General features: G+C 65.2%; 39 protein-coding genes. 25 read left to right on the plus strand and 14 right to left on the minus strand.

Features of this window, described 5'->3' with window-relative positions:
- Positions 1-139 precede the first annotated feature (139 nt).
- A complete protein-coding gene (locus tag ACFC25_RS20920; protein WP_310166219.1) occupies positions 140-526 on the minus strand; it encodes a DUF1844 domain-containing protein in 387 nt (128 codons plus the stop codon).
- Between the two features lie 386 nt (positions 527-912).
- Between ACFC25_RS20920 and infC the strand changes: the two genes are divergently transcribed.
- The 4 genes from infC to ACFC25_RS20940 all read left to right on the plus strand — a co-directional run bounded on the left by infC (position 913) and on the right by ACFC25_RS20940 (position 3832).
- Positions 913-1950 (plus strand): translation initiation factor IF-3, encoded by a 1038-nt coding sequence (gene infC / locus ACFC25_RS20925; RefSeq protein WP_376048707.1) that lies wholly within the window; start codon positions 913-915, stop codon positions 1948-1950.
- 116 nt (positions 1951-2066) lie between these two features.
- The gene (gene rpmI, locus ACFC25_RS20930; protein WP_009358635.1) at positions 2067-2261 is read left to right on the plus strand and encodes a 50S ribosomal protein L35; all 195 of its coding nucleotides are present in this window, start codon (positions 2067-2069) and stop codon (positions 2259-2261) included.
- Between the two features lie 116 nt (positions 2262-2377).
- A complete protein-coding gene (gene rplT, locus ACFC25_RS20935; RefSeq protein ID WP_337347651.1) occupies positions 2378-2842 on the plus strand; it encodes a 50S ribosomal protein L20 in 465 nt (154 codons plus the stop codon).
- Positions 2843-2899: 57 nt separating this feature from the next.
- On the plus strand, positions 2900-3832 hold the full coding sequence (locus ACFC25_RS20940) for a TrmH family RNA methyltransferase (protein ID WP_376048714.1): 933 nt from the start codon (positions 2900-2902) through the stop codon (positions 3830-3832).
- A 105-nt stretch (positions 3833-3937) separates the two neighbouring features.
- Here the strand turns inward: ACFC25_RS20940 and ACFC25_RS20945 are convergent, their stop codons facing one another.
- On the minus strand, positions 3938-4213 hold the full coding sequence (locus ACFC25_RS20945; RefSeq protein WP_337347653.1) for a GlsB/YeaQ/YmgE family stress response membrane protein: 276 nt from the start codon (positions 4211-4213) through the stop codon (positions 3938-3940).
- A 204-nt stretch (positions 4214-4417) separates the two neighbouring features.
- On the opposite strand from ACFC25_RS20945, the gene ACFC25_RS20950 reads away from it, so the two are divergent.
- Positions 4418-5395 (plus strand): cation diffusion facilitator family transporter, encoded by a 978-nt coding sequence (locus tag ACFC25_RS20950; protein WP_337347654.1) that lies wholly within the window; start codon positions 4418-4420, stop codon positions 5393-5395.
- Positions 5396-5443: 48 nt separating this feature from the next.
- Here ACFC25_RS20950 and ACFC25_RS20955 read toward each other — a convergent pair whose 3' ends face one another.
- A complete protein-coding gene (locus ACFC25_RS20955; protein WP_376048718.1) occupies positions 5444-6652 on the minus strand; it encodes an MFS transporter in 1209 nt (402 codons plus the stop codon).
- An 81-nt stretch (positions 6653-6733) separates the two neighbouring features.
- Here ACFC25_RS20955 and ACFC25_RS20960 point away from each other — a divergent pair, with 81 nt between their 5' ends.
- Complete coding sequence (locus ACFC25_RS20960) at positions 6734-7186, plus strand: (deoxy)nucleoside triphosphate pyrophosphohydrolase (protein ID WP_376048720.1); 453 nt, start codon at positions 6734-6736, stop codon at positions 7184-7186.
- Positions 7187-7208: 22 nt separating this feature from the next.
- Here ACFC25_RS20960 and ACFC25_RS20965 read toward each other — a convergent pair whose 3' ends face one another.
- Positions 7209-8339 (minus strand): Rv2578c family radical SAM protein, encoded by a 1131-nt coding sequence (locus tag ACFC25_RS20965; RefSeq protein WP_376048722.1) that lies wholly within the window; start codon positions 8337-8339, stop codon positions 7209-7211.
- 81 nt (positions 8340-8420) lie between these two features.
- The gene (locus ACFC25_RS20970; protein WP_376048723.1) at positions 8421-9020 is read right to left on the minus strand and encodes a PadR family transcriptional regulator; all 600 of its coding nucleotides are present in this window, start codon (positions 9018-9020) and stop codon (positions 8421-8423) included.
- A 161-nt stretch (positions 9021-9181) separates the two neighbouring features.
- Here ACFC25_RS20970 and ACFC25_RS20975 point away from each other — a divergent pair, with 161 nt between their 5' ends.
- The 3 genes from ACFC25_RS20975 to ACFC25_RS20985 all read left to right on the plus strand — a co-directional run bounded on the left by ACFC25_RS20975 (position 9182) and on the right by ACFC25_RS20985 (position 12767).
- Positions 9182-10276 carry an aromatic ring-hydroxylating dioxygenase subunit alpha gene (locus tag ACFC25_RS20975; protein ID WP_376048725.1) on the plus strand — a complete coding sequence of 365 codons (1095 nt, stop codon included), beginning with the start codon at positions 9182-9184 and terminating at the stop codon, positions 10274-10276.
- A 28-nt stretch (positions 10277-10304) separates the two neighbouring features.
- Positions 10305-11318 (plus strand): PDR/VanB family oxidoreductase, encoded by a 1014-nt coding sequence (locus tag ACFC25_RS20980; RefSeq protein ID WP_376048727.1) that lies wholly within the window; start codon positions 10305-10307, stop codon positions 11316-11318.
- A 111-nt stretch (positions 11319-11429) separates the two neighbouring features.
- Entirely contained in the window at positions 11430-12767 is a 1338-nt protein-coding gene (locus ACFC25_RS20985) for an MFS transporter (protein ID WP_376048729.1), read from the plus strand.
- A gap of 71 nt (positions 12768-12838) precedes the next feature.
- On the opposite strand, the gene ACFC25_RS20990 is transcribed toward ACFC25_RS20985, so the two are convergent.
- Both ACFC25_RS20990 and ACFC25_RS20995 read right to left on the minus strand, forming a co-directional pair.
- Positions 12839-13480 carry an SIMPL domain-containing protein gene (locus tag ACFC25_RS20990; protein WP_376048732.1) on the minus strand — a complete coding sequence of 214 codons (642 nt, stop codon included), beginning with the start codon at positions 13478-13480 and terminating at the stop codon, positions 12839-12841.
- A gap of 2 nt (positions 13481-13482) precedes the next feature.
- Positions 13483-13965, minus strand: coding sequence for a hypothetical protein (locus ACFC25_RS20995; RefSeq protein ID WP_376048735.1), 483 nt, complete (start codon positions 13963-13965; stop codon positions 13483-13485).
- Positions 13966-14192: 227 nt separating this feature from the next.
- Here ACFC25_RS20995 and pheS point away from each other — a divergent pair, with 227 nt between their 5' ends.
- Genes pheS through ACFC25_RS21010 form a run of 3 tightly spaced genes read left to right on the plus strand, consistent with a single transcriptional unit; the run spans position 14193 to position 18469 of the window.
- Entirely contained in the window at positions 14193-15254 is a 1062-nt protein-coding gene (pheS, locus tag ACFC25_RS21000; RefSeq protein WP_337347664.1) for a phenylalanine--tRNA ligase subunit alpha, read from the plus strand.
- 2 nt (positions 15255-15256) lie between these two features.
- On the plus strand, positions 15257-17800 hold the full coding sequence (gene pheT, locus ACFC25_RS21005; RefSeq protein WP_376048738.1) for a phenylalanine--tRNA ligase subunit beta: 2544 nt from the start codon (positions 15257-15259) through the stop codon (positions 17798-17800).
- Positions 17801-17809: 9 nt separating this feature from the next.
- The gene (locus ACFC25_RS21010) at positions 17810-18469 is read left to right on the plus strand and encodes a 4'-phosphopantetheinyl transferase family protein (protein WP_376048741.1); all 660 of its coding nucleotides are present in this window, start codon (positions 17810-17812) and stop codon (positions 18467-18469) included.
- Between the two features lie 13 nt (positions 18470-18482).
- Here the strand turns inward: ACFC25_RS21010 and ACFC25_RS21015 are convergent, their stop codons facing one another.
- From ACFC25_RS21015 to ACFC25_RS21030, 4 genes are all read right to left on the minus strand, one after another.
- Entirely contained in the window at positions 18483-19868 is a 1386-nt protein-coding gene (locus ACFC25_RS21015) for a M1 family metallopeptidase (protein ID WP_376048744.1), read from the minus strand.
- A 43-nt stretch (positions 19869-19911) separates the two neighbouring features.
- Positions 19912-23862, minus strand: coding sequence for a Pls/PosA family non-ribosomal peptide synthetase (locus tag ACFC25_RS21020; protein WP_376048747.1), 3951 nt, complete (start codon positions 23860-23862; stop codon positions 19912-19914).
- A gap of 89 nt (positions 23863-23951) precedes the next feature.
- The gene (locus tag ACFC25_RS21025; RefSeq protein ID WP_376048750.1) at positions 23952-24917 is read right to left on the minus strand and encodes a quinone oxidoreductase; all 966 of its coding nucleotides are present in this window, start codon (positions 24915-24917) and stop codon (positions 23952-23954) included.
- Positions 24918-25061: 144 nt separating this feature from the next.
- Positions 25062-26153: an acyl-CoA desaturase gene (locus ACFC25_RS21030; protein ID WP_337347670.1), complete on the minus strand. Its 1092-nt coding sequence runs from the start codon at positions 26151-26153 to the stop codon at positions 25062-25064.
- A gap of 174 nt (positions 26154-26327) precedes the next feature.
- Between ACFC25_RS21030 and argC the strand changes: the two genes are divergently transcribed.
- The 10 genes from argC to ACFC25_RS21080 all read left to right on the plus strand — a co-directional run bounded on the left by argC (position 26328) and on the right by ACFC25_RS21080 (position 36558).
- Entirely contained in the window at positions 26328-27359 is a 1032-nt protein-coding gene (gene argC, locus ACFC25_RS21035; RefSeq protein ID WP_376048753.1) for an N-acetyl-gamma-glutamyl-phosphate reductase, read from the plus strand.
- The gene (argJ, locus tag ACFC25_RS21040; protein ID WP_376048756.1) at positions 27356-28522 is read left to right on the plus strand and encodes a bifunctional glutamate N-acetyltransferase/amino-acid acetyltransferase ArgJ; all 1167 of its coding nucleotides are present in this window, start codon (positions 27356-27358) and stop codon (positions 28520-28522) included. The genes argC and argJ overlap by 4 nt, the downstream gene beginning before the upstream one ends.
- Before the next feature lie 42 nt (positions 28523-28564).
- A complete protein-coding gene (argB, locus tag ACFC25_RS21045) occupies positions 28565-29530 on the plus strand; it encodes an acetylglutamate kinase (protein WP_337347673.1) in 966 nt (321 codons plus the stop codon).
- A gap of 107 nt (positions 29531-29637) precedes the next feature.
- Entirely contained in the window at positions 29638-30855 is a 1218-nt protein-coding gene (locus ACFC25_RS21050) for an acetylornithine transaminase (protein WP_376048777.1), read from the plus strand.
- Entirely contained in the window at positions 30852-31880 is a 1029-nt protein-coding gene (argF, locus tag ACFC25_RS21055) for an ornithine carbamoyltransferase (RefSeq protein ID WP_376048758.1), read from the plus strand. Before ACFC25_RS21050 ends, argF begins: the two co-directional genes overlap by 4 nt.
- Positions 31880-32416, plus strand: coding sequence for an arginine repressor (locus ACFC25_RS21060; RefSeq protein WP_337347675.1), 537 nt, complete (start codon positions 31880-31882; stop codon positions 32414-32416). The genes argF and ACFC25_RS21060 overlap by 1 nt, the downstream gene beginning before the upstream one ends.
- 78 nt (positions 32417-32494) lie before the next feature.
- Positions 32495-33700: an argininosuccinate synthase gene (locus ACFC25_RS21065; RefSeq protein WP_337347676.1), complete on the plus strand. Its 1206-nt coding sequence runs from the start codon at positions 32495-32497 to the stop codon at positions 33698-33700.
- An 8-nt stretch (positions 33701-33708) separates the two neighbouring features.
- Complete coding sequence (gene argH / locus ACFC25_RS21070) at positions 33709-35172, plus strand: argininosuccinate lyase (RefSeq protein ID WP_337347697.1); 1464 nt, start codon at positions 33709-33711, stop codon at positions 35170-35172.
- Positions 35173-35255: 83 nt separating this feature from the next.
- Positions 35256-35792 (plus strand): pyridoxal 5'-phosphate synthase, encoded by a 537-nt coding sequence (locus ACFC25_RS21075; protein WP_376048762.1) that lies wholly within the window; start codon positions 35256-35258, stop codon positions 35790-35792.
- Between the two features lie 25 nt (positions 35793-35817).
- Positions 35818-36558: a maleylpyruvate isomerase family mycothiol-dependent enzyme gene (locus ACFC25_RS21080; RefSeq protein WP_376048765.1), complete on the plus strand. Its 741-nt coding sequence runs from the start codon at positions 35818-35820 to the stop codon at positions 36556-36558.
- Between the two features lie 3 nt (positions 36559-36561).
- On the opposite strand, the gene ACFC25_RS21085 is transcribed toward ACFC25_RS21080, so the two are convergent.
- Positions 36562-37083, minus strand: coding sequence for a methylated-DNA--[protein]-cysteine S-methyltransferase (locus ACFC25_RS21085; RefSeq protein WP_376048767.1), 522 nt, complete (start codon positions 37081-37083; stop codon positions 36562-36564).
- On the minus strand, positions 37080-38621 hold the full coding sequence (locus ACFC25_RS21090) for a DNA-3-methyladenine glycosylase 2 family protein (RefSeq protein WP_376048769.1): 1542 nt from the start codon (positions 38619-38621) through the stop codon (positions 37080-37082). The genes ACFC25_RS21085 and ACFC25_RS21090 overlap by 4 nt, the downstream gene beginning before the upstream one ends.
- Positions 38622-38701: 80 nt before the next feature.
- Here ACFC25_RS21090 and ACFC25_RS21095 point away from each other — a divergent pair, with 80 nt between their 5' ends.
- The 3 genes from ACFC25_RS21095 (at position 38702) to tyrS (ending at position 43040) form a co-directional block, all read left to right on the plus strand.
- Positions 38702-39367 carry a DNA-3-methyladenine glycosylase gene (locus ACFC25_RS21095; protein WP_337352191.1) on the plus strand — a complete coding sequence of 222 codons (666 nt, stop codon included), beginning with the start codon at positions 38702-38704 and terminating at the stop codon, positions 39365-39367.
- 52 nt (positions 39368-39419) lie between these two features.
- On the plus strand, positions 39420-41648 hold the full coding sequence (locus ACFC25_RS21100) for a HelD family protein (protein WP_376048772.1): 2229 nt from the start codon (positions 39420-39422) through the stop codon (positions 41646-41648).
- 78 nt (positions 41649-41726) lie between these two features.
- Entirely contained in the window at positions 41727-43040 is a 1314-nt protein-coding gene (tyrS, locus tag ACFC25_RS21105) for a tyrosine--tRNA ligase (RefSeq protein ID WP_337347683.1), read from the plus strand.
- A 178-nt stretch (positions 43041-43218) separates the two neighbouring features.
- Here tyrS and ACFC25_RS21110 read toward each other — a convergent pair.
- Positions 43219-43451 (minus strand): hypothetical protein (locus ACFC25_RS21110; protein WP_376048775.1); only part of this gene is annotated, 233 nt, incomplete at its 5' end.

The raw sequence follows: 43451 nt of genomic DNA on the forward strand, positions 1-43451 counted from the left end.
GGACCACCATGGTCAGCCCGCCGCCGTCGTCATCCTGCCCAACTAGATAGCAGCAGGTGTCGTTTTGAGCGTCCAAAACGACATCTACTGCCACTTAGTTGGGCTTGGGGGAGGGAATGGGAGTTTGGGGGAGCGCTGGTCAGTTGACCGCGCCGGTGTACTTCTCGCCCGGACCCTTGCCCGGGGCGTCAGGGATGATCGACTCTTCGCGGAACGCCAGCTGCAGCGAACGCAGGCCATCGCGCAAGGGGCCGGCATGCTGGGACCCGATTTCTGGCGCGGCGGCGGTGACCAGCCCGGCGAGGGCAGTGATGAGCTTCCGGGCCTCGTCCAGGTCCTTGAGTTCCTCGGCGTTGTCCTCGGCGGCGAGGCCAAGCTTCACTGCGGCTGCGCTCATGAGGTGGACGGCCGCGGTGGTAATAACTTCGATGGCCGGAACTTCGGAGATGTCTCGGATTTGCTGGGCGACGTCCCCCTGGGCGTCGGCAGCCTGGTAAACGTGTGAATTACTGTCTGGGGTGCTCATACTGGTAAGCTTGTCACAGACCGACTGGATGTCGTTATTTGTTATGGATGATCCCCACCGGCGCTGGGATGCGCTGAGCGGGTTTTTTTCTGTAGAATGGCAGCCAGTTTGCAAGCGGAGTCCTCTCCCACCCGCGTCAGCCGTTTTCCCGAAGGAAGTATTTCCACAGGAAGCAAGGTTGCCGGGTACCTGGTCGGGCGTCACCCAGCTTTTGCGGGGATGATGCGTGCATCCTCCGCGGAGGACCGCACATCCGATCTTCGAGGCCTTCGATTGCTCCGGCAATTGGGGGCCTTCTCTATTTTGCCGGTGGAATACCCCACAACAATCACAGGAGCTTTAACATTAGCGAGCCAAGAATCAATGAGCGTATCCGCGTCCCCGAGGTGCGGCTGGTCGGCCCTGCAGGTGAACAGGTAGGAATCGTCCGTATTGAGGATGCCCTGCGTTTGGCTGCCGAGTCCGACCTTGATCTCGTTGAAGTTGCACCTCAGGCGAAGCCTCCGGTGTGCAAGCTGATGGACTTCGGCAAGTACAAGTACGAGGCCGCCGTCAAGGCACGTGAAGCCCGGAAGAACCAGACGAACACAGTTCTGAAGGAAATCCGGTTCCGCCTGAAGATTGACACCCACGACTACGAGACCAAGCGCGGGCATGCACTGCGCTTCCTCGGCGCGGGTGACAAAGTCAAGGCAATGATCCAGTTCCGCGGCCGCGAGCAGCAGCGTCCGGAGATGGGCATCCGCCTGCTCCAGCGCTTTGCTGACGACGTCGCTGAGGTTGGCGTTGTTGAGTCCAGCCCCCGCATCGACGGCCGGAACATGGTCATGGTTGTGGGTCCGCTGAAGAACAAGGCAGAAGCCAAGGCAGAAGCACGCCGCGCCACGCAGCGTGCGGAGGCCAAAGCGCAGAACGAAGCCAAGGCCACAGGACGCATCGACGTCTCCGGCGACGACCAGGCACCGTTGACGCAGTCACTGGCTGATCTTCTCCCGGAAGGTTTCGCCATCACCACGGAGCCCGAGACCGAGGCACCCGAGGTTGAGGCGCCGGTTGAAACTCCCGCTGAAGCCGCCCCCGCAGCTGAGGTTCCCGTCAAGGAGGCCGCACCGCAGGAAGCCCCGAAGCAGGAAGCGCCGAAGGTTGAGGCCCCGAAGGTTGAGGCCCCCAAGGCTGAAGCTCCCAAGGCGGCAGCCCCCAAGGCAGCACCGGCGCCAGTCAAGGCTCCGGAAGCCCCCAAGGCGCCCGCTGCAGCAAAGGTTCCGGAAGCGGCCAAGCCGGCCGCAGCGGTTCCGGCCCCGGCAGCGCCGAAGCCCGCCGCCGTCCCGATGCCGAAGCCTGTGGCACGGCCCGCAGCGCCGAAGCCTGCTGCGCGTCCCGCCCCCAAAGCGGCGCCGAAGCCGGCTGGCAAGAAGACTACTTAGTTCATAGCTGCCGGAGGCTCTCCTCCGGCAGCAAGCAACCAGCACGCCGCCCGCAGGGGCGGCTGCACGAAAGAACTGCAGACCCTGTCTGCGGACACGTAAGGAGATCGGTTCCCATGCCGAAGATGAAGACCCACAGTGGTGCTAAGAAGCGCTTCAAGCTGACCGGCAGCGGCAAGCTGCGCCGCCAGCAGGCCAACCGCCGCCACTACCTCGAGCACAAGTCCTCCAGGCTGACCCGTCGCCTTGCCGGCGACAAGATCGTCTTCAAGGGCGACGCCAAGGTCATCCGGAAGATGCTCGGCATCTAATTTCCAAGTTTTTTGGCCGCCTGCCTCCTGGCAGCAGCCACCTACCATAAAGCCTTCTCAGGCCGGCCGGGTTTCCGGTAGTAGACGCTTGGGATCAGATTTGAAGGAGTACGCACGTGGCACGTGTGAAGAGGGCGGTAAACGCCCACAAGAAGCGCCGGGTTATCCTCGAACGCGCAAAGGGCTACCGGGGACAGCGTTCACGCCTGTACCGCAAGGCCAAAGAGCAGCTGCTGCACTCGTTTGTGTACAGCTACGGTGACCGTAAGAAGAAGAAGGGCGACTTCCGTCGCCTGTGGATCCAGCGCATCAACGCTGCATCCCGCGCCAACGGTCTCACCTACAACCGCCTGATCCAGGGCCTGAAGGCCGCTGAGGTCGAGGTTGACCGCCGCATGCTGGCCGAGCTGGCCGTCTCCGACGCCAATGCCTTCGCCGCGCTGGTGAAGATTGCCAAGGACTCCCTGCCCGCAGACACGTCCGCTCCCGCCGTCCAGGCTGAAGCTCCCAAGGCCAAGGCAGCCAAGGCTCCGAAGGCTAAGGCTGCAAAGAAGCCTGCTGCTGACGAAGCGGCTGTCTAATAGCCTCCCGTTCTGGGTAGTTCGAGAACCTGCTTGAACAGCAACTAAGGTTCTTATATGAACGAAACCGGGCGCCCGCAAGACCTTCCACTCTCAAACCCCCGAGCTGATCGGGTCAGGGACGTGGCAAGGCTTGCCGGGCGCCCGGCCCGTTTAAAGCGGGGCCGGTTCCTCGCCGAAGGCCCCCAGGCTGTACGGGAAGCCCTGCGCCTCCACCAGCAGCGGCTGGCCGCCGGCGCGCCGGGAGTGGTGCACGAGGTCTTTGCCAGCGAAGCTTGCCTTGACCGCTACCCGGAGTTCGAGGACCTCGCCGAAGGGACATCCGCGCGGCTGGCGACCGACGATGTGCTGGCCGCCATGGCGGACACCGTCAATCCCCAAGGCATCATCGCAGTTTGCGGCTTTGTTGACGTCAGCCTGGAGGAAGTGCTCGACGCCGGTCCCCGCCTTATCGCGGTCCTCTGCCAGGTCCGGGATCCCGGCAACGCCGGAACAGTGCTGCGTGCAGCCGATGCCGCGGGAGCTGACGCCGTGGTCCTCACCGGAGCCAGCGTGGACATCTACAACCCCAAAGCCGTCCGGTCAACGGCCGGTTCCCTGTTCCATCTGCCCGTGGTCCTCGGGGCCGACATTGACGAGGTTGCCTCGGCGTGCCGTTCCCGGGGGATAGGGCTGCTGGCCGCGGATGGCTACGGCACCCTTAACCTGGACACCCTGCAGGACGAGAATGCAGCCCGACGGCTGGGTGCGTCCGCCGCCGAGTCGGCCTACCCGCTGGAAAGCCCTACGGCCTGGTTGTTTGGAAACGAAGCACAAGGGCTTTCGGAGGCTGAACTCACCCTGGCTGACCACCGCGTGGCAGTGCCTGTCTACGGGGCGGCCGAGAGCCTCAACCTCGGTACGGCAGCAACGGTCTGCCTTTATGCCAGCGCACGGTCCCAACAGGGCGGCCTGCCGGTATCGTCCGCAGCGGCAGCATCCGCGGGTTGATCCCGAGGGACTGTGGCCTGGACTTTCGATCCGCAACTTAAATGGCAGGGCCCCGGATGTTCATCCGGGGCCCTTGCGGTGAAATTCTAAATAGTAGGACGGGAATCAGGGTGCGCGCGTGCTTTTGCTGCGTCCCGTGATTGCGCCGTAGACGCCGGCGACTACCAGGCCGCCAACGATGGCGAGGATCCACGTGCCGAGGTCAAAGAATGCAAGGTCGCCCCTGTTGAAGAGCAGGCTGCCAATCCAGCCGCCTACAATTGCACCAACCACACCAAGAACAAGGCTGGTGACCCAGCCGCCGCCCACTCTGCCGGGCATTACGGCCTTAACAATGGCCCCCACTATGAGGCCGAGAATAATCCAAGCAAGAAAACCCATGTCTCCTCCTTATTTATTCGCCGGGACGAAATCTTCCCGATATTGCATCAAGCTAACACACAGCCCCCTTATTGTCAGTAGCCTTACGGCCCGTAAGGGGTGCGTGTCCCACACCTCGGCAGGTACGGTGTTTATGGGCGGAGCTGTGGCCGGCGCCGCGTTTTTCCTGTCCCAGCCCTGTAATCCATAAGAGGTGAAGCCCACGTGGCTGCAACTGGCGGTACCAAGGCGATCGTCGCGGCCCTTGCCGCAAACCTGACAATCGCCGTCCTCAAATTCGTCGCATACATCCTGACACTTTCGTCCTCGATGCTCGCCGAAGCCATCCACTCCTTGGCTGACTCCGGCAACCAGATCCTGCTGCTGGTGGGCGGCAAGCGGGCCAAGCGGGCCGCAAGTCCCGAGCACCCCTTTGGGTACGGGCGCGAGCGCTACATCTACGCCTTCATCGTTTCCATCGTGCTGTTCAGCGTCGGCGGCCTCTTTGCCCTCTATGAGGCGTGGGAGAAACTGCAGCACCCGCATGCCATCGAAGGCGCCTTCTGGTGGGTTCCGCTGGCAGTCCTGGTGGGCGCAATCATCGCGGAGTCCTTTTCCTTCCGCACCGCAATCATCGAATCGAACCACGTGCGAGGGAAGCAGACCTGGGTCAGCTTTGTGCGTACCGCGAAGCAGCCCGAACTTCCCGTAATCCTGCTTGAGGACCTCGGCGCGTTGGTTGGCCTGATTTTCGCCCTCTTCGGCGTGGGGCTCACCCTCCTGACCGGCAACGGCGTCTGGGACGCCATCGGCACCGGCATGATCGGCATCCTGCTGGTGCTGATCGCCGTCGTTCTTGCTCTCGAAACCAAGTCGCTGCTGCTGGGTGAATCTGCCAGCAAGGATAACAGCGACAAAATCCACCGCGCCATCGAGTCTGGTGGGACGCGCGTTATCCACCTGAAGACCCTCCACCTTGGTCCGGAAGAACTGCTTGTGGCGGCGAAAATTTCCGTCGGCGCAGCCGATGCAGGCCGTGACATCGCTGCGGCCATCGATGGAGCAGAGGAAAGGATCCGGGCGGCGGTTCCGATCGCCCGCGTCATTTACCTGGAACCTGACCTCCACCGTGCGGACACCGGGGGCACAGCGCCATCGGAAGCCCCGGCCGGCAAAGCGGGGGAGCAGGACGCCAAAGCCTGAGTCTGCCATGGGACATAGCCCTTGGCCGCTGGCCGCCGATTCACTGGATCAGGCGGTCAGCGGGTTTTTGCGTTCCAGCAGCCCGCTGATGATGGCCACACCCAAGCCAAGGATGGCAAGGACGGCTCCTACAAGGGCTGGAGCAACATAGCCCCAGCCCCAGGCGATCACCACACCCCCCAGGAAGGCGCCCAGTGCGTTGGCGACGTTCAGCGCCGCGTGGTTGAGGGAGGAAGCGAGTGAAGGTGCGTCCGGGGAAGCATCCAGCAGGCGGGTCTGCAGTGCCGGTACCAGCATCGAGCCGGCCGCACCCACAACAAACACCATGACAAACGCGGACCACGGCCATTGCGCAGCGACGGCATAAACCACCAGCGCCACGGCGATGCCGGGCAGCACCCGGTAGATGGTTCCCATTACGGACCTGTCGGCGATCCGGCCACCCACGATATTGCCGGCGACCATGCCCAGTCCATAGAGTGCGACCACCAGCGGGATCAGGGACGACGGGATGCCCGCCACTGATGTCATGGTGTGGGCTATATAGGTGTACGTGGCGAAAAAGCCCCCGAAGCCGACAATGCCAATCAGGATGGCCAGCCAGACCTGAAGCCGTTTCAGCGCCCCGAGTTCGCGCCGGATGCTGGCATCGGGGTGCGCCGCCTGGAATGGCACGAACCTCCAGAGCAGCGCCAGGGTCAACAGTCCGATGGCCCCCACCAGGACAAACAGCAGGCGCCAGCCGAATGCTTGGCCCACCCACGTGGCCAGCGGCACGCCGACGACGTTGGAGACAGTCAATCCGGCCATCACCATGGAGATGGCCCACCCCCGGCGGGTGGGCGACGCGAGCGACGCGGCGATGACAGCCGCAACACCGAAGAACGCGCCGTGGGGCAGACCGGCGGCAAAGCGGGAGACCAACATGGTGCCGTAGTCCGGGGCCAGGAACGAGGTCAGGTTGGCAAGGCTGAAGAAAAGCATCAGTCCAAGGGCCAGGTGTTTCCGCGGCAGTTTGGCTCCGACTGCGGCCAGCAGGGGTGCGCCCACCACCACGCCCAGGGCGTAGGCAGAAATGAGGTGTCCGGCTTCCGGAGTGCTGATGCCAAGGCCCACTTCCACTTCCTTGAGCAGGCCCATCATGGTGAACTCTGTCACGCCGATCCCGAAGCCTCCCATCGCCAGAGAAATGATGGCGGGCGCGATGCCGGGGGACTGGGTCTTCCGGGCGGTGGGTGACTGGATGACGCTGCTCATGTGCCTGCTTTTTCGAAAGGGGAGTGGATTGTGGCGCACGCCCGCGGGCGCCTCATCAATTGTCCCCCATAGACTGGAAGGGTGACTGGACGGATACAGGTAGTTGGCGGCGCAATCCTTGACTCGTTAGCGGAGCCCACCCGGATGCTGGTGGCCAGGCGGACGGCTCCCGAGCAGTTCGCCGGGCTCTGGGAGTTTCCCGGCGGGAAAGTGGAAGCCGGCGAACAAAGCGAGGCCGCACTGCACCGGGAACTCAGGGAAGAACTGGGCGTCGAGGTCCGCCTCGGGGAGGAACTGCCCGCCGCAACGCCCGCTGGCTGGCGCCTGAACGAGCGCGCGAGTATGCGGGTGTGGCTTGCGGAAATTTCCGACGGCGAGCCCCGGCCGCTCGAAGACCACGACCTGCTGCGGTGGATCAGCACCACCAACCGTGACGAAGCTCTCAGCCTTCCGTGGATCCCGGCGGACTTCCCGATTGTCCGGGCCCTCCTGGAATCCTTGGGCACGCTCGTGGGTTCAAGCGTTCCCCGCTGAACTATTTCCCCCCAGGCGTTCGCTAGAACAACGTGGGCTGCTGCTTAAGGCCCGAGGCGGTCGGTGGGGAATCTGCAGCCGGCTTTTCCTGTGTACCGGCAAAGTGAGCAGGCGGAATGCTCCCGGCGGGATATTGTGCTTCCTCGCCTCGGGGATCGTCCTCAAGGTCACGGTGGCTGAAACCGTGGCCGCTTGAAAAGCCATGCCGCTGCTTGAAGAAGCGGACCTTTGCCGCCAGCCACGCGCGGTATTCCTTGGAGGCGTAGGATCCCGTGCCGTAGAGGCGCCGGTACCTGCCAGCCAGCTCCGGGTGGTTCCTGGCAATCCACTGCATGAACCATTCCCGGGTGCCCGGCTTCAGGTAGAGGGCTCCGGCGGTGACGCCCGTAGCTCCCGCGGCAGCCAGGGAAGCGAACAGGGAATCCAATGCTTCATCACTGTCCGAGAGCCACGGCAGGATGGGCATGGCCATGACACCGCAGGGGAGCCCGGCATCGCGTAGCCGGGAGACCAGTTTCAGCCTTGCCCTCGGGCCCGGAGTGCCCGGCTCCACGGCCTCAGACAATGCTTCGTCCGTCATGGCCAACGAGATGCCGACACCCACCGGCACCTGGGCGGCAGCCCTCTTCAACAGAGGAATGTCGCGGGCCAGCAGCGTCCCCTTCGTGAGGATGGACAGCGGGGTGCCGGAGTCCGCCAATGCGGTGATGATGCCCGGCATGAGCTGGTAACGGCCCTCCGCACGCTGATAGGGGTCGGTGTTGGTGCCGAGGGCCACCTGATGGCGGCCCCAGGAAGGCTTTGCCAACTCTTTCCGGAGGACATCTGCGGCATTGACTTTGACCACCACTTGGCTGTCGAAGTCGAGGCCGGCGTCGAAATCGAGATACGTGTGACTCTTGCGTGCAAAACAATAGACGCAGGCATGGCTGCAGCCACGGTACGGGTTCACCGTCCACTCGAATGGCATCCTTGAACCGGCAACCACCTTGTTGAGCACCGATTTGGCAGTGACCTCATGGAAGGTGATGCCGGCGAACTCGGGAGTGGTGACCGAACGGACCAATCCGGCGAGGGGGAGCAGGGCCGGTGATGCCACACTTCCGGCGTCATTGCCGGGCCGCGGCATCAGTGCTTGTGCATCCCATCTCATGCCTCTATTCGAAGATATGTTCGAACTTAAGTCAAGGATGGGTGCGGTACGGCGAGCCGAAAAGAGTTGAGTCAGCCTGAATCAGGTCCCCTGCTGTGAAGGTGCGGGGAATGAATCGATGAGCCGGAGTCCCTGCTTGCCCCATTCGATCTCCGTCTCCGCCCTGGCGATCAGCCCCTCATAGGTGAAGATCTTGTACTCCAAAGTGCGTCTACGGTCCTGCTCGGGGGTTGCTGCCAACCTCTTGTTCAGCATTTCATTGGTGGCTCCGCGCAACTCTGCGATCATTCCGGTCCACTGAGCCCGCCGCATCGTGTGGTAATCGATATGGGCCTGCATGTGCTGCCTGGCCGCGCTTGGCTCGGCCCACTCCAGGTAGGCGGCCTTGAGGTGGACCGGATCGCGCTCGCGGGAGTACTCCAAGGGTGTGTTCATCCACTGCCGGAAGGCGTCGCGGCCTTTGGACGTGATGCGGTATTGCGTCTTCTTCCCGTTGGGTCCCCAGGAGATTTCCTCCGCCTCGAGCAGGGCCTCCTTCGCCATCTTCCGTACTTCGGGGTAGATCTGCGAGTCCGGAGCGTGCCAGACGAAAGCAACGGAGGACTCGAACCGTTTGGCCAGGTCGTAACCGGTCATTGGCTCGACCGTGAGCAATGCCAAAAGCGCGTAGCGAAGACTCATGGGGAATTCCTTTCGAGGTCTTGTCAACTAACTATATCTATAGATAGTGTGCGACCCAAGCCACCATCTATGTACATAGATAGTTGCACTCAGAGAACTGCTCCCACATCAGCATGTGACCCCGCAGCAGATGTTTGCCAGCCCCCCGAAAGAGGTCAAAGATGACTGTGCTCCAATCCACTGGTTCCACCACCAACAAAGTCCTGGGCTATCCCTTGAACGCCTGGTACGTTGCCGCCTGGGACCACCAGGTAACCCGGAAGCCCTTGGCCCGCCGGATCGCCGACCGCCCCTTGGCCCTCTACCGGACGGAGGACGGCCAGGCCGTCGCACTGGCCGACGCTTGCTGGCACAGACTGGCCCCGCTCTCCATGGGCAAAGTGGTGGGCAGGGATGAGATCCAGTGTCCGTATCACGGCATCCGCTATAACTCGGCGGGCCGCTGTACGTCGATGCCGGCCCAGGAGAGCATCAACCCCTCGGCCACGGTGCCTTCCTTCCCGGTAGTGGAGCGCCATCGCTTTGTGTGGGTCTGGCTGGGCGACCCAACCCAAGCGGATCCGGGCCTTGTTCCCGATATGCACCAAATGGACAGCCCGGACTGGGCTGGCGATGGGGAGACGATCTTTGCTCCGTGCAACTACCAGCTGGTCCTGGACAACCTCATGGACCTTACACACGAGGAATTTGTCCACGCCTCCAGCATCGGCCAGGAAGAGCTGAGCGAATCAGAGTTTGTGGTCACGCACGACGACCGGACGGTAACCGTCTCCCGATGGATGCTCGATATCGAGGCCCCGCCGTTCTGGCTGAAGAACCTGCGTGACAAGTTCCCAGGCTTCGAAGGCAAGGTGGACCGTTGGCAGATCATTCGCTTTGAGGCGCCCTCGACCATTCGCATTGACGTCGGCGTTGCCAAGGCCGGCACAGGCGCCCCGGATGGCGACCGCAGCCAGGGCGTCAACGGTTATGTCATGAACACCATCAGCCCGGAGACATCAAAGTCCTGCCACTACTTCTGGGCCTTCATGCGCAACTACTGCCTGGACAGCCAGCTCATCACCACGCAGCTTCGCAACGCCGTGCACGGCGTGTTCGGTGAGGATGAAGCAATGCTGGCCGCTCAGCAGGCTGCCATTGACGCCAACCCGGATTTCGAGTTCTACAGCCTGAATATCGACGCTGGCGGCATGTGGGTCCGCAGGATGATTGAACGGATGCTCCAGGCAGAGGGCCGCATGGTGGCGGCACTCTGAGCAACCACGGACTTCAAGGGGAAACACCATGGCAGCAACCAACAACGAAATCTGGCAGTCGGCGACGGTCGTGGCTGTCTTGGACGTGGCCACAGGCATCCGCCGGATTGAGCTGGAACCGGCCGAGCCGAAGCATGCAGAGCCCGGATCGCACATCGATCTCAGCGTGATGATCAACGGGGCGACGGAGAAGCGCTCCTACTCGGTCGTTGAATCCATTGATGGCGGAAAGAGATTGGCCATAAGCGTCTTCAAGACCCCCGTTTCGCGAGGCGGATCCATCTTCATGCACGCGTTGAAGCCCGGCGACACACTTCGAATCACTCAACCCCTGCAGAATTTTCCACTGCGCGTCGGGGCCAAGCGGTACGTCCTCTTGGCCGGTGGAATTGGGATTACGGCCATTATGCAGATGGCCACGGTGCTTCGAAACGTCAAAGCCGACTACATCCTGGTCTACGCCGGCCGGACGGTACCCGCGATGGCCTACCTGCAGGATTTGCGGGATCTCCACGGGGACCGGTTGCAGATCCACGTTGACGACGACGGCGGCAGCCTGGACGTCACAGCCATGGTTGCCGGCCTCGATATGGAAACAGAACTGTACATGTGCGGACCCATCCGGCTGATGGATGCTGTGCGCCGCGCGTGGGCCGAGAGGGAACTCAACATGCCGAATCTGCGCTACGAAACCTTTGGCAACTCCGGGTGGTACGACCCCGAGGAGTTCCTGGTCCGTATTCCGCGGCTGGGAGTTGAGGCGAAAGTGGGGCAGGGCCGCTCCATGCTCGAGGCGCTGGAGGACGCCGGAGTGGACATGATGTTCGACTGCCGCAAGGGCGAATGCGGACTGTGTGAGGTTCGCATTCTGGATTTGAAGGGCGTCGTGGATCATCGCGACGTCTTCTACAGCGAACGCCAGCAACATGCTGCCCGCAAAATGTGCTGCTGCGTCTCGCGCGCCGTCACCTCTGCCACGGGCTACCGGCAGGACGCTGCAGCCTCCGCGTCATTGGCGGTCGTCACGATCGACGTCTCCTGATCGCGCCTGCTTCGGCACTTCGTGCATCAACTCAAACGGGTTGCGGACATCTCCGCCGCCCTCAACAGAACCAGCTCCCACTAGGGAACTCCTGACTCCAAGGAATACAAGATGGATCTACGCGAACGTATCGACAGGTCCCGGATGTCGCCATACCAATGGTTGATCATCGGGATGTGCGTGCTGCTCAACGCCCTGGACGGCTTCGACGTCCTGGCAATGGCTTTCACGGCCAACGGTGTCACCAAGGAATTTGGCCTTACGGGCTCCGAACTGGGTGTCCTCTTGAGCGCGGGCCTCGTAGGCATGGCCATTGGATCCCTCTGCCTCGCCCCCATCGCTGACGTCATCGGACGGCGGCCGATGATTCTGGCCGCCGTCGGAGTGGCCGGCCTGGGCATGGTGCTGGCAGCCACGGCAGCAGACATGCTGCAGTTGGGCATCTGGCGCTTTCTGACGGGCCTGGGCGTGGGTTGTATCCTGGCCTGCACCAACGTCATCGCCAGCGAATACTCCTCTAAGCAGCGCCGGGGTCTGAGCATTGGGATCTATACGGCCGGCTACGGCGTCGGCGCAACGCTCGGAGGTGCCGTCGCCGTCTACCTCCAGAGCCAGTACGGCTGGCGTTCCGTCTTTGTTTTCGGCGGTATCAGCACGCTCAGCATCCTGGTATTGCTGCTGTTCGTGCTCCCTGAGTCTGTCGACTTCCTCGTGACCAAGAGGCCCCGCAACGTCCTGGACCGGCTCAATCGAATTGCACGCAAAACGGGCCACCCCGAACTCGCCGTCCTGCAGGACGTTCCTGCCCTGGCCAGGAAGAAGCCAAATCCCGTCTCCGACCTCATGTCGCCCGCCAACCGGCGTTCCACGCTGCTGCTCTGGTTGGCCTTCTTCGCCACAATGTTCGGCTTCTACTTCGTCAACAGCTGGACTCCCCGTCTCCTGGTCAGCGCCGGCATGACCGAGAGCCAAGGCATCACCGGCGGGTTGATGCTCACCTTGGGCGGAATTTTCGGAGCCCTCCTGTACGGCGTGATAGCCACCCGGTGGAACAGCAAAATTGTCCTTGTGGTCTTTACCGTTCTCTCGGCCATCATGATGGTCGTCTTTATTTCGGCCGCTTCTGTGCTCATGCTCGCTTTTGGCGCAGGCATACTGGTGGGTGTGCTGATCAACGGCTGCATCGCCGGACTCTACACACTTGCTCCTTCCCTCTACCCCGCGTCCGCCCGCAGCACAGGCGTCGGCTGGGGTATCGGCGTCGGACGTATCGGGGCCATCATTGCCCCGCTGATCACGGGCGCACTCCTCGACGCGTCGTGGTCCGCCGTGCAGCTATACCTCGCCGTCGGTGCCGTAGTACTTATCAGCGCTGTCGCTGTTGGAATGATCCGGTCCAAAGAGCCAGTGGCGAAGGGCGCGTCATTGGAGGAACTCAGCGGAGTCTGACCATATCTGCCAACTGCACTGGCTCCTTACGGCTTCCTGACGCCGAGAGCCTGTGCAGTCCCGGACTTCCTTCAGGCCTGCAGTTCCCACACCACGGTGACGCTGGCGCTGACGCTCGAATGGCCGGCCTCCACACTGATGGCGTCCGTGGCTACGGCCCGCTCGAGCCTGGCCACAGGAACCGGGCCGGATGAGAGGGGGTGCTCGGCAACGGACACCACCGCGCCAAGCCTGGCTGAAGCGAGGGAAGCAAACTGTTCGGCCGCAGCCGCGGCATCCTGCCACGCAGCTTCCCGGGCACGTGACATCACAGCGGATTCATCCGTGAAGCCGAGCTCCAGGCCGTTGAGGCGGACGTCGTCGCCGCCGGCCTCAACCACGTCCGCGATGACCGTGGAGGCAGCGCCCATCTGCCGGAGGCGGACCGTGAGCATGCTCGACGCCACATAACCGGCCACTTTCTGGCCCTCCCCGTCGCGCCAAATCAGCTCCGGCCGGACGTTCAGCCCGGTCGTCCGGATGTCCGCGTCGCCAACGCCGTACTGCCGGAGTACACCGGAGACAGCGGCGGACGCCGTGCCTGCAGCCGCGTAGGCAGCACCCACGCTGTCCCGCCGGCACTCGACGCCGACGGAAATCGTCAGCAGGTCAGGGGGCGCCTCGGCCGATCCTGTTCCCGTCACGGTGATGGTCCTGGTCTTCGCGCCGGCCATGGTCAAACCTCGATTCCACCGGCACTGTGCGGAGCCGGCCTAGGTGTCCTGATGTCAACGTAGCCGCCGGCCTCCAGACCGGCCAGCTTTTCGAAGAAGTTCGCCGACCCCGGATTTCCAGTCCGGAACTGCGACCAGCCGGCGGCCAGGAAATACAGCGGAAGGAAGGGAAATCCCAGGCAGCAGGCGTACTGGCTGCAATGCTTTTCCTCATGGCCCAGAAGTGCCGCGTTGGAGGCCAGCCGTTCAGCGGAGGTGCGGCAGATGACCACATTCCCCACGGCGAAAGCCCCTGCGTGCGGCAGCCTCCACCGATAACCGGCAGCTATGACCAGTCCCCGTGGGCCTTTGGTGATGGCGGTTCCCGCAACCCGGGCAATACCGAGCCCCAGCAGCGTGGTGCCGTTGGCCAGGTTGGCGATTTGCCGCGCCCGCTGGCCTGCCGTCAATGGCCGTGCTCCTGCCAGGCGCCGCCGCAGTGTCATGAGGCCATGGTAGCCGGAGCCTTCAATTAGACTGGAGGATAGTGGCCGCCGGCAGAACTCCCACGGGTAATGTTCTGGCGGTCCTGACCTGGCCATTGAGTGCATTCATGCCGCATGGATTCACTTTGGTGGCCTGCCAGTGACGGACGCGCTGCCGGGAAACCGTGTGGGGCTGCCCTGGTCATTGAGGAAATACGTCAGCCCCGACTCGTAGCTAAGAACAGTAGATGACTGAAACTTTGCCGGGCGCCGCCATCCCGAACCCTACGGATGAAGCCGCCATCACTGCCGCTGTAGACCAGGCTATCGCCGCCATTGCCGGCGCCGGCTCCCTCGACGAACTCAAGGCGGTGAGGCTTGCCCACACTGGTGAGAAGTCACCGCTCAGCCTGGCCAACCGGGAAATCGGTGCTCTGCCGAAGGATCAGAAAGCCGTGGCCGGCAAACTGATGGGTTCTTCCCGGGGCCGGGTGAACAAAGCGCTCGCGGACCGCACGGCCGAGCTGGAAGCCGAAAACGACGCGCGGATACTGCTGGAAGAAACAGTTGACGTCACGGCCGCGCCGCGCCGTCGTCGGGCCGGAGCCCGGCACCCGCTGTCCACGCTGCAGGACCGCGTGGCGGACATCTTCGTGGGCATGGGTTGGGAAATTGCCGAAGGCCCCGAGGTGGAATCCGAGTGGTTCAACTTCGACGCGTTGAACTTCAAGCCGGACCACCCGGCGCGTGAAATGCAGGACACGTTCTTTGTGGAGCCTCCCGAGGCCCACCTGCTGATGCGCACCCACACCTCCCCGGTGCAGGTCCGCTCCATGCTGGAGCGCGACGTACCCATCTACGTGCTGTGTCCGGGCAAGGTGTTCCGGACCGATGAACTCGATGCCACCCACACCCCGGTGTTCCATCAGTTCGAGGGCCTGGCCATCGATAAGAACCTCAGCATGGCTGACCTCCGCGGAACGTTGGAGCACTTCGCCCGGCAAATGTTTGGCGACGAAGCCCAGATCCGGCTGCGCCCCAACTACTTCCCCTTTACCGAGCCCTCAGCCGAACTGGACATCTGGCACCCTGGCGCCAAGGGTGGCCCACGGTGGATCGAATGGGGCGGCTGCGGCATGGTCAACCCGAACGTCCTCCGGGCCGCCGGCATCGACCCGGACGCCTATTCAGGTTTTGCCTTTGGCATGGGCATCGAGCGCACACTGATGTTCCGCAACGAAGTGGGCGACATGCGCGACATGATCGAAGGCGATGTACGTTTCAGCGAGCACTTCGGGATGGAGATCTAACAGTGCGTATCCCCCTTTCCTGGCTGCGGGAATTCGCAGCGGTACCGGCCGGAGCAACGGCCGAAGACGTCATGGCCGAACTGGTCAAGGTCGGCTTTGAAGAAGAAGAAGTCCACCGGCCCACGGACACCCTGCAGGGCCCCATTGTGGTGGGCCAGGTCCTGAGCATCGTCAAGGAACCCCAGACCAACGGCAAGACCATCAACTGGTGCCAGGTCCGCGTGGTCCCCGAAGGGCAGGAACAATCCCTGTCCGGCGAGGGCATCGATCCGTCCGGCGTGCAGGGGATCATCTGCGGCGCCCACAACTTCGTGGAGGGCGACAAAGTGGTGGTCACGCTCCCCGGCGCCGTCCTGCCGGGAGACTTCCGCATTTCTGCCCGGAAGACGTACGGCCACCTGTCCGCCGGAATGATCGCCTCTGTCCGGGAGCTGGGCATCGGCGAGGATCACGACGGCATCCTGGTGCTGTCCCGGATCGGACTGGATCCCGAAATCGGCACCGACGCGATGGACCTGCTGGGCCTCTACGACGAGGCGGCCGAGATCAACGTGACCCCGGACCGTGGTTACGCGTTCTCCATCCGCGGTGTAGCCCGTGAATACGCGCACGCCACCGGAACCTCCTTCACGGACCCGGCCTCCAAGGTCCAGGCACCGGCCGAGCTCTCCGGCGGCTACGGCGTTAAACTCAACGACGACGCTCCCATCTACGGCAAGCCCGGCTGTGACCGCTTCGTGGCCCGCACTGTCCGCGGCGTCGACGCCACCAGGCCCACGCCCCCATGGATGACCTCCCGGCTGCGGCTGGCTGGCATCCGGTCCATCTCGCTGCCTGTGGACATCTCCAATTACGTCATGCTGGAGCTCGGCCAGCCCACGCACTGCTACGACCTGGACAAGCTTTCCGGCGACATCGTGGTGCGCCGTGCGGTGGCGGGGGAGAAGATCACCACCCTGGACGATAAAGAGCGCACGCTCGACGTCGAGGACCTCCTCATCACCGACGGTTCCGGCGCGATCGGCATCGCCGGCGTGATGGGCGGCGCCGCCACCGAGGTGAGCGATTCGACGTCGAACGTCCTGGTTGAAGCGGCACACTTCGACGAGGTGTCCATTGGACGCTCGCGCCGCCGCCACAAGCTGCCGTCCGAAGCGTCCAAGCGCTTCGAACGCGGCGTGGACTGGCAGGTTGCCGGCATTGCCGCCCAGCGTGTTGTTGACCTGCTCGTGGAACTTGCCGGCGGCGTCGCCGACGAGGCCGGGACCGACGTCGGGACCGCGCCGGACGCGGTGACCATCGCCTTGCCTGCGGCGTTTCCCGCCCAGCGGATCGGCATCGACTTCACCGAAGAGCAGATCACCACCTCGCTGGTGGATCTTGGTGCAGTAGTCGAAAAGGCCGACGACGGATGGACCGTTACCGCCCCCAGTTGGCGCAACGACCTGGAAACCAAAGAGGACCTCTCCGAGGAAATCGCCCGGCTGGTGGGGTACGACAACATCCCCGCCACCCTTCCGGTGGCACCTCCGGGACGAGGGCTGACCCGTGTGCAGCAGCAGCGCCGTCGCCTCATCCAGGCATTGGCCGATGCCGGTCTGACCGAAGTGCTGGCCTACCCGTTTGTCTCCAAGGCCGCCAACGACACATTCGGCGTCGCGGAACAGGGGGCCGACCGCAGCGCGGTTAAGCTGGCCAACCCGATCAGCGAGGAACACGGCTACCTGCGGACCTCCATCCTTCCCGGGCTCATTGAGGTTGCAAAGCGGAACCACTCCCGCGGCTTCCGGGACCTGGCGCTCTTTGAGTCGGGCCTCGTTTTCCTGCCCGGCGGCACCGTGGGTACTGCCTCCATCCCGCCGCTGGGCGTCAAGCCTGCCGACGAGGTGCTGGATGCACTGTACGACGGCGTGCCGGACCAGCCGCTGTACGTCGCCGCGGTCCTGACGGGCCACGATTCACCGGCGGCTGCGGGCCACACCCCCCGCATGTGGGACTGGTCGGACGCGCTGGACATCGCCCGGCTTGCCGGGGACGTCCTGGGCGTCGAAATCGTGGTCAGCCAGGGTGCGCACCAGGCGTTCCACCCCGGCCGTGCCGCGCAGCTTTCGTTGCGGACCGGCGAAGTGGTGGGTTACGCCGGCGAGCTGCACCCGAAGCTTCTTGCCGCGCATGACATGCCGGCCCGCTCGGTGGCGCTGGAATTCAACGCCGACGCCCTCTTCGAAGCCGCAGCCGACGTCATTGTGGCCCGCCATATCTCCACGTTCCCCGTGGCTACCCAGGATGTGGCGCTGGTAGTGCCGAAGGACATTCCGGCGGACCACGTCCTTGAGGCGCTCCGGGAGGGAGCCGGGGAGTTGCTGGAGGATGTCGCGCTGTTCGACGTCTACGTCGGGAAGGGCATTGAGGAAGGCAAGAAGTCGCTGGCCTTCGGCCTGCGTTTCCGTGCGACGGACCGCACGCTGACGGCCGACGAGGCGTCGGCCGCACGCGAAAGCGCGGTGGCCCTGGCCGCCGAGCGCTTCGGTGCCGTCCAGCGCTAGCTGACTGACGTGGAGTCCGGGCTCGTCCTGCAGGCCGTGGATCTCCGCGGCCCCCACGCGGACGGTCCGGACTCAGACGCGCAGCTGCTCGAACCCGTGGAGGCCGCCCGGGCGGCGTCCCTGGAGCCCCGTGCACGGACACGCTTTGTCGCGGGCCGGGTGGCCCTGCGCCGTTTCGCCGCGGACCTGCTGGAACTGCAGGCGGGTGATCTTGAGGTGCGATATTCCTGTCTTCGCTGCGGCTCCGGACCCGACCTAGCCCACGGCAGGCCTGGCTACACCTACAGGGGAGAGCCGTTGCCGCTGCTGCTGAGCATGGCGCGGACGCAACAGTGGATCCTCCTGGCAGGGCTGCCGGCACGAGTTGCCGGTATGCGGCTGGGTGTGGATGCCGAAGATCCCTCGCGGCTGGACTTTGACGGTTTCGACGCCGTGGCGCTCAGCGCCGCTGAACGGCGCGCCGTCGGAAATCTGTCCGGGCCGGGACTGCTGCGTGAACGTGCCCGGCTCTGGGCCCGGAAAGAGGCCTGGCTCAAAATGACCGGCGAAGGACTCCGGGCGGACCCGGGCGCCGTCGACGTTCTCGACAAACCCGGGATCACAGACCTCGACCCGGCGGACAGAGGCTTGCCCGGGGCATTTGTTGCCGCTGTTGCCCTCGACGGGTAGTCGGGCCGTTCCGCTAGCAGGAGGCGTGCCGCCCGCGCATGGGCAGCGGCGGCAGGGCCTCCTCAAACAGCCAAGGGTGCAGCAGCGTCTCGGAGTCGAGGCCCGCTACCCGGTCCGCCATCAGGATGAACTCCGCGGTGGACACCGAACCGTGCTGGTGGGTCCGGGTCCATTCCTGCAGCAGCGCAAAGAAAGCCAGGTCACCGCACCGCAGCCGCAGTGCGTGCAATGCCAGGGCCCCCCGCTTGTAGACGCGGTCATCGAACATCAGCTCCGGACCGGGATCCCCGATCACCAGGTCCTGGCCCGCGGAGGAGAGCCTGCGCCAGGCGGCTGCCGCCCGGTCGCCTGCGGTCATCAGGCCGGCGGCTTCTGACCAGATCCACTCCGCGTAGCAGGCAAAACCCTCATGCAGCCAGATGTCGCTCCACCCGCTGGCGGTCAGCGAATTCCCGAACCACTGATGTGAGAGCTCATGGGCGATCAGGCGCTGGGAATCCCAGTCCGGGCTGAGGTGGTTCCGCCCCAGGATGGACAGGGTCTGGGCCTCCAGCGGGATCTCCAGGACATCGTCGGCAACCACAACTGTGTACTCGGCGAACGGGTAGGGCCCAAAGCAATTGACAAACGTGCGCATCATCTCCGGCTGCAGGCGCAGCCCCTGCAGGGCCGTGCTGGCCAGGCCTGCCGGAACAGCCGCCGACTGCAGCACACCGCCGGGCGTGTCCCCGGGGTCCAGGATCAGGGACCCGTACCGGCCGATCTGCACTGTGGCCAGGTACGTGGCCATCGGCTCTTCCTGCTCATAGGTCCACGTTTCGCGGCTGGCCCTGATGCTGTGCCCCACCAGCCGGCCGTTGCAGACGGCACGGTAATTGGCATCGGTGGTTACGGTAATCCGGTAGCTTGCCTTGTTCCGCGGGTGGTCATTGCACGGAAACCAGGAGGGGGCGCCGTTGGGCTGACCGGCCACCAGCACGCCGTCGGTAAGCTCTTCCCAGCCCACTTCACCCCACAGCCCGCGGCGGGGCGAGGGGTTGCCTTCGTAGCGTATGTCCAGCAGGAAGGTGTCTCCCGGGGCGAGATCGGCCTCGAGATGCACCACCAGTTGTTCGGCGCGCTGGACAAAACGCCGGACCCGGCGCCCGTTGAACTGCACCTTGGTGGCCCGGAGGCCCACAAAGTCCAGGACGACGGCGGACGCCTGGCGTGCGGCTGTGGCGTGGAGGACGGCCCGGCCGTTGAGCCGGTTGGCAGACAGCCGGTAATCCAGGTCCAGTTCATACCGCGAAACGCTGTAGGCATTGGTGCCATGGCCCGGCATATAGCGGTCGGACCGCAAGCCGGCCTCGGCCGTTCCCACGGCGGCTTCGGAGCTTGCTGGTTCTGTGAAACTCATGGGGACGGGCCTCAATTTGCAACGGTGGCGGACTAGCGGGTACTTACTTCAGGCGGGGTACGGGAACATCGGGACCCTGCCAGGGACTGACAGGATTGCCCATCCAGTACGTCCCGGCGGGAACGGTCTCCCCGCGCATCACCAGCGATGCCGGACCCACGGTTCCGCCTTTGCCGATCCGTGCCTGTGGGAGGATGACGCCGTGCGGGCCCATGGTGGCTCCCTCCTCGAGCGTAACAGTGTCGATGCTCATGATCCGGTCATGGAACAGGTGGGTTTGGACCACGCAGCCGCGGTTGACCGTGGAGTTGGCGCCCAGGGTTACGAGGTCCGCTTCCGGCAGCCAATAGCTCTCACACCAGGTCCCGGAACCTATCCTGGCCCCCAGTCCGCGGAGCCACCACACCAGCGCCGGCGTTCCGCTCGCCGCCCGGGCAAACCATGGGGCGCTGACCATTTCGATAAAGGTATCCACCACTTCATTGCGCCAGATAAAGGAACTCCAGAGGGGATGTTCTCCGGCCTGGATCCGGCCCACCAGCAGCCACTTGGCCACTACGGCGCTGCCAGCCGCCAGGGCGCCCGCCAGCAGCATGACGAACCCGCCCAGTGCCGCCGCAACGCCGTAGCCAAGGTTGGTGGCCAGCCAATCGAAAGCCAACAGCACGCCCGCGGCGAGTCCCACCGTCAGGACCACTGGAACAAAGCGGCACAGCTCCCAGAGGGCCCGGGCCACTTTCAGCCGAATCGGCGGCTGGAACGTCAACGTACTGTCTGAGGCGATGGCCGTGCGGCGCAGCCTCACAGGAGGGCTGCCCAGCCACGAGGTCCCGGATTTTGCCTTGGAGGGCGTGGCGGACAGCACGGCTACAAGGGAGTTCTTCGGGACATTCCGGCCGGCTGCCGTCATGCCGGAGTTCCCCAGGAAGGAACGCTTGCCGATTTTCGCGGGTGCGATCTTAAGCCAGCCGCCGCCAAGTTCGTACGACGCCACCATGGTGTCGTCGGCCAGGAATGCTCCTTCACCAACGGTGGTCATCTTGGGCAGGAGCAGTACGGTGGACGCCTCCACGTTCTTGCCGATGCGGGCACCGAGCAGCCGCAGCCAGACAGGTGTGAAAAGGCTGGCGTAAATGGGGAAGAGGAGGTCCCGGGCCAGGTCCAGGACCCGTTCGGTGGCCCAGACCTGCCAACCGATCCGGCTCCGCACCCGGTAATAGCCTTCCTTCAGTCCGGTTCCCAGCAGCCGGGTAGTGCCCAGGATCAGCAGGAGATTGGCGCTGAACCAGGCCAGTGCGGCCAGCGGCAGGGATGCGAGGAGCTGCGGCCACGCTGCGGACAGGGAACTGCTGCCCTGGACAAAAAGGAAGATGACCGCGGCAGCTGCAGCCGCGGACACGTAGGGGATCATGGCGAGGACGGCGGATGCGGAGGCGAAGGCGGCGAACCACAGACGGCCCATCAGCCGGCTGCTGGCTGGCATTTCGGGCCAGTCGTTTTTGGCCTTGCCGCGGCGGCGGGCCGGTGAACCTGCCACCACCTGTCCGGCCTTCACTTTGCCGAGCACTGCCGAACCTGCTTCGACCTGGCCGCCGGCACCGATGCTGGCACCGGGCATCAGCGTGCTGCGCGCGCCCACCGTTGCCCCGGCGCCCACGTGGACCGCTCCGATCCGGACGTGGTCGCCGTCAATCCACCACCCGGAAAGGTCAACCTCGGGCTCGATGTTCGCTCCGCTGCCCAAGGACAGCAGGCCGGTCACCGGCGGCAGCGAATGCAGGTGCACATTGCTGCCGATTTTCGCTCCGAGGGCCCTGGCGTAGTAGGGCACCCACGGCGCGCTGGCAAGGCTGACGGCGCCAGCCAAGTCCTGGATCTGTTCGGCCAGCCAGAGCCTCAGGTGCACCTTCCCGGAGCGGGGGTAAGTTCCCGGGCCTACGTTGCGGAGCAGCAATCGGGCCGCGGCGATGGAGAGGCCCATTCGGCCAAGGGGACTCACGAAGACCAGCCACGATGCCCCGACCCACCACCATGACACCGTGGGTGCGGCGGCGAAACCGGCCAGGCCGGCGAGGACGTTGTTTCCAGCCATGAGGTAAGTCAGCCAGCGCATGCCCACCAAAATGTGCAAGGGGACACCCATCAGCGTTTGGAAGATCTGGGACTTGCGGGCCGTCGGGCGGACAGTGCGTTCCTTGGCAGGTCCTGCGTTGACACCGTCCGGCAGGGATTGCCGGGCAGTGTCGATCAACGCGCCGACCCGAGGGGTGGCGTAGATGTCGGCGACCGTGACAGTGGGATAGCGGAGCCGAAGGGCGGAGACCAGTTGGGCGGCGGCCAGGGAGCCTCCGCCGTGTGCGAAGAAGTCGGCGTCCAGGCTTGCCGCCGGGCTGCCGAGCACGTTGGTCCACTGTTCGACGATCCAGGCGGCGTCATCCGGCAGGTTCAGTGGGGCGCTGTCACTTTCCGCAGCGCCGGATCCGGCGAGGGGCCACGGGAGTGAGTGCCGGTCCACCTTTCCGCTGGTTTTAGTGGGCAGCGATGTCACGACGGTCAACAGGGGGATCAGTGCAGCGGGGAGGCTGGCTGCCAGCAGTCTGCGTGCGGCGGCGAGGTCGGGCTCATCTTCTCCTGCGGGCGCGAGGTACCCCACCAGGACCTGGTTCCCAGCCGCCGTCGTTTGCACGGCGGCTGCTGCGCCTGCGACGCCCGGCAGAGCCTGCAGCGCGGCATCGATTTCTCCGAGTTCGATCCGGCGGCCGCCCAGTTTTACCTGTTCGTCGGCCCGGCCCATGAAGACAAGCCCGGCTGCTTCGTAGCGGACGAGGTCACCGGAGCGGTAAGCGCGTTGCCAGCCCAGGGTGGGCATCGGAGCGTACTTTTCCGCGTCCTTGGCTGGATCCAGGTAGCGGGCCAGTCCCACCCCTCCGATGATGAGCTCACCGACGGCGCCCTCGGCCACCGGCACACCGTCGCCGTCCACCACGGCTAGGTCCCAGCCGTCCAGCGGCAAGCCGATCCGTACCGGCCCGGGCCCACCCAATTCGGCCGCACAGGCCACCACCGTGGCCTCTGTGGGTCCATAGGTGTTCCAGACCTCGCGGCCTTCCACTGCGAGCCGCTCTGCAAGTTCCGGCGGGCACGCCTCGCCGCCAAAAATCAGCAGCCGGACATTCTCCAGCGATTCTGCGGGCCAAAGCGCCGCAAGGGTGGGGACGGTGGACACTACCGTGATGCCGTGGCTGATGAGCCAGGGTCCGAGGTCCATGCCAGTGCGGACCAGGGCACGCGGGGCCGGGACCAGGCAGGCCCCGTGCCGCCACGCGAGCCACATCTCCTCGCACGAGGCGTCAAAGGCCACGGACAGCCCTGCCAGCACCCTGTCCTGCGGCCCGATCGGGTCCGCAGGAAGGAAGATCCTTGCCTCGGCATCGACGAAGGCAGCCGCCGACCTGTGCTGCACTGCGACGCCCTTTGGAGTTCCGGTGGAGCCCGACGTGAAGATGACCCAGGCGTCGTCGTCGGGTGTGGCAAGCCGTGCCGCGGGGAACGGTCCTTCCCTGCCATTGGTCACGCTCAGGCCCTCACCGGTGATCATGCCGGCGATTTTGGCTTCGCCGAAGACCAGCCGGGCCCGTTCTTCCGGGTCGTCGGCATCAACGGGAACATAGGCGGCGCCAACGAGCAGGATCGCGAGGATCCAGACGTACAGTCCGTTCGTTCCGGACGGAATCCGGACGCCGATCCTGTCACCGGCACCGAGCCCCGCCAGGTGAAGTTCCCGGCCGGCGGAGCGTACGGCCGCCATCAGCTGCGCATAGCTCAGCGACTGGCGGCCATCATCCAGTGCGGACGCATCCGGATAGCGGTTGGCGGTTTCCTGCAGGATATCCACCAACGTCCGCGCCGGGGGTGATACAGCCGACCCGGGCAGCTGGGGCTGATATTCGGCAAGGCCGTCGGGCGCAGGGCCGCTGGTTTGTAGCTCGGTCACCCCTGCAGTCTCCACTGGCAAGGTGAACGGAAAGTGACGCCGTTCGTCTGGTGTCCACACTCCATTCGCCGGGCGTTTCCTGAACGGGGTCAGGGGACCAGGATGACCTTGCCCGTGGTCCGACGGCCCTCAAGGTCCTCGTGAGCCCTCGCGGCGTCGGCCAGCGGATACGTGGCGCCGATCCGGACCTTTAGGTTCCCGTTTGCCACGGCGGCGAAGATCTCGCCCGACCGCCATCGGCGCTCCTGTTCGTTGAGCAGGAAATGGCCCAGGGTCGGCCGGGTCAGCGTAAGCGACCCACCGGCGTTGAGGCGCTGCGGATCCACCGGGGGAACGGCTCCCGAGGCGGCCCCGAACAGGACGAGCGTGCCCCGTGTGCGCAGGCAGGACAGGGAACCGTCAAAAGTGTTGCGGCCCACGCCGTCGTACACCACGTCCACGCCCTTCCCGCCGGTGAGCTCGCGGACATGGTGGGGAAAGCCCTCGTACCTCAGTACATGGTCTGCCCCGGCCTCCCGGGCTAGTTCTTCCTTGGCGTCCGAGGAGACGGTGGTGATGACGCGGGCGCCCCTTTCCTTCAGCAGTTGGGTCAGCAGCAGGCCTACGCCGCCGGCACCAGCGTGCGTCAGCACGGTGTGGCCCGGTTCCACCCTGAAGGAGGAATTGATCAGGTAGTGGGCAGTCATGCCCTGGAGCGGCAGGGCAGCAGCCGTGAGGTCATCGACGCCATCCGGCACCGGCAGGGCCTTGACAGCATCGAGTACGGCGTAGCCGGCGTAGCATTTGGCGCCTTCGGCCGTAGCCACCCTGCTGCCGACGGTGAAGTTCTCGACGCCGTCGCCCACCTCCTCAACCGTTCCGGCCGCTTCCGAGCCGGGGGTGAAGGGAAAGGGGACCTGGTACATGCCCCCGCGTTGGTAGGTCTCAATGAAGTTGACGCCCGCTGCCGCCACCTTGATGAGCAGTTGGCCGGGCCCGGGGACGGGGCGCTCGACCTCTGCCAGTTCCAGTACTTCGGGCCCTCCGGGCTCGCGGGCAACGATGGCGTGCGTCATGTATCTCCTTCCCCGGGGCTGGGATTTCCTCGCCCCGGATCCTGGAACCATCCTAGGGAAACCTGAGCGAACGACGAAGTGACGGCCGGTCAGGGCCGTCACTTCGGGTCAAGCTGGGGGCCGGCCGAGTTTCGCCGGAGTTGTTCAGTAGCGCCGGGTGACCGTGGCCATGGGGCACTCAAAGTGCCGGCCGGCGGAAAGTCCGACGTCGTTGAGATAGCGGACAATAATGCCGTAGGACTGCAGAAGCGTGGTTTCGGTGTAGGGAACCTGGTGCTTTTGGCAGTACTCCCGGACGATTCTGGCGGCCTTGTCCAGCTGGGGCCGCGCCATGTCGGGGAACAAGTGGTGCTCAGCCTGGCGGTTCAGCCCGCCGAGCAGGATGTCCATGAACCGGCCGCCGGAGATGTTCCGTGACGTCAGGACCTGCCGGCTGAAGAAGTCAACACGGCTGTCCGCCGGAATGACGGGCATGCCTTTGTGGTTGGGCGCAAAGGAGGCGCCCATGTAGAAGCCGAAGACGGCGAGCTGGACGGCGATGAAGGCGAAGGCCATTCCCAGCGGCAAGAAGGTGAAGGCCAGGACGGGCAGGATGCCCAGGCGGACGAGCAGGATAGGCAGCTCCACCCAGCGGTGCGTCACCTTGGCCCGGCGGAAGACGAACCTGACGGAATCGATCTGGAGCCCCAGGCCCACCAGGAACAGAAGCGGGAAAAAGAACCAGCCCTGCTTGCGGGTCAGGAAGGAAAACCGGCCCTGGCGCGTGGCTGCGGCTTCGTGGTGGAAGGCGATCGCGCCGGTGGCAATGTCGGGATCCTTGGAGATCACGTTCGGATGGTTGTGGTGAGCGCCGTGCTTCTGCTCCCACCAGGAATAGCTCATGCCTGCCACCGAGGTGGCCAGGATCCGGGCGGTCCAGTCGTTCGCGCGGCGGGACGCGAAGATTTGGCGGTGGCCGGCCTCGTGGGCCAGGAAGCTCAGCTGGGTGCAGATAATGCCGACTGCGGCCGCGATGAGGAGCTGGAACCAGCTGTCACCTATCAGCGCGAAACCGAACCAGGTGGCGGTCATCAGGAGCACCAGGGTGGAAAAGAGTGTGATGTAGAAACCCACACGGCGTTCCAGCAGGCCTGCGGCCTTGACGCTCTTGAGCAGTTCCGAATAGCTCAGGACAACGGCGTTGGGCTGCCGGACGCGCGATTTGGGGCGCTCCGGCGTTGAGAGGGTGGTGGTCATGGAGCCGGGGCCTCGTAACTGTTATGGGCAACGCTGCAGCAGACGTTCGCAACTGCGCGGTCAAAATCACCCTTCCACCAGCATACGGGAGCCTGTCCAGTCGGCCGGGAAGCGCAGAAAACACAATGTATAAATATCGGGCACACTGAATATTTTTGCTGTAAGATTCACTGCATGACTATTTCAGTTGCCGTCTCCGGAGCCAGTGGCTACGCCGGGGGAGAAGTCCTGCGCATCCTAGCGGGACATCCGGACGTAACCATCGGCGCCATCACAGCGCACAGCAATGCAGGCTCCCGCCTCGGCGAACTGCAGCCGCACCTGCATGGGCTGTCCAGCCGCATCCTGGAAGACACCACGGTGGAAAACCTCTCGGGCCACGACGTGGTGTTCCTGGCCCTTCCGCACGGGGCTTCCGCGGAGATCGCAGCGCAGCTCCCCGAGAGCACTGTGGTGATCGACGCCGGCGCAGACCACCGCCTGGAAGATCCGGCCGCGTGGGAAAAGTTCTACGGCTCGGCCCACGCTGGAACATGGCCGTACGGCCTGCCCGAACTTCCCGGCCAGCGTGAGGTCCTCAAGGGCGCCACCCGGATTGCCGTTCCCGGCTGCTACCCGACGTCGGCCCTCCTGGCGCTGACGCCCGGGTTCGCTGCGAACCTCCTGCAGCCCGACGACGTCGTCATAGTTTCCGCCTCCGGCACCTCGGGTGCGGGCAAGGCCGCCAAAGTAAACCTCATCGGCGCCGAGGTGATGGGCTCCATGAGCCCCTACGGCGTGGGCGGCGGCCACCGCCACACACCGGAGATCGAGCAGGGACTCTCCAACGCTGCCGGGGAAACCGTCACCGTGTCCTTCACCCCCACGCTTGCCCCCATGAGCCGCGGGATCCTCACCACCGCGACGGCGAAGGTCAAGCCGGGCACCTCCGCAGCGGACCTTCGCCAGGCGTGGGCTGAGGCCTACGACGACGAACCGTTTGTCCACCTGTTGCCGGAGGGCCAATGGCCGGCCACCAAGTCGGTCCAGGGCTCCAACCACGCGGCAATGCAGTTGGCTTTTGACCCGCACACCGGCCGCGTGATTGTCACCTGCGCCATTGATAACCTCACCAAGGGAACTGCCGGCGGCGCCGTGCAGTCCATGAACATTGCGCTTGGCCTGGCGGAAACCGCCGGCCTCAACCTGCAGGGAGTTGCACCGTGACCGTTACCGCACCCCAGGGCTTCCGGGCCGCCGGCGTCACCGCCGGCCTCAAGGCGTCCGGCAAGCCGGACCTGGCCCTGGTCGTCAACGATGGCCCCTCCAAGGCGGCGGCCGCCGTCTTCACCAGCAACCGCGTGGCCGCAGCCCCGGTCCACTGGTCCCGCCAGGTAGTCTCGGACGGCCGGGTTGACGCCGTCATCCTTAACTCCGGCGGTGCTAACGCCTGCACGGGTCCGGAAGGATTCCAGAACACGCACAGCACCGCCGAAAAGGTCGCCGAAGTACTGGGCATTTCGGCAACCGACGTCTTTGTGTGCTCCACCGGCCTCATCGGTGAGCAGCTGCCCATGGACAAAATCCTTCCGGGTGTCGAGGCCGCCTCTGCGGCGCTCAGCACGGACGGCGGACCCGAAGCGGCCAATGCCATCATGACAACCGACTCGGTGCCCAAGGCCGCGCTGTTCATCGGCACCGACGCCGACGGCCAGGAGTTCTCCATCGGGGGCATCGCGAAGGGCGCCGGTATGCTGGCCCCCGGCCTCGCCACCATGCTGGTGGTCCTCACTACCGACGCCGACGTGGAAGCAGAAATGCTCGATGTCGTGCTCCGCGACGCCACGCGCGTCACTTTCGACCGCGCTGATTCCGACGGCTGCATGTCCACCAACGACACCGTGGTGCTGTTGGCGTCCGGCGCATCAGGCGCCGTTCCCTCAGCCGAAGCCTTTAGTGCCGGGCTGACCCAGGTGTGTGCGGAACTGGCACGCAAACTGATCGGGGACGCCGAGGGCGCGAGCCACGACATCGCCATCCGCACGTTCAACGCGGCCAGCGAGCGGGACGCCGAAACCGTCAGCCGCTCCGTGGCCCGGTCCAACCTGTTCAAGGCCGCTATCTTCGGCAAGGACCCCAACTGGGGCCGTGTCCTGTCCGCCGTGGGCACCACGGACGCAGTCTTCGAGCCGGACCAGCTCAACGTCGCCATCAACGGTGTCCAGATCTGCCGCAACGGCAGCATCGGCGATGACCGCAGCCTGGTGGACCTGGAACCCCGCGAAGTCCACGTGGAGATTGACCTGAAGTCCGGCTACGCCGAGGCCACGATCTGGACCAACGACCTCACCCACGACTACGTGCACGAGAACAGCGCTTACTCGAGCTAGTCCTCGAGCAAATCCACCAGCCACCTTGGAGTAACGCCAAGCATGAACACCCAGACCCGCGAAACCACGTCCATGAGTGATGCCCAAAGCAAAGCAGGCACCCTGATCGAGGCCCTGCCTTGGATCCAGCGCTTTGCCGGCACCACCATGGTGATCAAGTACGGCGGAAACGCCATGGTCAACGAAGAACTGCGCCGCGCTTTCGCGGAGGACGTCGTGTTCCTGCACCACGTAGGCATCCACCCCGTGGTGGTCCACGGCGGCGGTCCGCAGATCAACTCCATGCTGGCCCGGCTGGGCATTGAGTCCGAGTTCAAGGGTGGCCTGCGCGTCACCACCCCCGAAGCCATGGACGTGGTCCGGATGGTCCTCACCGGCCAGGTGGGCCGCGAACTGGTTGGCCTGATCAACTCCCACGGCCCCTACGCGGTGGGAATGTCCGGTGAGGACGGCGGCCTGCTCCGGGCAGTCCGGACCGGGACCATCATTGACGGCCAGGAAGTGGACCTTGGACTGGTAGGCGAAGTGGTCGGCGTGAACCCGGAGGGCATCCTGGACATCCTGGCTGCCGGGCGCATCCCCGTCATCTCCACCGTGGCGCCCGAAATCGAGGACGACGGCAGCGGCGCAGCGGACCAGCGGGGCGAACGGGCCCAGACCACGGGCCAGGTCCTCAACGTCAACGCGGACACGGCCGCGGCCGCCCTCGCCGAAGCGCTGGGGGCATCAAAACTGGTGATCCTCACCGACGTCGAAGGCCTCTATGCCAACTGGCCGGACAGGTCATCGCTCATCTCTTCCCTCACGGCCTCGGAGCTGCGCGAACTGCTGCCGTCCCTGGAATCGGGCATGATTCCGAAGATGGAGGCCTGCCTTAAAGCCATTGACGGGGGAGTGGAGCGCGCGCACATCGTGGACGGCAGGCTCCCGCACTCCATGCTCCTGGAAACATTTACCACCGCCGGAATCGGCACCCAGGTGGTCCCTGACGAAGAGGTGAACGCATGAACGAAACTCCTGGCGCCGGTCCGACCGTCGATGGGGGCCCCGCCCGCTTCGCGGTGCCCGACCACACCCGGGCCCCCATCGACGGCTCGGCCCCCAAAGCTTCCGTTATGACTGGGACGGGTAGTGGAGCCGAGTGGCTCGCCCGCTACTCGACGTCCCTCATGGGCGTGTTCGGCACGCCGCAGCGTGTGCTGGTGCGCGGTGCCGGCTGCCTGGTCTGGGACGCCGACGGCAAGGAATATCTTGACCTGCTCGGCGGCATCGCCGTCAACGCCCTGGGCCACGCCCACCCGTTTGTCACGTCCGTGATCTCCAGCCAGCTGGCAACCCTGGGGCACGTCTCCAACTTCTTTACCAGCCCCACGCAGATCGCACTGGCCGAAAAGCTGCTCGCCCTGACGCACGCCCCGGCAGGCTCCAAGGTGTTCTTCACCAATTCCGGAACCGAAGCCAACGAGGCTGCCTTCAAGCTCGCGCGACGCAACGGAACCGGTCCGGACGGTTCGCCCAGGACCAAGATCATCGCCTTGGAAGGTGCCTTCCACGGGCGGACCATGGGTGCCCTGGCCCTGACCGCCAAGGAAGCGTACCGTGCCCCGTTCGAGCCGCTGCCCGGCGGTGTGGTCCATATCCCGTTCGGTGACGTAGCAGCCCTTGAAGCTGCCATCGATGAGACCGTGGCCGCCGTTTTCCTGGAACCGATCCAGGGCGAGGCCGGGGTGCGGCCGCTGCCTGCCGGCTACCTGCGGGCCGCCCGCGAGGCGACCACAAAGGCCGGCGCCCTGCTGATCCTGGACGAGGTCCAGACTGGAATCGGGCGTACCGGAAAATGGCTAGCCAGCGAGGACGCCGGGATTGTTCCGGACGCCGTCACCCTGGCCAAGGGCCTCGGCGGCGGATTCCCCATTGGAGCGCTGCTGACGTTCGGCGGGCAGGTGTCCTCGCTCCTGACAGCGGGCCAGCACGGCACCACCTTCGGCGGCAACCCGGTGGCGACGGCGGCCGCCCTCGCCACGCTGCACGCGATCGAAAGCCAGCGGGTGCTGGAAAACGTCATCACTGTGGGGGATTACCTCCGGGCCGGGCTCGCCGCCGTCGACGGTGTGACCGAAGTCCGGGGCGAAGGCCTGTTGATCGGCTTCGACCTTGACGCCGACGTCGCACCTGCCGTTGTAACCGCTGGGCTGGAGGCAGGTTTCATCGTCAACAGCCCCGGGCCGCGCACCATTCGGCTCGCCCCGCCGCTGGTCCTCAGCACCGACCAGGCCGGCGCCTTCCTTGCCGCGCTCCCGGCAATCCTCCAAACAGCTAAGGACGCGCAGTGACCTCTGTAGTTTCTTCCGCCGGCACAGCCAGCGGCACCCGCCACTTCCTGAAGGACACGGACCTCAGCCCCGCTGAGCAGGCTGAGGTCCTGGATCTGGCCGTCCGCATGAAGGCCGCGCCCTACAGCGTGCAGCCCTTCGCCGCGGAGGGCAACGGCCGCAAAACAGTCGCCGTGATCTTCGACAAAACATCAACCCGTACCCGGGTTTCCTTTGCCACCGGCATCGCCGACATGGGCGGCAATGCCCTGATCATCAACCCCGGCGAGGCCCAGATCGGCCATAAGGAATCGGTGGAGGACACCGCCAAGGTCCTGGAGCGCATGGTCTCCACGATCGTGTGGCGTACCGGCGCGCACTCCGGACTGGTGGCCATGGCGAAAAACTCCGCCGTGCCTGTCATCAACGCCCTGTGCGACGACTACCACCCGTGCCAGCTCCTCGCGGACCTGCTGGCGGTCAAGGAACACAAAGGCGAACTGGCCGGCCTCACCATGAGCTACCTGGGCGATGCCGCCAACAACATGGCCAATTCCTACCTGCTCGCTGGCGTCACCGCCGGGATGCACGTCCGCATCGCGGGGCCGGAGGGCTACCTCCCGGCAGCGGAGATCGTCGCCGCGGCCGAGGAACGCGCCGCCCAGACGGGCGGATCGGTGCTGATTACCACCGATGCCGCCGAAGCCCTCAAAGGCGCCGACGTCGTAGCCACGGACACGTGGGTGTCCATGGGCCAGGAAGCCGAAAAGGAAGCCCGGCTGCAGCTGTTCCGGGAGTACTCCGTGGATGAGGCAGCCATGGCACACGCGGCGGACGACGCCGTCGTGCTTCACTGCCTTCCCGCCTATCGCGGCTATGAGATCTCGGCGGGTGTCATCGACGGGCCGCAGTCGATCGTCTGGGACGAAGCCGAAAACCGGCTGCACGCCCAGAAGGCCCTTATGGCCTGGCTGATGCACAAGTCGGGCCTGGCGTTCGTGGACGGTCTTTCTCCCGTTGAAGGCACCGGGGAGAGCACGTTCTAGTGTCCACCAACCCGTCGGTGCCGGGCTCCAGCCCGGCAACCAAGACAGCCCGCCAGGCGCGCATCACCGCGATCCTGACGGGCGAATCGGTGCGCTCCCAGGCGGAGCTGGCCGCGCTGCTGGCGGACGACGGCGTCCAGGTCACCCAAGCCACCCTGTCCCGGGACCTCGTGGAACTCGGCGCGGTCCGGGTGCGTGGCAAGGAGGGCGTCCTGGTCTACGCCGTGCCTGGTGAAGGCGGCGAACGCGCTGCGAAGAGCGGCGTCAGCCAGGAAATCCTGGATGCGCGGCTTGCCAGGCTGTGCAGCGAACTGCTGGTCACTGCGGAGGCCTCGGCCAACATTGCCGTGCTGCGGACCCCACCCGGGGCGGCCAACTTCCTGGCCCTGGCCATCGACCACTCGGTCATGCCATCCATCCTCGGGACCATCGCCGGGGATGACACCGTGCTGCTCGTGTCCCGTGATCCCCAGGGCGGGCAGGACCTCGCCGCGCGTTTCCTGCAACTCGCCGAGGAAGCGGGCGGCAGCCAGTAATACGCCGTCCCAAGGTGTGACAGGCTTTCCGTAATCAATTCTTAAACAACGCAAACCCCAACATAGAGGAGCATTTTCGTGACTGAGCGTATTGTTCTGGCCTACTCCGGTGGCCTGGATACTTCCGTAGCCATCGGCTGGATCGGTGAAGCCACCGGCGCCGAGGTCATCGCCGTGGCAGTCGACGTCGGACAGGGCGGCGAGTCGCTGGAGACCATCCGCCAGCGCGCCCTCGGCTGCGGCGCCGTCGAAGCCTACGTGGCCGACGCGTCCGACGAGTTCGCCAACGAGTACTGCATGCCCACCCTGAAGGCCAACGCCCTCTACCAGGGCCACTACCCGCTGGTCTCCGCCATCTCCCGGCCGGTGATCGTCAAGCACCTGGTCAAGGCCGCCCGCGAATTCGGCGCCACCACCGTTGCGCACGGCTGCACTGGCAAGGGCAACGACCAGGTCCGCTTCGAAGTGGGCATCCAGACCCTCGGACCGGACCTGAAGTGCATCGCCCCGGTCCGCGACCTCGCCCTGACCCGCGACAAGGCCATTGCCTTCGCCGAGGAAAAGGGACTGCCGATCGAGACCACCAAGAAGAACCCGTACTCGATCGACCAGAACGTCTGGGGCCGCGCCGTCGAGACCGGCTACCTCGAAGACATCTGGAACGCACCCACCAAGGACATCTACGACTACACCGCCACCCCGGAATTCCCACCGGCCCCGGATGAAGTCACCATCTCGTTCGAAGCCGGCGTGCCGGTAGCGATCGACGGCGTCCGCGTTACCCCGCTGCAGGCCATCAAGGAACTCAACCGCCGCGCAGGCGCCCAGGGCGTGGGCCGGATCGACGTCGTCGAGGACCGCCTGGTGGGCATCAAGTCCCGCGAAATCTACGAGGCACCGGGCGCAATGGCACTGATCACCGCGCACAAGCACCTCGAGGACATCACCGTCGAGCGTGAGCAGGCCCGCTTCAAGGCTACTGTCGGCCAGCGCTGGGCCGAACTGGTCTATGACGGCCAGTGGTTCTCCCCGCTCAAGCGCTCCCTGGACGCCTTCATCGAGGACACCCAGAAGTACGTCTCAGGCGACATCCGCATGGTCCTGCACGGCGGCCAGGCGATCGTCAACGGACGCCGCTCCGAGACTTCGCTCTACGACTTCGACCTCGCCACCTACGACACCGGCGACACGTTCGACCAGTCGATGGCGCGCGGCTTCATCGAGCTGTGGGGCATGTCCGCCAAGGTTGCCTCCGGCCGCGATATCCGCGTCGCAGGCCAGTGACGGAGAATCTGGGCCCACGAGCGCAGGGGTCCCCGGCCGAGCGCAGCGAGGTCGGGGTGCGCTCGGGGACGAACGAGGGTGCACTGTGGGGCGGCCGGTTCGCAGGTGGCCCCGCTGATGCCCTGGCAGCCTTGAGCAAGTCCACGCACTTCGACTGGCGGCTGGCCCGCTACGACATCGCCGGGTCACAGGCGCACGCCCGCGTGCTGCACAAGGCCGGGCTGCTGGACGACGCCGAGCTCGAAGGCATGCTCGCCGCCCTGGCACAGCTGGACGAGGACGTGGCCTCCGGCGCTTACCTGCCGGCGGAATCCGACGAGGACGTGCATGGCTCGCTGGAACGCGGCCTCATTGAGCGCGCCGGCACCCAGCTGGGCGGCAAGCTCCGCGCCGGACGGTCCCGCAACGACCAGGTGGCCACGCTCGGCCGCATGTTCCTGCGCGACCACGCCCGGATCATCGCCCGCGGCGTGTTGGCAACGATCGAGGCACTGGTGGAGCAGGCCAAGGCGCACCAGGGTGTGGCCATGCCGGGCCGCACGCACCTGCAGCACGCGCAGCCGGTCCTGCTCAGCCACCACCTGCTGGCCCATGCCTGGGCGTTGCTGCGTGATGTGCAGCGGCTCCAGGACTGGGACAAGCGCGCCGGTGTCTCGCCCTACGGTTCGGGTGCCCTCGCGGGCTCCTCGCTTGGGCTGGACCCGGAAGCGGTGGCCGCGGACCTGGGCTTCTTCTCCGCCACCCACAACTCGATTGACGGCACCGCCTCCCGCGACGTCTTCGCCGAGTTCGCCTGGGTGACGGCGATGATCGGCGTGGACTTGTCGCGCGTCTCGGAAGAAGTGATCCTGTGGGCCACCAAGGAGTTCTCCTTTGTGACTCTGCATGATTCCTACTCCACGGGCTCCTCGATCATGCCGCAGAAGAAGAACCCGGACGTGGCCGAGCTGGCCCGCGGCAAGGCAGGACGCCTCATCGGCAACCTGACCGGGCTGCTGGCAACACTCAAGGGCCTCCCGCTCGCATACAACCGCGACCTCCAGGAGGACAAGGAGCCGGTCTTCGACGCCGCCGACACCCTGGAACTGCTGCTTCCGGCTGTTTCGGGCATGATCGCGACACTGAAGTTCAACACGGAGCGGATGGAGTCGCTTGCACCGCAGGGCTTCGCGCTGGCAACCGACATCGCCGAGTGGCTGGTCCGCCAGGGTGTTCCGTTCCGCGAGGCCCACGAGCTTTCCGGAGCAGCGGTGAAGCAGGCCGAGTCCCGCGACGTGGAGCTGTGGGACCTGACGGATGAGGAGTACGCCGCCATTTCGGTGCACCTGACGCCGGAGGTCCGCACGGTCCTGTCCACGGAGGGGTCGCTGAACAGCCGCAACTCCCAGGGCGGCACGGCACCGGCCGCCGTCGAACGCCAGCTTGTTGCGCTGGAAGCCGAGCTGCGGGCCGTGCGGGAATACACGGCCTAGCTACCAACGCTCTCTCACTTTCCCCAAGAAAGTGAGAGAGCGTTGTGCGTTAACCGGCGAGCGGTCCCGGCTAGCATGTGGCCATGAGCGACGCCTTCCGCAGCCACCTCCGGGCCCTGCCCGACTTTCCCACCGACCTGCCGGACTTCGACCCGGCCCACGCCCCGGCGGACCCGGTGGCGCTGTTCACGTTATGGCTGGATGAGGCCCTGGCGGCGGGCGTGCTGCAACCGCATGCCTGTAGCCTGGCCACTGCGGCCGGCAATGGTCAGCCTTCCGCCCGGATGCTGATCCTGAAAAATATCGACGACGACGGCTGGCACTTCGCCACGTCCCGCACCTCCAGGAAGGGCCGGGAACTGTCCGTCAACCCGAAAGCGGCCCTGAACTTCTACTGGCCGCAGCAGGGCCGGCAGGTCCGGGTCGCCGGCCCGGTGGTTGAGCTGTCCGCCGAAGCGTCGGCCGCAGACTGGCAGGCGCGCCCTGCAGCGGACGGCAGCGACAATCCGGACTGGCAGCTCTACGCGCTCCAGCCTACAGAACTGGAATTCTGGCAGGCCCGCCACGACCGCCGGCACGTGCGGCACCGCTATGGACCGGACGGCATCCCGCTCGGCTGAGTGTTTGACGGTTAGGATGGGCGCCATGACTGCTCCCGCACCGGCTGACCTTCTCGCCGAACTGCACAAAGCCGCCGACGTCGTGGCCTCAGCCGCCGCGAAATTCACCGATGAGGACATTAAGGCGCCATCGGCGCTGCCGGGCTGGACCCGCGGGCATGTCCTGGCGCACCTCGCCGGCATTACCAACGCCATGGCCCGCCAGCTCGAATACGCGGCCCGGGGCGAAACCATTGAGCTGTACGACGGCGGCCAGGACGGTCGGAACAAGGCCATCGAGATCGCCGCGGGCCACAGTGCGGATGCCCATCGTGCGGATCTGGCCGCAGGCCTCGACCGGGCGCTGAAAGCTTTTGACGCGCTCGACGCCGGCTCCGGTTGGGACGCGCCGATTGCCTATCGAGGGGGAGTTGTCCTCGACGGCGGGCTGGCGTTGTGGCGTGAATTGGTGATCCACACAGCCGACCTGGGCACTGGCCTTGGCCCGGAGACCTGGAGCCGGCCATTCTGCGAACACCTTTTCGGCTTCCTGGCTGCCCGTGTGGCTCCGGGGGACAAGCTGGTGCTCCAGCCGCTTGGGCTTCCGCCAAGGACTCTCGGCACCGGCGCCCGCTCCACTGTCATCAGCGGCATGATCACTGACATAGCGGCGTGGCTTGCTGGCCGTGAACCGTCGCTCGGCAGCCTGCGGGCCTCCGCAGCTGCAGACGGCGTGGATCTCCCCGAACTGCTGCCGTGGCCTTCGGGGACGCCCGCAACAAAGTAGGTCCTAGCCGGCTTCGCGTGCCAGCAGGCTTTCCGTTGCTTCTCGCGCGAGCAGGCTCTCCTTGATGGCCAGGCCCCAGCGGAAGCCGCCCAGGGAGCCGTCAGTGCGGATGACGCGGTGGCAGGGCACAAACAATGCTGCCGCATTGAACGCGCAGGCGCTGGCCGCGGCCCTGACTGCCTTGGGATTCCCTGACAGTTCGGCGTACTCCGTATAGGTGACCGGCGACCCGGGGCGTACTGTCCTCAGCACATCCCAGGCGTGGGCCCGGAAGGGCCCGGATTTCTGCAGCACGGGAACAGCCATGGCCGGTGCGGGGTCCCCGGCGTAGAAGGCCTCCACTGCCAGGGATATGGGACCCAGGTCTGTCACCGACTCAATGTCGCCCGGGCGCAGCTCCGGATGGATTTGCCCGGTCAGCTCACCTGGCCCGGCCGTCCAGCCGGAGGCCAGGACCACGCCGTCCTGCGCGAGGATGGTGAATGGACCGTCTGGGGTGGACATCACTAACAACTGGGCTTTCATTGCATCGCTTTCTCTGGAACAGCTGGTTCAGGTTGAGGGGCTTTCGGCGCCGCAGCGGCGCGCCACAGGTGCATGGTGGCGTAGGACCGCCAGGGACTGACCTCACTGAAATCGGGGTTAAGCACACTGGGCCGGGGCGCCGGACCCAACGGTTCAGCGGCGAGTCCATCCCGGCTGGTGGCGGACGTTGCGAGGGCACGGATGCCGTTTTTCACAGCGGCATCGTTCGCCAGGAAGACGTCCGGCGCACCCAGCACGCGCATCGCCACATAGCCCACCGTCCAGGGACCCACGCCCGGGAGAGGGAGCAGCTTCGCCCCCAGCCCCGGCAGGTCGTCGCCATAGCCGAAATCCAGTTGGCCCTCCGCGAGGGCCGAGGCCGTAAAGCGGATGGCGTCAATACGGCGCTGCGGACCCCGCAGTAGTGAGTAGCCCGACAAGGCAATTTCAGCCGCGGTGGGAAACAGCCGAGAAAGCCCGTCGCCGGGCATCCGGCTGGGACTTCCGGCTGCGGACAGTTGGGTCAGTGCCGTCCGGGCCGCTGCGACCGTGACCTGCTGTCCGATCATCGCCCTGATGAGAAGTTCCCGTGGGTCCACCGCGCCCGGCAGCCGGATACCTGGGGCAGTGGCCACGGAGTTGGCAAGCCGGGGATCCCTAGCCAGCGCGCTGTCAATGGCGACCGGATCGGAGTCAAGGTCGAAAAGCCGGCGCACCCTGCTCAGCAGGGCCGGGAGGTCGCGGAGGTCCACCGCGCCGATGGTGAGGGTAAGCGGACGCCCCGGCGCGCCGCCGTCGTAATGCACACTGAAGCGGGCATCACCGTGTGGCAGCCGCAGCGTACGGGCGTACGACGTCGGTGTCCCCACCTCGATCCCCGGGATGGCCCGGACCGCGAGGAAGGAAAAGACGCCGGGGTCGAAGGGTTCGCGGTAGGGCAGGGTCAGGGTCAGCGCGGTGGCTGCCATCTCCGGCTTGTGGTGCCGCGCCGTGGAGCGCAGGGCTGTGGGCGTCATGGCGAACACCTCCACCATGGTCTCGTTGAACTGCCGGACGCTGCTGAAGCCGGATGCGAACGCGATGTCGGCAAGCTTCATGGAAGTGGAAACCAGCAGGGTGCGTGCGGTCTGGGCACGGCTTGCCCGGGCAAGCGAGAGTGGTCCGGCGCCGAGTTCATGGCTGAGGATCCGGTTCAGCTGCCGTGCCGAATAGCCCAGCCGGGCCGCCAGGCCCTGCACCCCGTCCCGGTTGATAACGCCGTCGTTGATGAGCCTCATGGCCCGGCCGGCGATGTCTTGCCGGACGTTCCACGCCGGCGTCCCGGGCACCGCCTCGGGTAGGCAGCGCTTGCAGGCCCGGTAGCCGGCGTCGTGCGCCGCGGCTGATGTTTCGTAGAAGGTGACGTTGGCTGCCTTGGGGGTGCGGGCCGGGCAGGACGGACGGCAGTAGATGCCCGTAGTCCGGACAGCAGTGTAGAACTGCCCGTCGAACCGGGGATCGCGCGCATCGATCGCGCGGTAGCGCTGCCAGAAGTCCATGCCCCCTATCCTGCCAGCCCATGATGGCACCTGCTAGCGGAAATCGGACATGGCCGTGGGCCGTTGGGTAGAGTCGGATCATGACCGTCCGCACCAGTCCCACCGAGCCGGAACAGCTCCGCGAACTATTGTCCGGAGATGCACGGAGGATCGCACCGCAACTACTGGGATCCGTCCTGAGCCACAACAGCCATGAGGGAACAGTGGCCGTGCGGATCACCGAGGTGGAGGCCTACATGGGGCCTGGTGATTCCCTGCATCCGGATCCGGGATCCCACACGTTTCGCGGCCCCACGGCACGCAACGCGCCCATGTTCGGGCCTGCCGGCCATCTATACGTCTATTTCACGTACGGCATGCATTACTGCGCCAACGTCGTCTGCGGTCCGGCAGGCACCGCCTCCGCCGTACTGCTGCGCGCCGGTGAAGTGGTGGAGGGGCAACGCCTGGCGGCAGTGAGGCGGCCGACGTCGAAATCTCCCTTTGATTTGGCGAGCGGACCGGCCCGGCTGGCCACTGCCCTTGCCCTCACTACGGCGGACAGCGGGCGGGATGCACTGAGCGAACCCTTCGAGCTGCGGCTTCCGGAAACTGCTGCGATGGAGGTCAGTTCCGGGCCTCGGGTGGGCGTTTCCGGGGACGGCGGCACCGGTGACTACCCCTGGCGCTTCTGGCTGCCGGGGGACCCTACGGTGTCCCGCTACAAGGCGGCCAAGCCACGTCCGGCGAAGTTTCAATCACGTTAACCGAAATGGTTGTAGAATGGACGGTCTGTCTTTTGCGATAGGGGAACGTTTAATGCTCGACGCCGATTTGGCCCACGAACGGGACTATGTTGCTGGCCTGTATGCGCGGCTGGAAGAATTGCGCGCCGAAAAGCGCAAGCAGTTGGCGCAGGTCCGCCGGGCCGGTGCTGTGGGCACCATGCAGAATGTTTCCGAGCGTGACGCCTTCGCCGCGCTCTATGAGGATCGCCTTGCCCAGCTCGACGCCGTTGATGACCGCCTGGTCTTCGGCCGCCTTGACCTGGATTCCGGGGAAGCCCAGTACATCGGCCGCATCGGACTCACCACCGAGGACCTGCAGCGGCTGATGGTGGACTGGCGCGCGCCCGAAGCCGGCCATTTCTACCAGGCAACCGCTTTTGACCGGCAGGGCGTGCGGCGCCGCCGGCACCTGATCCTGCAGGGCAGGGTAGTCAAGGCCATCGAGGACGACGTCCTGGACGCGGACATGCTTACCGACAACGAGTCGCTGCAGGGCGAAGGTGCACTGCTCGCTGCCCTGGACTCCAAGCGGACTGGCCGCATGTCCGACATCGTTGGAACCATCCAGTCCGAGCAGGACCGGATCATCCGTTCCTCCATCTCCGGTGCTGTCGTAGTCCAAGGCGGTCCGGGCACCGGCAAGACGGCCGTTGCGCTGCACCGCGCCGCCTACCTTCTCTACACCCACCGGGACCGGCTCAAGACTGCAGGTGTGCTGCTGGTGGGCCCGTCGTCGTCGTTCATGAAATACATCGAACGCGTGCTGCCCTCACTCGGCGAAACCGGGGTGGTGATGGCCAGCCTCGGCCGGCTGATGCCTGGCATCAGTGCGGTGGCCGAACCCGAGGCCGAGGTCGCGGCCATCAAGGGCCGGCTGGACATGGCGGATGTTGTAGCCAATGCCGTGGCAAACCGCCAACGGACCTTTGCCGAAAACCGGGTCGTAGAGGTTGACGGGCGGAAGCTGGTGCTCACGCCGCGGCAGGTCCGCCGCGCCCGGGAACGCGCGCGCTCCACAGGAAAGCCGCACAATGAGGCACGCGTGACCTTCGTCAAGATCCTGCTCCGCGAGCTGACCGAGCAGATGACCGAACTCGTGGAAGCGGGAAGCCTTGGCAACAACGCCGACCGCTCCTACCTTGCGGAGGACGTCCGCACTGCCCGGGATGTACGGATCGCGCTGAACCTGTGCTGGATGCCCATGACACCGGAGAAGCTCATCAGCGAGCTCTTCAGCAAGCCGGCGATCCTGGAAGTCTGCACCCCGCACCTCACCCCGGCCGAACGTGCGTTGCTGCTTCGCCCGGTGGATGCGCCCTGGACCGAGTCTGATGTGCCGCTCCTGGACGAAGCAGCGGAACTGCTGGGCGAACTTGACCCGGCTGCGGGCCGCGGACTGGCGCAGCAGGAGCACGATCGAGCCCGCGACCTGGCGAACGCGAAGCAGACCCTGGTGAACATGGAGGCTGCCGGTGTCGATGCGCTCATGTCGGCCGAGGAACTGGTGGACCAGAACCAGGAGCGCGAAGCCCGGCAGACAGCGGCCGAACGCGCCACGTCTGACAGGACCTGGGCCTTCGGGCACATCGTGGTCGACGAAGCGCAGGAACTTTCGCCGATGCAGTGGCGGCTTCTGGTCCGCCGGTGCCCGCTGAAGTCGTTCACCATCGTGGGCGACATCGCACAGACAAGTTCCGTGGCCGGCGCGAACTCCTGGCAGGGTGCCCTGGGTCCGCTGTTCGGGGACCGCTGGCAGCTGGAGGAACTGACGGTCAACTACCGTACGCCGTCGCAGATCGCGGAAGCCGCAGCACGGATGGCCAACGCAGCCGGCCTTGTGGTCTCTGCACCCAAGGCGGTCCGCGAGGGCCGCTGGGCGCCCATCATCGACAGGGTGGCGGCCGGAGAAGTGGTCAGCCGGCTGGTGGAGGCGCTTCCCGAAGAGCTGGAAGCGCTCGACGGCGGCCTGCTGGCCGTGATTGCCGACGGCGACCTCCTGCCGCAGGCGACGGCGGCCTTGCGTGCCGTCTATGGCCGGCGCATCGGAACCGGCGCCGGAAGCTATGAGCAGGACATCGTGGTCATCAGCCCGCGGGAGGCCAAAGGCCTTGAGTTTGACGGGGTTGTGGTACTGGAACCTTCCAGGATGCTGAACCACGAGCACGGGCGGGTGGGGGATCTCTACGTCGCCATGACCCGGCCTACCCAGCGGCTTCGCCTGATCGCAGCAGAGGGTGTGCCTGCCGGCATCGAACGCTAGCCCGGTCGGCGGGGATTGGCTGCCACCGGCCCGGTTCATCCGGCGCCGGTGGCCGCCAATCCTGCTAACTTAGAAGTCGTGTCAGAACTCAACGATCTCGAATCCCAGCAGAACGACCCCACCTTCGCCAACATCTGGCAGGAGCTGAAGTGGCGCGGCCTGGTCCACGTCTCCACCGATGAAGGGGAGCTGGAAAAGCTCCTCGCCGGTGAGCCGGTCACGTATTACTGCGGGTTTGATCCCACCGCGCCGAGCCTGCACTTGGGAAACCTTGTCCAGCTCCTGGTGATGCGGCGGCTCCAGCTTGCAGGCCACAAGCCGTTGGGATTGGTGGGCGGCTCCACCGGCCTGATCGGTGACCCGCGTCCCACGGCGGAGCGGACACTTAACACCAAGGACACCGTCTCTGAGTGGGTGGGCTACCTCCAGGCGCAGGTCCGTCGCTTCCTCAGCTTCGAAGGCGCCAACGCCGCCCGTATGGTCAATAACCTCGACTGGACCGCCCCGTTGAGCGCCATCGATTTCCTTCGCGAAATCGGAAAGCACTACCGCGTTGGCACCATGCTTCGCAAGGACGCCGTTGCTTCCCGCCTCAGCTCCGAAGAAGGCATCAGCTACACGGAGTTCAGCTACCAGATCCTTCAGGGCATGGACTACCTCCAACTCTTCCGAGACTACGGCTGCATGCTGCAGACCGGCGGTTCGGACCAGTGGGGCAACCTCACCAGTGGCACGGAGCTGATCCGCAAGGTTGAAGGCAAGACTGTCCATGCCCTCGGAACTCCGTTGATCACCAACTCGGACGGCACCAAGTTCGGCAAGAGCGAAGGCAACGCTATCTGGCTCGACGCCGGCATGTGCAGCCCTTACGCCTTCTACCAGTTCTGGCTGAACACAGCTGATGCCGATGTTGTGGACCGGCTCAAGGTTTTCACTTTCCTTAGCCGGGCCGAGATTGAGGAGCTGGCTGCCGCAGTGGCCGAGCGCCCCTTTGCACGGGAAGGCCAGCGGAAGCTTGCCTTTGAAGTCACGTCGCTGGTCCATGGGGTAGAAGCCACAGAGAAAGTTATCGCTGCATCAGCCGCGCTCTTTGGCAATGGCGATCTGTCCGCGCTGGACAAGCCAACCCTCGAAGCCGCAACGTCGGAGCTTCCCTCCGCAACCATCCAGGTGGATGGCTTGGGGATTGTGGACCTGCTTGTGGCATCGGGCCTGTCCGAGAGCAAGTCGGCAGCCCGGCGTACGGTGGGCGAGGGGGGAGCATACGTGAACAATGAGAAGGTTTCCGATCCCGAAGCCGTGATCTCCGAATCCGAACTGTTGCATGGCCAGTACCTGCTTTTGCGGCGCGGTAAGAAGAACCTTGCGACCGTAGAAGTCCTGGTCCCGTAGCCCGTCCAGAACCTCATTGCGCGCTCCTCTTCGGCCGATTTGCACGGCTGGAGGGGAGCGTGTATTGTTTTCTGAGTCGCCGCCGCTGAGTGGTGACAAACCCCCTTCAAATGAGAAGCAATTCATCATGTGCACTGCACGGGAATTGATGAAATGCTTCACTTTTTGATGGGCGGATTCATTCCGCAGAGTGAATATCGGGAAAATAACCCGGATTTGCAAAGTGAATATGAATGAAATAAGATGGAAACATCGCAGCGAAGAAATGCGAAACAAAAGAATTCATTGAAATGAATTGTTTCGAGAAGTATTCGAATGTGTCTGTTGTTTGAGAACTCAATAGTGTGCCAAGTTTGTTGATACCAATTGTTTTTTGATTGGTTGTTTTGGCCAGATCGTGCCGCCCCTGTG

This window comes from Pseudarthrobacter sp. NPDC055928 (genome assembly GCF_042270935.1).
Classification (GTDB): Bacteria; Actinomycetota; Actinomycetes; order Actinomycetales; family Micrococcaceae; genus Arthrobacter.

Bases quoted from the DNA above. Each gene is read 5' to 3' on its own strand.
- ACFC25_RS21100 (WP_376048772.1), top strand. From the start codon at position 39,420: ATGCTCGACGCCGATTTGGCCCACGAACGGGACTATGTTGCTGGCCTG.
- ACFC25_RS20945 (WP_337347653.1), bottom strand. From the start codon at position 4,213: ATGGGTTTTCTTGCTTGGATTATTCTCGGCCTCATAGTGGGGGCCATT.
- argC (WP_376048753.1), top strand. From the start codon at position 26,328: ATGACTATTTCAGTTGCCGTCTCCGGAGCCAGTGGCTACGCCGGGGGA.
- ACFC25_RS20980 (WP_376048727.1), top strand. From the start codon at position 10,305: ATGGCAGCAACCAACAACGAAATCTGGCAGTCGGCGACGGTCGTGGCT.
- ACFC25_RS21080 (WP_376048765.1), top strand. From the start codon at position 35,818: ATGACTGCTCCCGCACCGGCTGACCTTCTCGCCGAACTGCACAAAGCC.
- ACFC25_RS21090 (WP_376048769.1), bottom strand. From the start codon at position 38,621: ATGGACTTCTGGCAGCGCTACCGCGCGATCGATGCGCGCGATCCCCGG.
- ACFC25_RS20940 (WP_376048714.1), top strand. From the start codon at position 2,900: ATGAACGAAACCGGGCGCCCGCAAGACCTTCCACTCTCAAACCCCCGA.
- ACFC25_RS20975 (WP_376048725.1), top strand. From the start codon at position 9,182: ATGACTGTGCTCCAATCCACTGGTTCCACCACCAACAAAGTCCTGGGC.
- rpmI (WP_009358635.1), top strand. From the start codon at position 2,067: ATGCCGAAGATGAAGACCCACAGTGGTGCTAAGAAGCGCTTCAAGCTG.
- ACFC25_RS20990 (WP_376048732.1), bottom strand. From the start codon at position 13,480: ATGGCCGGCGCGAAGACCAGGACCATCACCGTGACGGGAACAGGATCG.
- ACFC25_RS21030 (WP_337347670.1), bottom strand. From the start codon at position 26,153: ATGACCACCACCCTCTCAACGCCGGAGCGCCCCAAATCGCGCGTCCGG.
- ACFC25_RS20955 (WP_376048718.1), bottom strand. From the start codon at position 6,652: ATGAGCAGCGTCATCCAGTCACCCACCGCCCGGAAGACCCAGTCCCCC.
- ACFC25_RS20995 (WP_376048735.1), bottom strand. From the start codon at position 13,965: ATGACACTGCGGCGGCGCCTGGCAGGAGCACGGCCATTGACGGCAGGC.
- ACFC25_RS21085 (WP_376048767.1), bottom strand. From the start codon at position 37,083: ATGAAAGCCCAGTTGTTAGTGATGTCCACCCCAGACGGTCCATTCACC.
- ACFC25_RS21095 (WP_337352191.1), top strand. From the start codon at position 38,702: ATGACCGTCCGCACCAGTCCCACCGAGCCGGAACAGCTCCGCGAACTA.
- ACFC25_RS21050 (WP_376048777.1), top strand. From the start codon at position 29,638: ATGACTGGGACGGGTAGTGGAGCCGAGTGGCTCGCCCGCTACTCGACG.
- pheS (WP_337347664.1), top strand. From the start codon at position 14,193: ATGACTGAAACTTTGCCGGGCGCCGCCATCCCGAACCCTACGGATGAA.
- ACFC25_RS20965 (WP_376048722.1), bottom strand. From the start codon at position 8,339: ATGAGATGGGATGCACAAGCACTGATGCCGCGGCCCGGCAATGACGCC.
- ACFC25_RS20985 (WP_376048729.1), top strand. From the start codon at position 11,430: ATGGATCTACGCGAACGTATCGACAGGTCCCGGATGTCGCCATACCAA.
- argB (WP_337347673.1), top strand. From the start codon at position 28,565: ATGAACACCCAGACCCGCGAAACCACGTCCATGAGTGATGCCCAAAGC.
- ACFC25_RS20920 (WP_310166219.1), bottom strand. From the start codon at position 526: ATGAGCACCCCAGACAGTAATTCACACGTTTACCAGGCTGCCGACGCC.
- ACFC25_RS21025 (WP_376048750.1), bottom strand. From the start codon at position 24,917: ATGACGCACGCCATCGTTGCCCGCGAGCCCGGAGGGCCCGAAGTACTG.
- ACFC25_RS21015 (WP_376048744.1), bottom strand. From the start codon at position 19,868: ATGAGTTTCACAGAACCAGCAAGCTCCGAAGCCGCCGTGGGAACGGCC.
- ACFC25_RS20970 (WP_376048723.1), bottom strand. From the start codon at position 9,020: ATGAGTCTTCGCTACGCGCTTTTGGCATTGCTCACGGTCGAGCCAATG.
- ACFC25_RS21075 (WP_376048762.1), top strand. From the start codon at position 35,256: ATGAGCGACGCCTTCCGCAGCCACCTCCGGGCCCTGCCCGACTTTCCC.